Below are 57,671 nucleotides of genomic sequence, written 5' to 3'. Positions count from 1 at the left end.
GTAAGCAAAAATCTAATCTACAAGGAATTAAAGAAGGGTTCACTTATTTAAAAGAAAATGTATTTATTAAAAGGCTAATCGTTTTATTGATTATCGTCATGATTTTAATAAGTCCAGCTGCTTTTTTAACACCTTTAATGGTAACTCGTTCTTTCGGGGCCGAAATGTGGAGACTTACTGCTAGTGAGATGACCTTTAGTGCGGGAGCGGCAGCTGGTGGCATATTGATTGCAGCGTGGGGTGGTTTCCGTAATCGTATGCATACAACAGCGCTAGCTTGTGCGTTGTATGGACTGCTTATGATTGGACTCGGAATAGCACCGATATTTATTATGTATTTAGTCTTTAATTTTTTAATTGGTATAACAATGCCGTGCTTCAATACACCAGTTACTGTGTTATTGCAGGAGAAAGTAGAACCATCAATGCACGGACGGATGTTTAGCCTTGTACAAATTGCGAATTCATGCGCGCTTCCTTTAGGAATGATAATATTTGGTCCGTTGTCGGATATGTTTAGTGTAGAGATTTTGTTAATTTATGCTGGGATATTCGTGCTATTTTGCGCAATGTATATTGTATTAAGTAAGAGGTTTGAAGTGTAAATATTTATAATTTAGAAGGTTTGCGAAGTGATTTAAGATGCTTTGCAAACCTTTTTGTTGTTTGTTTAGTCAATAATTATTTATTGTTTAGCAATAAATAATTATTGACTGTTAATTCTTTTTTGGATAATATGATGGTAAGAATCTAAGGGGAATTACATAAGTAGAGGAGAATGTGAAATGAAAAATAAATACGTAGTAGCTATTTCTTTCATGATTTTAGCGATTATTTCTTTAACGATACATGCTTCAAACAGTAAAGTAGGAGCGGATGGATTTCTTGAAGAACCTTTCTTTTTCCTAGTACCGATAAGTTATATATTGTTCCTTAGTGGTATTGGTATATTGCTATTTGGATTTATTACTTCAAAGCTGAAAAAGGGCAATAGATAGGGACAAAACACTCACTATGAAATAGAAACATACCATATGGAAGAAAAAGAATAAGTGAGATGAATCATGATGAACCATCATTTTTATAATGGTAGACAAGTAGGGGCAGCTATTACGCTGGCTGGGGCACAAGGGACAATTCATGCTGTGAATCAAACTATTCAAATGCAGCAACAAGCATATTTTGCACAAATGATGCAAAGTCAGTATATGCCCTATTCACAACTTCCGATGCAAATTGTACATTACGATGTACATCCAGCTGGTTTATTTTCCATTCCATATGGCGGGACATATTTCTTATGAAAGAAAGCGACTCAATAGAGTCGCTTTTTTTATATTCCGCCTAGCTTCATTCCAAGGAAGGCGAAGAGGATACCAATTATGTAAGTAGCACTTAAATATAAAAGGAAGATGTATAGCTTTTTACGATTGAGAAGCTGAACAGATTCTAATTTAAGCGTAGAAAATGTAGTGAATGCGCCCATAAATCCAGTACCTAATAATAGTTGCCAGCCTGTAGTAACTCCGTTGCCGATTATATATCCAAGTAAAAATGCCCCTGTTATATTAATAAGGAATGTAGCAATTGGAAATTGTGTTTTATTTCTTTTCTTAAACCAATTGCTAATTGCAAATCGTGTAATCGCACCGAAAAATCCTCCTGTTGCGACTAATAAAGCTTCTATCATGAGTAATCACCTTCCGTAAGAGATTTCTTAATTAAGAAATCTCCAAGTGTATAGCCAAGGCCAGACATAATGAGGCCACCAAGTATGCTACATGATACATATAAGAAGGCTATGCTCCACTCAGAATGATTGATTAATTGCACAGTTTCTACACTAAATGTTGAAAAAGTCGTAAAGGAACCGATGAATCCAGTTCCGATGCCTGTGATAACCTCTGAAGGTAAGATGTTTAGCCGAGCGATATAAGTAGTTAGCCACGCTAAGAAAAAGCAACCGATTAAGTTAATGAGTAATGTTGCCAATGGAAATGAATGATGCCAAAATGTGTTGATATTAAGACCTAAATAATAACGAGAAAGAGCTCCTAATATACCAGCAATGCCGACGATAATATAAATCAATTTTCTCACCTCTTTAAATAGCTTGCTCAAAAAAATAGACTCCTACCAGTATCCATACTGGTAGGAGTCATTAGCTAAGCAGCGTTTATGGCGAACTCCATCGCCTATGATTATTACATATAGTGTACTAAATATACCGTTTAATTTCCAGTGAGGAGGAGGGTGTAACTTTTCTTTTTTTGATGTCTGAAGGCTTTTTAAGTAATTAAAATGGGATCGATTACTTATCAACTAAATATAGTGATATACGGTTTTAATTATGATAAAATGTTTCTTATGTGTGTCGTTTTGTTTTATTTGACTGAAAATAAAGAAAAATAAATTTGCGTGAAAAGGAGTCATTTATTTGAAGAAATTTTTAAAAATCGTATTTACATGTGTTTTAGTAGTAGCGGGCATTGTAGGAGGATTTCTAGCTTATATGACACTTACTAAAGAACAGCCTGCTGATGTTATAAGCTTGAAGGTGGAGAATAATAAGGAGCGCGTATTAGCGACTGGGAATGAATTTAAAGTTACAACATTTAATATTGGATATGCTGGGTTAGATAAGGATCAAGATTTCTTTATGGATGGTGGAAAGGGATCTGGTTCAAGTAGTAAAGAGCAAACGGAAACTAATTTAAAGAATATGCTTTCGTTTTTACAAAATGAGAATAGTGATTTTGCGCTATTACAAGAAGTTGATATAAAGTCACTTCGTTCATTTGATGTAAATGGACATGAATTTTTGAAAAAAGGATTACCTGATTATGTTTCGTCATTTGGCAAGAACTACGATACGAAATGGGTTCCAGTGCCAATAACAAATCCAATGGGATATGCGGAGGCTGGATTAAGTACGTTTTCTAAATACACTGTTCAAGAAGCGAAGAGGTTCCAGCTGCCTGGAATGGAGCCTTGGCCAAAGCGTTTGTTTGATTTAGATCGAGCAATTGTGGAATATAAAATTCCTGTTAATAATGGAAAACATGTTAGACTCGTAAATTTACATTTGTCTGCTTATGATGAAGGCGGGAAAATTAGAAAACAGCAAGTAGAGTATTTAAAAGAATATATGAACAAGCATTATGAAAATGGTGATTACGTAATAATGGGTGGAGATTGGAATCAATTGGTTTCGAACGCTCAATTAAGTGATCCGAAGTTCGTGAAAGAGCGTCCTGAGTGGTTAGTAGAGTTACCGAAGGACTTTACAGACGGTGGCTTTAAGTGGGCTGTAGATCCGTCTGTTATGACTGTAAGAGATGATGTAAAGAAATATGTAGAAGGTGAAAATTTCGTCACTATTATTGATGGCTTTATCGTTTCACCGAATGTAGAGATTGTAAATGTACAAGGGAAAGATTTAAAGTTTGAAAATAGCGATCATAACCCAGTAAGTGCGGTATTTAAACTGAAGTAATTGATATGTATAAGTAGAAGGTGGGGCTTCATATGGAGTGGTTAAAGAGGACTTGTTTTTCTAACCTTGAGAAAGAATCACAGAAAAATCATTTATTACTGTTTATAACGATTTGTAGTTTCTTCCTTGGGATAATCGCGATTGGGTATTATGGATATATTTTTACAGAGAGAGCAATAGCATTTTGGATTTGTGGTATTTCTGTCGTTGCATTTGGAACGCTTTTTACTTTTATAAAAAGTATGGAATCAGTGTATAAATATATCATGACATTTATGTTGCTTACAATGTCTTACATTATGGTACAAGCTTTTAATGAAAGCCCGGCTGTATTTCAAATGGTCTATTTTACATTAGCTGTTTCACTTATTTACTTAAGTGAGCGCCTCATTTTAATTCTTGGCGGGATAGCTGTTGTGATCACATTTATCCTTTGTAGCTATTGGCCGGAGCAATTTTTTGCTTATACAGCCTCGTCTGAAGCTGCTAATTTCGCAAGTTTGTTAGCGATTGTAACAATCGCTATGTGGGGCGTCACGAAAATCGGTTCTAATCTGCTCCTTCGTTTAAGTGATGAGAAGCAAGAAGTAATGAGAAAAGCTCAGGAGTTAGAAGAGACGCAAAGACTTATTGAAGAAACAGTTGTGAAACTAGATAGTAATTTCAATCATTTAAGACAAAATATGAACACGTCGATGGAATCGATGAGTGAAATTAATTTTGCCTTTGAAGAGGTGGCAGTTGGTACACAATCACAATCAGAGATGATGTATCGTTCGGTAGAAGTATTGAATGATATGGAGGGAAATATTGAAAAAATCATCTCTCAAGTAAGAACTGCATCGGCTCATGTGGATGAAAGCTTAGAAATTTCAAAAGGTAGTGTACATACTCTAAGAAATTTTGAAACTAACATGAGAAGTTTAAATGATGTTGTTTCACAGTCTGGAATTATATTTAGAGATTTAATGATGCAATCGAAACAAATTAATGAAATTGTAGATGTAATAACGAATATTTCAAGTCAGACGAGTTTGCTAGCTTTAAATGCAAATATTGAAGCTGCGAGGGCAGGCGAGCATGGAAAAGGTTTTGCTATTGTAGCGAGTGAAGTGTTAAAGCTTGCTGAAGAATCAAATCGTTCTGCGGGAAGAATTCAAGGGATTTTGAAGGAGTTTAGTAATCAAGCAAGTAAGGTAGAAGTGCAAGTAGAGAAGTCAGAAAGAGTACAAGAAGAATGTAACGAGATGTTAGCAAGCGTTTTAACAAATGTAACTGATTTAGGGAAGTTTATTGATGCGATTAATGAAGTAATGCGAGAGGTTGTTGTTCAACAAGAAAGTTTCCAAGTTAAAACGACGAATATCGTAAAGGATGTTACGCATGCTTCTAACGTAATTCAGCAAACTTCTACAGCTACAGAAGAAGTGCTAGCGAGTGTGGAAGAAGAAAAACATCGAAATGATACGTCAGTGAAGACGTTACAAACTGTTAGCGAGCAAGTGAAGTTGTTAGAAGATATTTTAGAAAAGTAATATTGCTTAGAAAGAGCACGAGTGATGTGCTCTTTTTTCATTGAAACGAATACTTGATAGGAATTTAATTGCTTTTCTGCGCGTTTTCTGCCAAGCTTAAGGAGATAAAGTGAGACTAGTACATACTGATTATTAGCCCTCACCAATCAAGCTATCCGCAAATAGCGGAATAAAATACTTCAAAGAAAGAATTATATAGGTGACGCATATGATCGAAGTTAAGACTTCTGAACTTAGTGATGGAGAATTTAATAGAGGTGTATTTGCAACTCGTGATATTAAAAAGGGTGAGTTGATACACGCAGCACCAGTTATCTCTTATCCGAATGAACAGCATGAACATATTGAGAAAACGTTACTTGCTGATTACGCATTTGAGTATGGAATCAATCATACGGCAATCCTTTTAGGATATGGTATGTTATTTAATCATTCATATACACCGAATGCAACGTATGACATCGTTTTTGAGAATCATACATTTAACTTCTATGCTTATAAAGATATAAAAGCAGGAGAAGAAATTTTAATCAATTATAATGGTGAAGTTGATAACGATGAGCTGTTATGGTTTGATAAAGAAAAAGAAGAGAACGAAAAGTAATATAAAGAGTATAGAAAGAGCACATTCTGTGGGATGTGCTCTTTTTTATTGATGTAAATAAAGTAAAAAGTACAAAAAAATACCACTTTCTTTTTATATGGTATAGTAAGATACTGAGGGATAGTGTTTTGAAAAAGTCACATATTTTACAAATTGTTGTCTTTCTGATGACATGTCAAGTTTAGTAGTCCATTTGGGTTGCTTTATTATGCAATATATATTTTAATATGATTGGCACCTCTTATAAATTAAGAGGTTTATAGGTGTCTCGAATTGATTTTGGGTACACTGTATCCACCACTTTAGGTTCTTTCATGTACGTGGGGATATTATGGGCCCGTATAACGGGATAAAATGAATATAGAAATAGAGGAATCGTAAAATGAATATGCAAGAGGTTTATAAATATTTAAGTACGGTATTGCCTGAAGGACATGTTAAACAAGATGAAATGTTAAAGAATCATACGCATATTAAAGTTGGCGGAAAAGCAGATGTTTTTGTTGCGCCTACAAATTATGATGAAATTCAAGAAGTTATTAAATATGCGAACGAATATAATATTCCAGTTACGTTTTTAGGAAATGGATCGAATGTCATTATTAAAGATGGTGGAATTCGCGGGATTACAGTAAGTTTAATTCATATTACAGGTGTTACTGTAACAGGAACGACGATTGTAGCACAGTGTGGTGCAGCAATTATTGACGTATCACGTATTGCCTTAGACCATAACTTAACGGGTCTTGAGTTTGCTTGTGGTATTCCAGGTTCAGTTGGCGGAGCATTATATATGAATGCTGGTGCATACGGCGGTGAAATTTCGTTTGTATTAACAGAAGCTGTCGTAATGACAGGTGATGGAGAGCTACGTACTTTGACGAAAGAAGCATTTGAATTTGGATATCGTAAGAGTGTATTTGCGAACAACCATTACATTATTCTTGAAGCGAGATTTGAACTTGAAGAAGGTGTACATGAAGAAATTAAAGCCAAAATGGATGATTTAACGTTTAAACGTGAGTCAAAACAGCCTCTAGAATATCCTTCATGTGGTAGCGTATTTAAGCGTCCACCAAATAACTTTGCTGGTAAGTTAATTCAAGACTCAGGACTACAAGGTAAGCGAATTGGTGGAGTAGAAGTTTCTTTAAAACACGCTGGATTTATGGTGAATGTTGATAACGGAACAGCACAAGATTACATCGATTTAATTCACTTTGTACAAAAGACAGTTGAAGAGAAATTTGGCGTGAAGTTGGAGCGAGAAGTAAGGATTATTGGAGAAGATAAAGAATAACGAAATACGTATGAAGATATGAATTATTTTAAAATAACATTTGGGTATTGTTGACAATTTGTTTTCAATTCAATATAATGGCTAATAATTTAACAAATAACATACGTTGAAAGAGCCCAGTAGCAGTTTGTCACTGTTAACGAGAGAGCTAGGGGTTGCTGGAACCTAGCACAAACAAACTTGCGAATTACACTCTGGAGTATCTTAGGTAATGCTAAGCGGACTAGCAATCGATATTATTGCTAAGAGTGGTATGAGTAGCTATGCTATTTATGCAAACTGGGTGGTAACACGGTGAATAATCGTCCCTATGTCTATCGTAGACATAGGGGCTTTTTTGTTTTTAAAAAATAAAGGGGATGACAAAAGATGAATATTATTGATGAATTAGAATGGCGCGGCGCCGTTAATCAGCAGACTGACGAAGAAGGCTTACGTAAGCTAGTAGAAGAGAAAAAGATTTCACTATACTGCGGAGTTGATCCAACTGGTGATAGTATGCATATCGGACATTTGATTCCGTTTATGATGATGAAGAGATTCCAATTAGCTGGCCATCATCCTGTTATTTTAATTGGCGGGGCAACAGGAACAATTGGTGATCCGAGTGGACGACAATCAGAGCGTCAGCTTCAAACGTTAGAAGTGGTTCAGCATAATGTAGATGCGTTAACAGCACAAATGAAAAAGCTATTTGATTTTGGTGGAAATAGCGAAGTGAAGATGGTAAATAACTATGATTGGACACATGAAATAAATATTATTGAGTTTTTACGTGATTACGGGAAAAACTTTAGCATCAATAGCATGTTAGCGAAGGATATTGTAGCAAGCCGTTTAGATACAGGTATTTCTTTCACAGAATTCACGTACCAAATTTTGCAAGCGATGGACTTCCATCATTTATACACGAAAGAGGATGTTCAACTTCAAATTGGTGGTAGTGACCAATGGGGAAATATTACGAGTGGTTTAGATTTAATTCGTAAGTTAGAAGGTCATGAGGCGAAAGTATTCGGATTAACGATTCCGTTATTATTAAAATCGGACGGTACGAAGTTTGGTAAATCAGCGGGTGGTGCGGTTTGGCTTGATCCTGAAAAAACGACACCGTTTGAATTTTACCAGTTCTGGGTAAATACAGATGACCGTGACGTAATTAAATACTTGAAATACTTTACGTTCTTAACGAAAGAGCGTATTGATGAATTAGCAACGAAGGTAGAAACAGAGCCTCATAAACGTGAAGCGCAAAAAGTGTTAGCGGAAGAAATGACGAAATTTGTTCATGGAGAAGAGGCGTTCCTGCAAGCTGAGAAAATTACAGCAGCGTTATTTAGCGGAAATATTAAATCGTTAACAGCTGATGAAATTGAACAAGGCTTTAAAGAAATGCCAACATTCCAGTCTTCAAAAGAGACGAAAAACATCGTAGAGTGGCTAGTCGATTTAGGGATTGAACCATCTAGACGACAAGCACGCGAGGACATTAATAATGGTGCGATTTCTATGAATGGTGAGAAAGTAACAGATGTGGGTACAGATGTTACTGTAGAAAATTCATTTGATGGAAGATTTATTATTATTCGTAAAGGGAAGAAGAACTACAGTCTTGTGAAATTAGGATAATAAGTAAGGCTGGAAAATATATCGGCGATTTTTCGAATATATCGACCGTAACTCAAATTATATCGGCGATTTTCGAAATATATCAGCGCAAATCCGAATATATCAGCGATTTTCCCAATATATCGATTTACCGACAATAAGAGCTGTTCCGAACGGGACAGCTTTCATTATAAAAAGTCAGTATATTTAGATAAATTTAAAGGGTATATAATTTTTTTGACGAATAAATAAGTTAGAGAAAATTACGGATAAAAAATAGCCCGAACCATGCAGGGCATGATTCGGGCTTATATTCAGATTAGTAAGCTAAGCTGAATAGACCTTTAATGTGTGATAAGTAACGAACGTTACTTGCTTCTTTCATTAATGATGCTGGTAAGCCTTTAAGTGGAGTATTGCTTGCTCCAATTGTAGCAACCGCATCTTTACGTCCTAGACTAGCAAGTGTTCCAGAGTTTACAGGTGCGAACTCTTCTAATGCTTTGCCTTCTAGTGCTGCGTATAAGTTGTATCCAATTAACTCACCCATTTGCCAAGCGATTTGTGCAGTTGGTGGGTATGGACGTCCGTCTGGAGCGAAGACAACAGCGCTGTCTCCAGCAACGAATACGTCTTTGTGAGAAGTAGATTGTAGGTATGCATCAACTGTTGCACGTCCACGGTTAACTTCAAGACCTGATTCACCGATTAATGGGTTACCTTGTACGCCGCCTGTCCAAACGAATGTGTTAGCAACAAGTTTTTGACCGTCTTTTAAGTCGATTTCATTGCCAGCAACGTTTGTTACAGGAAGACCAGTTAAGAATGTAACACCGCGTGCTTCTAGGCTAGTAGTTGCACGTTCGATTAAGTGGTCTGGTAATACTGGAAGGATTTTTGGACCTGCTTCAACAAGAAGAAGTTTCACTTCTTTTGGATTTACGCCGTGGCTTTTTGCAAGTTTAGGCATAATGTCAGCAAGCTCACCAACTAGCTCAACGCCAGTTAATCCGCCACCACCGATTACGATTGTAGCATCAGCTTCGTTTTTCGTTTTCGCGTATTCACGAATGCGGTCTTCAACGTGTTTGTAGATTTTGTTTGCATCAGCAGCAGATTTTAATACCATGCTGTTTTCTTCTAGTCCTGGAATACCGAAGTAAGCAGTTTTACTTCCTAAAGCAACTACAAGTGCATCGTAAGATAAAGTAGTGCCACCAGCTAGTTTAATTTCTTTGCTATCAACTGAGAATGACTCAACTGTTGCGATTTTAAGATCGATGTCTTTCCCTTTGAAAAGCTTTGTAAGTGGCATTGCAACTGCTTGCTCAGACACGTTACCAGCTGCAAGGCGGTGTAGTTCAGTGATGATTTGGTGTGTTGGGTATTGGTTAATCACTGTAACTTGTGCTTCTGATTTGCTGTAATATTTACGTACGTTTAAAGCGGCAAGAAGACCGCCATAACCAGCGCCTAAGATGACAATTTGTTTTGACATAGTATGATATCCCCCGTCTTTACTAATTGTTGTTATAAGTTAAATTATTTATTGTTACGTTCTGCACTAATTTGAAGATATGCGTTCACAAAGCGGAACATTTTTTGTGCTTGTGGATCTTTTAGTAATTTTAACAGACCGAATAGGCCGATAACTTCGTTGCTTTCTTCAGCACGATCTTTCGCTTCAATTGCAGTTGCAGCCATGCTTTTCACTGTATCTTTTACAGGTTCTACAAGCTCTGTAATTGCACCAACAGTGTCGCTTTTTAATACTTCATCAGTAGCAACAGTTTGAGCGAAGTCATAAGACTTAGTTAAAATGTTAACAAGCTCAGTTAATTTTGGAAGCTGTTCTACTAGTGTTGTTAATGATTCTTGTACCTCAGGTTTTAACAACTGATCAAGTACATCAAGTTGTCCTTGGCTAGCAGAAATTTGTACAGTTTCTTGTTCTGGCTTTGTTTGAGTCATAGTTTCTGGCATCTCCAATTCTCCTTTACGATAGCAATACTCTTATTTTTTATAAGTAAGATAGTAAACGTTTACGAAACTTTATACAAAGTTTCACAAAACACAATAAAATGCCTTTAAATTTATGACAGCAAGTAAGCTGCAAACATAAATCTAAAACCATAACGTCTTACCTATTATTTATGAACTGTCCGATACATGGCTTGTCCGCATAATGGAAAAGCTCCGTTACCGGAAAGTGTATATAATATATATCCTATATTATATACTATATACACCTATGTTAACATAAAAATGATTCCTAATTATTTGATATTGAGTGTATAACGTAGTGCTGACAAGGTATGAAAGCGTATAAAATATTTTGTTCCAGTTAGAAATGTATATACATATAAAGAAAAAAAGGAAAAAATGAACAAATTCATGTTCGTTTTTTCCTTTTTCCTATTATTCACCTTCTACAATTAGCATCGATGTGTTACCGCTTTTTTCAAGATGGCATTCGCCCCAAGTACAAAGAGAATCAAGAATGGACTCTAAAGACCAACCGTATTCTGTAAGTGAATATTCTACTTTTGGTGGTACTTGATTGTATACCTTTCTTTGAATAACCCCATCGTCTTCTAATTCACGTAATTGCTGAGTTAACATTTTTTGTGTAATCCCAGGCATTAAACGTTTTAGTTCACTCGTTCTTTTTGTGCCTTTCGTTAGATGACAAAGGATAACAACCTTCCATTTTCCACCGATAACCTCTAAAGTCGCTTCAACGGGAATATTGTATTTCTTCATATAAAAATCTCCTTTGATGAATGTAGATTTAAGTTCTCCAACAAAAGAAGCTAAACAATTAAATGTTACTAAAAAGTGCCTATAGCACTTTAAAGTACGTACTTTTTATCATGTTGAATATGTTCCATAATAGCATACGTAAGAGAGAAATGAGTAGTACGGCACTAAAAAGTACCTATGTTACTTTTAGGTACCTATCGTACTTTTAAGTGCGTTCTTCAAAAAAAGAGTAAAGCCATTCATAATAGCATATATCAACAGTAAAGTTATTTTTTTAGAAGATAAAAAGGCCTTTTTATCATACTATTATGATTGGATTTCTTGCATTAAGGAGGAGTTCAATTGAATTCATATACAGTATCTTCTTCGGTTATGCAGACGAATCGGAGAAGTATGTTTGCTTTATTAGCACTAGCAATTAGTGCGTTTGGAATTGGTACAACTGAATTTATTAGTGTCGGCTTATTACCATCTATCTCAGAGGATTTACATGTTTCTGTTACAACAGCGGGGTTAACTGTTTCTTTATATGCATTAGGAGTAGCGTTTGGTGCTCCAGTATTAACGTCATTAACAGCTAGTATGTCGCGAAAGACGTTATTAATGTGGATTATGATTATTTTCATTATTGGTAATGGAATTGCGGCGGTAGCAACAAGTTTTACTGTGTTACTTATTGCGAGGGTTGTATCTGCATTTGCGCATGGTGTTTTTATGTCAATTGGATCTACAATTGCGGCTGCGCTTGTACCTGAGAATAAACGTGCAAGTGCAATAGCATTTATGTTTACTGGTTTAACTGTTGCGACTATTACAGGTGTACCAATTGGAACATTTATCGGTCAACAATTTGGCTGGAGGGCCTCGTTTATTGTTATTGTGGCCATTGGAATCGTTGCTTTAATCGCCAATAGTATGCTAATTCCTTCTAATTTAAAAAAAGGTACGTCTGTATCATTTCGCGATCAATTTAAGCTGATTACGAATGGAAGACTGTTACTTGTATTTATTATTACTGCATTAGGATACGGGGGAACGTTCGTAACATTTACGTATTTATCTCCGTTATTACAAGAAGTAACAGGATTTAAAGCAAGTACCGTTACAATTATTTTGTTAGTATACGGAATTGCAATTGCGATTGGGAATATGGTCGGGGGAAAATTATCAAATCATAATCCGATTCGAGCGTTATTTTACATGTTCTTTATTCAAGCGATTGTATTATTTGTTTTAACATTTACAGCGCCATTTAAAGTCGCTGGATTCATCACAATTATTTTCATGGGACTATTCGCATTTATGAATGTTCCAGGGCTACAAGTGTATGTTGTTATATTAGCTGAGAGGTTTGTACCTAGCGCTGTTGATGTAGCATCGGCGATTAACATTGCAGCATTTAACGCAGGAATTGCTCTTGGTGCTTACTTGGGCGGTATTGTAACGAACTCGTTAGGATTAATTCATACGGCTTGGGTAGGTGGAATTATGGTAGTAGGTGCTGTTGTTTTAACTGCGTGGAGTATGACATTAGAAAAAAGAGATCAAGTAAAATAAAAGGAGAGAAAATAAAATGAAAAACTTACAAAGTAAAACAGTATTAAATAATGGTGTAGAAATGCCTTGGTTCGGTTTAGGTGTATTTAAAGTAGAGGATGGACCAGAACTTGTAGAAGCAGTGAAATCGGCAATTAAAGCAGGATACCGCAGCATTGATACAGCTGCAATTTACGGAAATGAAAAAGCTGTAGGTGAAGGGATTCGCGCAGGTATAAAAGAAGCAGGCATTTCTCGTGAAGATTTATTCATTACTTCAAAAGTGTGGAATTCGGATCAAGGATATGAAACGACACTTGCTGCATATGAAGAAAGCTTAAAAAAATTAGAGCTGGATTATTTAGATTTATACCTTGTTCATTGGCCTGTAGAAGGGAAATACAAAGATACGTGGAGAGCGTTAGAAACACTTTATAAAGAAAAACGCGTACGTGCAATTGGGGTAAGTAATTTCCAAATTCATCACTTACAAGATGTAATGAAAGATGCAGAAATTAAACCAATGATTAACCAAGTAGAATACCACCCTCGTTTAACACAAAAAGAATTACAAGCTTTCTGTAAAGAACAAGGTATTCAAATGGAAGCATGGTCACCACTTATGCAAGGTCAATTATTAGATAATGAAACATTACAAGAAATTGCTGAGAAACACGATAAAACAACGGCGCAAGTTATTTTACGTTGGGATCTTCAAAATGGAGTAATCACTATTCCAAAATCAACGAAAGAACACCGCATTATTGCAAATGCCGATATATTTAATTTCGAATTAACGAAAGAAGATATGGAAAAAATCGATGCGTTAAATCAAAATCACCGCGTTGGTCCAGATCCTGATAACTTCGATTTCTAAGATTAAAGTAAGAAAGAAGAGTGCGTAAAAGCACTCTTTTTTTGTGCATAAAAATAGTTTCTAAATAAATACTACTTAGTATTAAGTTTGTGATAAGGGGCTGTAAACATGAATATAAAGCAATCGTTCAAGATTTTAGCTATGTTTTTAAGTGTTTTATTTGTGTTATTCCCGCTTCAAAAAGCATTTGCAGAAGTTATGGACCATACAAAGTATGAAATGAATTGGAGTTATAGTAAGTCAAAGAAGAAACCAATTCGAACAGAGCTTATTAAAACCGCAGATGGCAAAATTGCTTTTTGCTTAAATGTAGATTTGAAATCTCCAAGCGGTCAAGATTTACCGGAAATGGGGAAAGTGGATATTAACGTATACCGTGTACTATTGAATGGATATCCACAAAAGAGTCCACAAGAATTAGGTGTTTCTGATTGGAGAGAAGCACATTACGCAACGCAGCTTGCAGTGTGGAATGCGTTAAAACAAATCGATATTAATGATTTAGATTTCCGAAATAAAAATGTAGAGAAAGTAACGAAAGACATCGTTGCAAAAGCAAGCGCTAGTGAAGAGTTACAAGAAATTACGATGAGTGTAACTCCTACAGAAGAACAAGAAGCAGTATTAAAAAATGATTTCTTTGAAACAGGTTTATATACAGTAGAAACAAATGCAAAAAGCGGAACGTATAAAGTGCAAGCAACAGGTGCACCAGCGGGCGTGAAATTTGCAAATGAAAAAGGCGAAACAAAAACAGAATTTAATGTAGGAGAAAAGTTCCGCATTTTAATTCCGAAACAAACACCAGCTGGTGGATTTAGCTTTAAAGTATCAGGAAATTTAACGAAATTACAAGGGATTGCGCATAAAGGTACACCGACTATTCAAAATGCAGTAGTATTACTTGAGCGTAGTGAAGAAAAAACAAGTCCAGAGTTAGCGGTAAGTTGGAAAAAGGCTGAGGCTCCAAATAAACCAAATAAGCCATATACTCCAAATGAACCGCATAAACCGAATCAAAAAAGATAATAAAAAAGCATTGGCGTATGCCAATGCTTTTTGTATGTGAGGATAAAAGTTATATTGAAAAAAATAAAATGGATAGAAATAGTGTTTTTAAAGGTTAAATTATATTTAAAAATAATATAAATATAATGAAATCCTGACGTTACGATTAATAGATTAAATTCACAAAATTGTAATATTATTCTTGGAGGGAGGCTATTAAATGAAGGTAAAAGCGTGTAAAATTCATTTGGAAAAACTACCTATAGATGGTCATATATAAAGAAAATGTAAGTTTTTATTGCTATTTTTATTTTTAGATGTATAGATGACAATACTGAAAAATATCTTTTACTATTCTCTTTTTTATGTAGCAAGAGAACTCATCACAAATAGAGAGAAGTGAGGAGGGCATATTACATAAAAATTTTACAATGTAAGAAAGCGAATGCATGGAGAGAAATGCGGTAGTAATATATACAGGTGCGCGAGGTGTTAGTCCATTCATCAAATGTTTTTATATAAATAATAGGATTACTTATTAGATGAATATATAGGGTAGTTTATCTAAATAAAGGAACAGGGGACACAGATTATGTCGAAGAAAAAGACGAGTAGGGTATTAGTAGCTGGAATATGTATATCTACATTATTATCGCCAGTAGCTTTCGAAGCATCGAACGGGTATGCGGCGCCTTTGGAAGAAAATAAAGGTGGGAAATTAGAAGAGGTAAAAGAGAATAAGTTTGAGCAGAGAGTATTTCAGTTGCCGGGGAAAGGTAGCGTAGAAGAAGAAAATAATCGTTTAAGAGTTACTTGGAAACTTTCCGCTAATGAACCGACTGGAATTTATGCGGAGCCAAATGAAGAGATTACAATTGACATAAAAGGAACGCAGTCTATCCAAGCTTTTATTGGAACGAGATCTTATGATGAAAAGGACCCAGAGGAGTTTGATTTAAAACCAGGGAAAAATGTTATTTCATCTTCAAGAGGCGGTATTTTATATTTTTATAATATGAATAACGAAGGAGAAGTAACAGCTTCCGTTACAAATGGTGGTAGTCACTTTCCTTTATTTATTTTAGGTAAGCATACAAAAAAAGATTGGGATGAAATGTTAAAAAAATATAAGGATCCTTATGCAGTTGAATTAAAAGGTGAGAGAAGCTTAATTACTACTACTTACGATTCTGTGCAGAAATATATGAAGAATACGGATCCAACAGATTTAATGAAATTGCATGATAAGATTATCCGTTTAGAAAACGCAGTGGCAGGATTATCTGAGGACAGTGTTGGGGTTGCAAAATCTCCAACTCATTATGTTCAGTTTGTTGAAAAACGGAAGCCTGCTAAAGGGGACTTTATGTTTGCAAAACATTATCATACAGGATATATTCCAACTGCAATGAATAGAGTTTTAGATATAGAGGTACTTGAGAAGGATGGATGGGGACCGTGGCATGAAGTTGGTCATTTACATCAGCAAGAACCGTGGAAGTGGTCTAAAGTAAGGGAAGTAACAGTAAATATTTACTCATTAGCTGTTCAAAAGGCGTTAGGGAATCAATTAGAAATGGATGAGCACTATAAAAACTCATTTGAGTATTTAGAGAAGCCTAAAGCAGAAAGATTCATTGATGACATTAATCCTCTTACAATGTTTTGGCAATTAAATGTAGTGTATGGAGAACATTTTTATCCTAGGTTACATCAAGTTTATCGTTTGTTACCTCAGAGTGAAATGCCTCATTCTGATGAAGAGAAAAAGCAGCTATTTATTTATATGACATCGCAAGTGGCAGGGCAAAATTTAATTCCTTTCTTTGAGGAATGGGGATTAACACCAAATGATGATATTAGAGAGAAAATAGAAAAATCAAAGTTACCTAAATTAGAAAAGGAAATCTGGAAAGCTACAGATAGTAATGATATTCGTGAGAAGCAAGTTGAACCGTATAAGGTTCCATATGGTGAACCTGCTAATGAAGTACAAAATCTTTTAGTTGGTACAGATTCTGACGAGAATGAAGCAAGTAAACTTGTTCGAAATTTAGGTGAGAATGTAAAAGTAACAGGAAAGATTGTATGGCCTAAACTAGAGAATGGTAAACAGGAAGTGTTAGTAGAAATTGGGGATGAGAAAGGAAATAAAAATTCAATTCCTGTCCAAGTTAACGGATTTTATGATGACAGTATAGTTTTTCAAGGACTTTCAGATGATGTAATGTCGACAGTGACACTTCACCACAATAAGAAGAAATTAAATGTAAACTTTACTAATAATGAAATACATTACCGTTTTGAAAAAGAAGAATATATGGGCTTAACGCTATATGACCGAAATGGGATTGAAAAGAAACGTGTATCTGCAGAAGGACAAGAAACGGGAAAAAGATTTGCGATGGAACTAAATGAATTGGATTTTGAATATGGTGATGTAGTAAAAGTATTCCATGCAGAACCGGATCGTCTGAAGTGGTACCAAAATAATACACTTGTAGATCAAGGGAAGGCTAAAAATAAAAAAGAGAAATTATTCCAAATCACTGAGCAAGGGTTCGAATTAAAAGATAGTTTACAAGAAGTGACGGCGAAACCGCAAAAAGTAGTAGTCGGAATGGATGTAGACAAACTAGATCCGAAAGAATTTGTACAAGTAAAAGATGGAGAAGTGGTTGGTTTTGCAGAAAAACCAAATACATCAAAAATCGGAGAACAAAAAATAAAAGTAGAAACGAAAGATCGATTTGGAAATAAGAAAGTGACAGAAGTTCCTCTAACAGTAACATATGGAGATAGCCTACTTGTATATGGGCTAAGCTATAGAGATGGTGACTTAAAATCAATTGTAACTTTGCATCATGATACGAAAAAACTGAGTGCGACAGATACAAAGAACCTAATTCATGATTACTTTAAAGATGAAAAGTATTTTGAATTCATATTGTACGATAAAGAAGGAAGAGTGAAGAAAAATATAGCAGTAAAAGGTTTAGAGAATACGCAAGAATTTGCTAAGGAAGTAAATGGAATTGCATTTGAGTATGGAGATGTAGTGAAAGTATATCATGCGGAATCTTCTCGTTTACATTGGTATCAAAAAGATGTATATGTGGGCGAAGGAAAAAGTAAAGAGATAAAGGAATTAGTCTTCAAAATAACTGAAAATGGATTTGAAAGATTAGACGGTGAGCAAACAGTAAAAGCAAATCCGCAGCAAGTAGTAATCGGAACAAATAGCGAAACGCTAGACGTGAAGAACTTTGTTGAAGTACAGGGTGGAGAAGTAGTAGGTTTTGTAGGGAAAATAGATATGACAAAAATTGGTCAGCAAACAGTGAAAGTAGAAACGAAAGATCGTTTTGGAAATAAGAAAGTGACGGAAGTTCCTGTAGAAGTGACATATGGGGATAGTCTAGTCTATCAAGGTGTGTCCGATGTTACACGTTCAATTATTACGTTAAACCACGCTGAAAAGAAATTACATGCAACATTTACAAATGATGAGATTCATTATCGCTTTGTAAATGAACAGTATATAGGCCTTACGATTTATGATCAAAATGGAAATGAGAAAAAGCATGTAACCGCAGAAGGACAAGAAACTTCGCAGAATTTTGCAGAACAAGTAAATGGTATGGCGTTCGAGTATGGTGACGTATTGAAAGTGTATCATGCCGAGTTAGATCGTTTAAGTTGGTATAAAAAGAGTGAGTTCGTTGGAAAAGGAGATAAGAAAAAGTTTAAAGAAATTTCCTTTAAGGTTACTCCAAATGGTTTAGAACAAGTGTAACAATAAAAAAATCTCGTAAAACATTATGTTTTACGAGATTTTTTTATTATTCAGCTTCAGAAACTACTGTGAAGCGTTCGTTTACATGTTTTGGGTTTTCAATTTCATCAATTGCTGCAACTGCGAAGTCTTCGTAACTTACGTAGCTATCACCTTTTGCGTTCACAAGAAGGTTGTCTTTACCAGCTTTATAAGAACCAGTACGTTTTCCTAATGCGAATAGTGCAGAAGGGCTGATGAATGTCCAAGTGATGTCATTTGTTTGTTGTAAGATTTCTAAGTTTTTACCTTGGTTTTGAGCTGTTGCAAGATATTCTTTCGGGAAACCTGGTGTCTCAAATACACGTGTTGTTTTCTCTTCGTCTACAAACAAGCTTCCAGCACCACCAACTACAAGTAATTTTGTGTTAGGTGCACCTTTCATCGCTTCAATTAGTACGTTTCCTGCATCTACGTGAAGGTGTTCTTGTCCTGCTGGAGCACCGAATGCATTTACAACTACATCGAATGCTTGCAAGTCGTTAGATGTAAGAGAGAATACATCTTTCTCTAAAACTTTTACATTGTCTTCCTTAATTTTTGCAGCGTTTCTTACGATTGCAGTTACTTCATGTCCGCGATCTAATGCTTCTTTTAAAATACGACTTCCTGCTTTACCATTTGCTCCGATGATTCCGATTTTCATAATAAATCCCTCCAAAGTGTTTTGTTAAAGTGTATATCTGAAAGTAAATGAATGTGTTGTAATAAGGTTTGTTACAACCTGATGTAATCATTATAGTTACAGGTAGACGCTTTTGTCAATGGGGTAGTTTGTAGATTTATTTTTTGTTTTAGTATGCACAGTTAGAGGGAGGGTAGTCAGTCATAAAGATATTGTTACTGTGAACCTGGCTAATATTTGGAAATTGCAAATTGTCGAAAAATGTTGATTTTTGAATGTTTTTTAAATATAATTCGTTTTATGGAGAAAAGGAGGGGTTAATTGTATGAATATTTTGGAACAATTCGTTTCGTCAACGAATACAATTCTTTGGTCATATATTCTTATTGCAATGTTAATTGGTTTAGGTCTTTATTTTTCTATTAAATTGAAATTCGTACAAATTACTCATTTAGGGGAAATGATTCGTTTAATGAGTGATGGGTTAACTGGAAAGACGCGTAAAAAAGGCAGTGTATCTTCTTTCCAAGCATTTTGTATGAGTTCTGCAGCTCGTATTGGTATAGGTAACTTAGCTGGTGTAGCGTTAGCTATTTCTATGGGAGGACCTGGAGCAGTATTTTGGATGTGGGTTATTGCGATTATCGGGGCTTCTTCAAGTTTCGTCGAAAGTACGCTTGCACAAATTTATAAAATAAAAGATGGCAGTGGATTCCGTGGTGGTCCTGCTTATTATATGGAAAAAGGTTTAAATAAACGTTGGATGGGGATTTGGTTCTCTATTCTGATTACAATTAGTTACGGTTTAATTTTCAACTCAGTACAAGCAAATACAGTTACATTAGCGTTTAAAAATGCATTTGGTATTGAGCGTTACGTTGTTGGGATTGTATTAGCAGTATTAGTTGCGGTTATTATTTTTGGTGGTGTAAAAAGTATTGCGCGTATGTCGGAAATGATTGTTCCGCCAATGGCAATTCTTTATATTGCAGTAGCGATTTTCGTTGTTATTAAAAACTTCTATTTACTACCAGATGTGTTTACAGAAATCTTTAAAGGTGCATTCGGTTTAGATTCAGCTGTAGGCGGTGGTATCGGTGCTGCGATGAAATATGGTATTCAGCGCGGGTTATTTGCGAACGAAGCAGGTATGGGTAGTGCGCCGAACGCGGCAGCAACAGCTGATGTAACGCATCCAGCCAAACAAGGTTTTATTCAAACAATCGGCGTTTTAGTAGATACATTCTTAGTATGTACATCAACAGCATTTATCGTACTATGTTCTGGTGCATATAAAGCAACGAACTTAGAAGGTATTGAATTAACACAAAATGCATTAAGCTCACAAATTGGCCCATGGGCGAGCAGTTTCTTAGCGATTATTATTTTCTTATTCGCTTTCAGTTCACTTCTAGGAAACTACTACTATGGTGAAACAAATATTGAATTTATTAAGCAAAGTAAAACGTGGTTAACAATTTACCGTGTTGCGGTAGTTGGAATGGTATTATTCGGTTCTGTTGCGACGCTTCAAGTTGTATGGAATATGGCAGACTTATTTATGGGTCTAATGGTAATAACGAACTTAATTGCGATTACACTTCTTGGCCGATTTGCGTACGCGGCATTAACAGACTATGTAAGGCAAAAGAAACAAGGGAAAGATCCAGTCTTCAGTGCAGATTCTATTCCTGGTTTAACGAATACAGAGTGCTGGGATAAGCCAGTGGTAACAGATAAAGAAAAAGCAGTGTAATTGAAAAGGCGAGCATCGAGGTAAATTTGATGCTCGCCTTTTTTGTTGTAGTAAATGATGAAAAGGGTGAGGGGTAATTATTAATATAACTTTTTTGTTTGTTCCTCTCGTTATTTGTGGGGAACGTACTGTTTTAAAAGTATGGCTGGTCGAAGAGGATAAGAGATTGAGTATTGGATAAATGCATGTAATAGCTATATTTTTATGAAAAAAACACGTATGTTAAGATAGTTAACGTATTCATGTCATAAAACCTAACATAAAGTTCTTGATTACTAAAAGTTTTTAGAATATAATTTTCTTATTGTTAGGAAGAGGGGGCAATGCAAATATGGATTTTTTAGCTAGGGTAATTGGGGATGTAAATAATATCCTTTGGTCATATGTCATTATTGCGATGTTAATTGGGTTAGGGCTCTATTTTTCATTTCGTGTGAAATTTGTCCAAGTTCGTTACTTCGGTGAAATGATTCGATTACTTGGGGATGGAGCAAGCTCGAAAACGAGGAAAGCACAAAAAGAGAAGAGCGGCGTATCATCATTCCAAGCATTTTGTATGAGTACAGCTTCTCGTGTAGGTACTGGTAACTTAGCTGGTGTAGCTATCGCAATTTCAGCGGGTGGTCCAGGAGCAGTATTTTGGATGTGGTTAATCGCGGTAATTGGGGGTGCTTCTGCATTTGTAGAGAGCACATTAGCGCAAATTTATAAAGTGAAAGATGGGAATGCATTCCGTGGGGGCCCAGCGTATTATATGGAAAAGGGTTTAAATAAACGCTGGTTAGGTGTTGTGTTCTCTGTTCTAATAACAGTAAGTTTCGGATTGATTTTTAATGCTGTACAGTCTAATACTGTAGCGGCTGCCTTTGATGGGGCATTCAAAACAGATAGTAGGTTAGTAGGTCTTGTTATGGCTGGTTTACTTGCCGTTATCATTTTCGGCGGAGTAAAACGAATTGCTCGCGCGGTTGAAATGATTGTTCCAGTAATGGCAATTATTTATGTAGCAGTGGCATTATTCGTTGTTGTGACAAACATTACGGCAATTCCGTATGTATTTAAAGAGATTTTCTTACATGCTTTCGGAATTAAAGAAGTAGTAGGTGGGGGACTAGGAGCCGCGATTTTACTAGGGGTAAAACGCGGATTATTCTCAAATGAAGCAGGTATGGGTAGTGCGCCGAACGCAGCAGCGACTGCAAACGTAACGCACCCAGTTAAACAAGGTTTCATTCAAACTTTAGGGGTATTTACAGATACATTATTAATTTGTAGTTGTACAGCATTTATTATTCTTTTATCAGATGTGCATAATGCAGCTGATTTAAATGGAATTCAATTAACGCAGCAGGCGTTAAGTCAACATATCGGTCCATGGGCTTCTATATTTGTAGCAGTTGCAATCTTCTTGTTTGCATTTAGTTCATTAGTAGGTAACTACTACTATGGTGAAACAAATATTGAATTCTTAAATGGAAGTAAAGTGCTATTAACAGCGTACCGCATTGCTGTACTTGGTATGGTTATGTTAGGATCTGTAGCGACAATTCAAATCGTTTGGGATGTAGCAGATTTATTCATGGGTATTATGGCTGTTATTAACTTAGTGGCGATTGTATTCCTCTCTAAGTATGCTTTTGCGGCATTATCAGATTACGTAAAGCAAAAGAAACAAGGGAAAGATCCGGTATTCTATGCGGATTCTATTCCAGGTTTGAAAAATACAGAGTGCTGGGATAAGTCAGCAGTAGCTGATAAAGAAAAAGCAGTATAATGAGGTGAGCATCAAGTGAAACTTGATGCTCATTTTTTGTTTTATCCAGTTGTTTATAGATGGTAAAAGACGAACATTTATGAGTATTTCATAATTAAATGTAATTTTTTAAAGAAAAGTGCGGATATGAGTTGTGATTTATGTTAGAATGGAAAATGCCTTTGAAACAAGAGTTTTCATGACATTTCCTATCCAATCGAAGGTTACGGAGGAGAAATGGAAAGTTCGGATTATTTCTTGTTTTGAATGGTCAGACGTTCAACGTTAATGAAGAGTTAAATGGAGGATTTTATTAATGAAGTTTGTTATGTTTCTTGTAGGATTACTCGTTGTATTTGTACTCGGTTTTCTTATAAGTGCCGATCGAAAGAAGATTAAGTATAAACCAATCGCAATTATGCTTATTATTCAGCTAGCATTATCTTATTTCTTATTAAATACGCAAGTTGGTTATATTTTAGTAAAAGGAATTTCAGATGGATTTGGCGCACTTCTTGGATATGCGGAAGCTGGAATCGTTTTCGTATTTGGTGGTCTTGTTAATAAAGGAGAGGTTTCATTCTTCTTAACAGCGCTATTACCAATCGTATTCTTTGCGGTTTTAATCGGAATTCTGCAACACTTTAAAATTTTACCGATATTTATTCGTGCTATTGGTACGTTGTTAAGTAAAGTAAATGGTCTAGGAAAACTAGAATCATATAATGCAGTAGCAGCTGCCATTGTTGGACAAGCAGAAGTATTTATTACAGTAAAAGATCAATTAAGTAAAATCCCAAAACATCGTTTATATACATTATGTGCATCTTCTATGTCGACAGTGTCGATGTCAATCGTTGGTTCTTATATGAAAATGATCGAACCGAAATATGTAGTAACAGCACTTGTATTAAATTTATTTAGTGGTTTCATTATCATTCATATTATTAACCCGTACGATATTACAGAAGAAGAAGATACACTGAAATTAGAAAATAAGAAAAAACAATCATTCTTTGAAATGCTAAGCGAGTACATTATGCTTGGTTTCACGATTGCGATTACAGTAGCAGCTATGTTACTTGGTTTCGTAGCATTAATTACAGCAATTAATAGCTTGTTTGATTCAATGTTCGGTATTACATTCCAAGCTATTTTAGGATATATTTTCTCACCATTAGCATTCGTAATGGGTATCCCGCAAGCTGAGATGGTAACAGCGGGACAAATTATGGCAACAAAATTAGTATCAAACGAGTTTGTTGCGATGCTTGATCTTGGAAAAGTAGCTGGTGATTTATCGGCTCGTACAGTTGGTATCCTTTCTGTATTCCTTGTATCATTTGCGAACTTCTCATCTATCGGAATTATCGCAGGTGCAACGAAAGGTATCGATGAAAATCAATCAAATGTTGTATCATCATTTGGTCTACGCCTTGTGTACGGTGCGACATTAGTAAGTATTCTATCAGCGATTATCGTTGGTGTTATGTTATAAAAAAAGATGGTCCTAGCTCATAGCTAGGGCTATTTTTATGGTAAATTTGCATGAAAAAACCAATTAATTAGGAATATATTAACATATAAAAATCTTTTAAAATTTATATTGCATTTCGTCTAGATAACGCTTACAATTTGATTTGTAGGTGGTATCAATTTCAGACTTTCAATTATGGTAGGAGAGAAGAAGCTACCTTTTATAAATTGCAATTTATGTAAACGCTTACTGATTTTAGATGACAGTTGAATAGTTTTAGGGGTTTTAAATTTTTTTAACAACAATGGTCAGACGTCATTCGTTATACGTTATACGACCAATAACTCGTGGGAGAAGTGGAGGATTCACATATGAAGTTCGTAATGTTTCTAGTCGGTTTACTTGTAGTGTTTGTACTAGGTTTCCTTATCAGTTCAGATCGTAAGAAAATTAAATATAAACCAATTGCACTTATGCTTGTCATTCAATTGGTACTTGCGTATTTCTTACTAAATACAAAGGTCGGATTCGTATTAGTAAAAGGAATCGCAGATGGATTTGGCGCTATTTTAAAATTTGCGGAAGCTGGGGTTAATTTCGTATTTGGTGGTCTAGCAAACGATGGACAAGCACCATTCTTCTTAACAGTATTATTACCGATTATTTTCTTAGCAGTATTAATCGGGATTCTGCAACATATTAAAGTTTTACCGATTATCATTCGTGCAGTCGGTTTCCTATTAAGTAAAGTTAACGGTTTAGGAAAACTAGAATCATATAATGCGGTAGCAGCTGCAATCGTTGGTCAAGGGGAAGTATTCATTACAGTAAAAGATCAACTAAGCAAATTACCGAAAAATCGTTTATACACACTTTGTGCATCTTCAATGTCTACAGTATCGATGTCAATCGTCGGTTCTTATATGAAAATGATTGATCCAAAATATGTAGTAACAGCACTAGTATTAAACTTATTCAGTGGATTCATTATCGTTCATATCATTAATCCATATGAAGTAAAAGAAGAAGACGATATTTTAGAATTACAAGAAGACAAGAAACAAACATTCTTTGAAATGTTAGGCGAATATATTATGCTTGGTTTCTCAATCGCTGTAACAGTAGCTGCGATGTTAATCGGTTTCGTAGCATTAATTACAGCAATTAACGGTGTATTCGATTCAATTTTCGGAATCACGTTCCAAAGCATTTTAGGATATATCTTCTCACCATTAGCATTCGTAATGGGTATTCCAACATCAGAGATGCTACAAGCAGGACAAATTATGGCAACAAAATTAGTAACGAACGAATTCGTTGCAATGCTTGACCTTGGTAAAGTAGCTGGTGATTTATCAGCTCGTACAGTAGGTATTTTATCTATCTTCCTTGTATCATTTGCGAACTTCTCATCTATCGGAATTATCGCAGGTGCAACGAAGAGTATCGATGGCAAACAAGCAAACGTTGTATCATCATTCGGTTTAAAACTTGTATACGGTGCAACGTTAGTAAGTATATTATCAGCGATTATCGTTGGGGTTATGCTTTAATAAATTAAGAAAAGCAATGAGCGTAGGCTCATTGCTTTTTTGTTTAACTTGCTTTATCCAAGTCTCTTTTAAAACGTGGTTTCTCTAAATAAGTTCCCAGTCTCCACGCATATTCCACTGGCCCCATTCGGTATTTTTGGAGCCAATAGGTGCTAACGAATAATTGAATCGTATAAATTCCGATGGTTAAAAGAATACCAAAGAAATAGCCAATTTTCTCGTATAAGCCAAATCCATATGCGTAAAAAATGGTTGTTGCGATAATAGATTGCGCTAAGTAATTACTAACGGACATTTTCCCCATGTTCGCCATGTATGTTAGTAGACGGGTTGCTTTTTTGTAATGGAATAATAAAATGATTGTGCTTCCGTAAAAGAAGGTCATAGTTACTGGTGTAAGGCCATCTTGTAACATAATTAAAAGCGGGTGCTTTACGAACATAGCTAAGATTTTAATTGTAAAAGAAAAGAGACCGGTGGCAAACCATATTTTTTTGACAGCAGGTATATGTTTATTGACCTCAAATAGCCAGCCTTTTTTCCCTACATACATTCCGAGTAGAAACAGTGGAGACATAAAAATTATTGCGAAAACTGATATGAAAAATAATCCGAATGCACCGTCAATTCCCATGTAATCAAAAGGATTTTCAGTCAATCTAAAGTTGACGTGATCCATATAGCTTCCAGTTTGATGGACTTTATGTTCTTTTTCAGTATAAGGTGCAAAATCATTTATATTTGTAGATGGATCAGTTTGATAAGACATAAGTGTAATAAGTGCGAGTAGAATAATCGCCCAAATGAGCAAAGTTTTCGGTTTTCGATTGATGAACATCATTAAGAAAATCCCAATTATTCCGTATGCAAATAAAATATCTCCCTCCCAAACAAAAGTGCCGTGAATGTAGCCGAGTAGTAAAAGAATGATAATACGTCTTATGTATGTGGGGAAGAATTTTTTTCCTTTTGCGATAATACTTTTTTGTAACAAAATAATGCTAAGCCCAAATAGAAAAGAAAATAGGGATATAAAGTTATGTGTGCCGAAGAATTGAATAAACCAATTAGCGCCTTTATCAAGATCGCCGAATAGATAAGTTGGTTTTTCACTGGTGAAGAACCCGAATTGAATTAATGTCATATTGACTAGTAAAATGCCAAACAAAGCGAAACCACGAATTGCATCAACAGCTTCTACACGTTGATTCATTTTTCCTCTCCTCGTATATTCGTTTTTATATTGAAAATAATACCATTTTATAGCTGGCACTATGTCAAATATGAGGAAATTTAAGGTGATTTTAAGATAGAGAGCAAACAAAAAAATCACCTCAATACATGTATTAAGGTGATTGAAATATTATTCAGCTGGAGGCGTAAATGTACGTTTCTCTAATTCAGCATCTAGCATAAACAGTGCGTTTGAATCGCTTGTAATACGTTTTAATTTTTGAATGATGCTATCGAATGAAGCTTCTTCTTCAACTTGTTCGTCAACGAACCATTTTAAGAATGTAATTGTTGCATGTTCACGCTCGTCCCAAGCGATATCAGATAAGTTATAAATACGTTTCGTTACTTCACGCTCGTGCTCAAGTGCGACTTCAAAAGCGTTTAATACAGATTCGTATTCGTTATTTGGATTATCAAATCCAGTAATAATAGCGCGTTCTCCGCGGTCATTAATATAGTTGTAAAGCTTCATTGCGTGGAAACGTTCTTCTTCAGCTTGTACAAGGAAAAAGTTAGCGAATCCATCATAGCTCTCAGCTGTACAGTAAGCAGCCATTGCCATATAAGCATGGGCAGAGTAAAATTCAAAGTTCATTTGTTCATTTAATGCGTCGTGCAATTTTTTTGATAACATAAAATCCCCCTTAGTATTGTGACAAGAATATTATACCATAATTGATAATATTCTCATTTAGATACTTCGAACCTTTTCGAAAGCTTTGTGACGTGTGCATCCATAATGTCTTGTAAGTCTAAATCATATTTTTGCGAAAGAATAATAAGGTTAGATAGTACATCGCCAAGTTCTTCTTTTAGTTCTTGTTTTAGCTCTTCTTCTGTTTTCGCATCTTCATCAGGGCGATCGCGGCCAATTTCAATAGCACGAACGACTCGTGAAACTTCCCCAACTTCCTCGGTTAAGAAATTTAAGCGAATAAAGGCATTATACTGTGACCAGCTTCGTTTTTCGTAAAATTCCTCAACCCATCTTTGAAATGCAACGATATCCATTTCTTCCTCATCTCCTCAATATGTTGTACAATGTTCATTGTATCATAACAATATATAGTTTCGGGGTGTAGGGATGAGAAAGATTTGTGTGTTTGCAGGTTCTAATTTAGGGGAGAGACCAGAATTTAAAGAGCAGGCAATTCAGTTAGGTAAAATGTTTGTTGAGAACGACTATGAGCTCGTATACGGTGGTTCATGTGTCGGATTAATGGGAGAAGTAGCAAACGAAGTTCTTCGTTTAGGTGGACGTGTAACAGGTGTTATGCCGCGCGGTCTATTCCGAGGAGAAATTGTGCATACAGGATTAACAGAATTAATTGAAGTAGAGACGATGCACGAACGTAAAGCTAAAATGGCAGAGCTTGCAGATGCTTTTATTGCGCTTCCAGGCGGATACGGAACGTTTGAAGAACTATTTGAAGTTGTATGTTGGTCACAAATTGGTATACATAATAAGCCGGTTGGTTTATTAAACATAAAAGGTTTTTATGGACCAATTTTGCAAATGGTTGAACGTGCAGCAGAAGAAGGATTTATGAATCCATCAAATAAAGAATTGATCGTTTCAGCAGAGACAGCAGATAAACTAATTCATGCAATCCAAAATTATGAGCGTCCTGTTTTGGGAACGAAGTGGAAGCAACTATCATAGCAAATACGGAAACACATGTCGTTTTAATTTAAGATGGCATGTGTTTTTAATTTGGTTAAATATGTTAATTTTTAGATGTAATGTTTTTGGAAAAGGAGAAAGAGATGGAGGAGTTTGTGTATTTAAGACCGGTTTTTAAAAGTATTTTAGCAGCATCTATTCTTGTTATGCTAATTGTTTTGAGACAGAAGAAAGAGTTGATTAATGAATTTTCACTTTGAGTTATCTCGGTATTGTGTATCGGTGTTTCCGCGATAACGTTGTTTATGTCTGGATTCATCGTTGATGAGTATAATCTAGCCGGAGATGTGCAGAGTTTTAACATGTTTATTGCGATTGGTTGTATTAGTGGTCTGAATTTCATTATTTATTACAGAAGGCAATAAAAAGAGGCATTCCATATTACTTTGGAATGCCTTTATCATTTTGATTGCTTTGTTTTTTATACAGGTACCAGCCACCCCAGCCGCCACCAATTGCTACGACAACGAGGAAAGCATAGTCCTTAACCTCGACACGTATATTGAAAATATTAGCTATAAGTAAGAGAATCCCAACTGTTATTAACGCAAAAAATGCTCTAATTAAGTAGTCTTTCAACTGAACCACTCCCGTCATTTAAGTAGTAAATGATGAATTTGGAAAAGCTTTTTGGGTCTATGATACTAAAGGATGTTTCCTATATTTTAACATAGATGAGATTGTAATATATTGATAAAAGTAGGGGAGAGGTGTTTGTTAATATTGTCGTGATTTGTCGATAAGTCGATATAATTAAAAAATCGCTGATATATTGGAGGGAATCGCCGATATAATTGGAAAATCGCTGATATGTTGGGGGGAATCGCCGATATATTGGAAAAATCGCTGATATAAATTTCATGTACCAGCATGCGCGACCAATCTATAGAAAAAAGCGACTTTGAACGAGCCGCCTCCGCTTTAAATGATATCCAGCTCCGGTAGCTAGAATGTTCGGTGGCTTCGCTTTTTCCTGCGAGGCAAAGAGCGCCTCTACGTCAAAAGCTCCATCCCCCTCACATTCTGAGCAAGCTACCTCCGCTTTTAAGTAATATCCAGCTCCAGCGGCTAGAACAGTCGGTTGTTTCACTCCTTCATTCGAGGCAAAAAGCGCCTCGTAATCAGGAGTTCCAACACCCTCCTGTTCTGAACGAGCCGCTTCCGCTTTAAAGTAATATCCAGCTCTAGCGGCTAGAATCTCCGGTCATTTCGCTCTCTCGCTCGAAGCAAAAAGCGCTTCAAGGTCGAGAGCTTGAAGTGCCCTGCGATTCTGAGCAAGCCGCTTCCGCTTTTAATTATTATTGATTCAAGAACGCACGTAGCATCCAAGCGTGTTTTTCTAGTTCTGTGTAGATGCCTAGTAGTAGGTCAGATGTCATTTCATCGTCAGAGTCTTGAGCGATTTCCATGCCTTTTTTCAGTTCGACTAGCATCATTTCGTAGTCTTTCATGATTGCTTCGACCATCCCTTCTGCAGTTTCTCCGTATGCTGCTTCTTGAATAGAAGATAGTTCTAAGTATTCTTTCATTGTTGCTACTGGTTTGCCGCCAATTGCTAAAATACGTTCTGCAATTTCATCGATGTGAGTAGCTGATTCTGTGTAAAGTTCTTCGAATTTCTCGTGTAATGTGAAGAATTGAGGTCCTTTTACGTACCAATGGAAGTTGTGAAGTTTTGTGAATAAAACGCTCCAGTCTGCTACTTGTTTGTTTAATACTTCGATTACTTGTTTGTTCATTATGATCAATCTCCTTTTGAGTTGTTATGTGATATCAATTACTAATTTATAATTATTGTAATCTAGTAATCTCTATAAATCAACCCTTTTGCTGGAATTAATTTGAACAAATTATGAACTGTTGTAAATAAAAGGCCCTATTACGGTGAAGTAATAGGGCCTTTGTTTGTTAAACAGCCTTTTGTTTTTCTTCTACATCTTGCCCATCCCAACACTCTGTATTCTTTAAGCCAGGGATAGAGTTTGCAACGAAGACAGGATCTTTTCCTTGTTTCTTTTGCTTCAAATAGTCTACTAATGCAGCGTAAGCAAATTTGCTAAGGAATGAGATGGCAATTAAGTTTGTGAATACCATTAGTCCCATGAATAAATCAGCTAAACTCCAAACTGTTTTAAGAGCAGCGATTGATCCGAAGAATACCATTCCGACAACTGCAACACGATAAATCATTAACCATGTTTTACTTTCTTTAATGAATGCGATATTTGTTTCACCATAATAGTAGTTTCCTAGAAGTGAACTGAAAGCGAATAGGAAAATAATAATCGCTAAGAAAGTGCTTGCCCACGGTCCAATTTGTGAACTTAATGCGTTTTGTGTTAATTCGATACCTTCTAAATTTGATCCTTTGTAAAGTCCAGAACATAATACGATAAATGCTGTTGATGTACATACTAAGAATGTATCTACGAAAACGCCTAACGCTTGAACAAGCCCTTGTTTTACAGGGTGAGATACATCAGATGTTGCGGCTGCATTAGGAGAACTACCCATTCCCGCTTCTGTAGCGAATAAACCGCGCTGAATTCCGAACTTGATTGCTGCTCCAATACCACCAGCGATGGCTTGGTCTAAACCGAATGCACCGTTAAAGATTTCCATGAAAATGCTTGGTAACATACTGAAGTTGTTAATAACGACAAAAATAGCCACGCCGATATAAACGATTGCCATTGGCGGAACAATCATTTCTGTAATACGTGAAATGCTCTTAATGCCACCAAAAATAATAACTGCAACTAATAAGGCTAATAGAGCTCCTACGATTGTTCGCTCTAGTCCAAAAGCATTTTCAAACGCTATTGTTACTGTATTTGCTTGCACTGAATTGAAAATTAATCCATACGCAACTGTAATAAGAAGTGAAAACCAGACGCCCATCCAGCGTTTGTTTAACCCTTTTTCCATGTAATATGCTGGCCCACCACGGAACCTACTTCCATCTTTTACTTTATAAATTTGCGCAAGTGTACATTCTACAAAACTAGTAGCTGCTCCGATAATTGCGATAAACCACATCCAAAATATTGCGCCAGGTCCACCCATTGAAATTGCTAATGCTACACCAGCTAAGTTTCCGATACCGATACGTGCTGCTGCACTTAAGCAAAATGCTTGGAATGGTGAGATGCTATCTTTCTTTTTTTCTTTTCGATTAAACCCTTTACTAATTAAGCTGACCATCTCACTGAAATGAGTAATTTGGACAAATTTTAATTTAAAAGAGAAGTAAAGACCGAAGCCGATTAGCATTGCAATAAGAATATATGACCATAAAATATTATTCGTTACCTCAAGGAATCTGCTAAAGATATCAACCATATAATACACTTCCTTTTTTTCGTAATAAGAAAATTATATGCAAAAAATATACGAGAATCAATTTTTCTAAAAAATTATGTTACTTAAAACATTTTTGTGTTATGATTATGTTACATCGTAATATTTTTAGAATTATTTACATTTTAAAAAACTAAATTTAAAGCGAGAAGGTGGGGATAATTTGAAAGAAGATTCTTTATGGAAAGTAAGCCTTGAGAGTTTGAAAATGAGAAGTAATATATTTTTTATCATTACATCTTTAAGTATCTTTTTAGGGTCCACTTATTATTACAATAAAAGATTTCCAAATCACAAATATCCTGAGTGGTTAGAATTTCTAAAGTTGATTGGATGAATAAAAGACAGAAAAACAGAAAATTAAAATAAACAAGTTATGGAGGAGCTAAAAATGAATATTAGAGAAAGTGAACTTCCGGGTATTGGTTATAAGTTTCAAATCGTTACGAAAGGTAATGAAAAGATGGTAATTGTCATTCATGATGATGGTCGTAGAGAAATGTATCATTTTGATTCAGACCATGAAGAAAGCATCTCAAGTATTTCACTACGTGACTCAGAGGCAAGACAAATCGCTGCAATATTAGGTGGAATGGTATATAAGCCTAGGGCGTTAGAAAATGTTGAGATGGTTTTTGAAGGTTTAGCGATTGAGTGGTTCAAAGTGGAGAATACAGCTCCAGCAATCGGAAAAACAATTGGCGATCTTGAAATAAGAAAAACATATAGCGTAACAATAATCGCGGTTATGAAGAAGAACATGAAGAAGCTATTTAATCCAGGACCAGAAACAGTAATTGAAGAAGGAGATATGCTTGTAGTTTCAGGTGAGAGAGAAGAAATTAAAAAAATCATTAATGAATTACTTTCAAATAGGGGGGACTGATTAGATGGATACGTTAATTTTTGAAGTTGGTACAGCTTTAGTTTTAGTGGCAATTGCAGCAGTAATTGCTGGAAAATTTAAATTCTCAGTAATTCCTTTTCTAATCGTTCTTGGAATGTTAGTAGGACCGCATGCACCGACAATAGGTGTTATCGATCTCAAATTTATTGAAAGTGCAAGTGTAATTTCTTTCCTTGGACGGATTGGGGTTCTATTCCTTCTATTCTATCTAGGATTAGAATTTTCAATGAAAAAACTAATTAAATCTGGACGCTCTATTGCGATTGGCGGAACGATTTATATTTTAATTAACTTTTCACTTGGTTTGTTATACGGATTTATAATGGGATTCCCATTACTAGAAATCTTAATTATTGCGGGTATTATTACGATTTCTTCTAGCGCTATCGTTGCTAAAGTGTTAGTGGACTTAAGAAGAACTGGTAATAATGAAACCGAATTAATTTTAGGAATTATTATGTTTGAAGATATATTCCTTGCTGTATATTTATCAGTTGTTTCTGGTTTAGTACTTGGGGATCACGCTTCCTTCTTAGGTGCCCTTACTTCAATTGGAATTGCTTTAGGATATATGCTTCTATTCTTTATAGTAGCTAGAAAGGCTACGCCGTTATTAAATAAATTGCTCAATATTAGCTCAGATGAAATCTTTATTATTGTAGTATTTGCTTCTTTATTCTTCATTGCTGGTTTTTCAGAAACAATTCACGTTGCAGAAGCAATTGGAGCACTTCTTCTAGGATTAGTTTTCTCTGAGACAGAGCATAGTGACCGAATTGAACATCTTGTTGTTCCATTTAGAGACTTTTTCGGAGCTATTTTCTTCTTCAGCTTCGGGTTAAGTATTGATCCGTTCTCATTAGGCGGAGCGATATGGTTAACGTTAGGTGCTGTCCTTCTTACAATAATCGGAAACTTTGTAGCAGGAATGATTGCAGGAAGACAAGCAGGATTATCTCATAAAGCATCAACAAATATAGGATTAACCATCGTTTCAAGAGGAGAGTTCTCCATCATTATGGCTAATATCGGTATCGCCGGTGGTTTAATGTCAGTACTGAAACCATTTTCAGCACTATACGTGCTTATACTATCCATTTTAGGCCCACTTCTGACAAAGGAGTCGAAGAATGTATATAAATTCTTAAATAAAATCTTTAAGTGGGATACGAAGACTAACTAAATTAAAAAAATAAAAGTACAAGATATTTCCTGCTTGTACTTTTATTTTGGTGATGAAAACAGTAAAGAGAGGTAAATGATGTTAGGAGAGTTGATTCATTCGGTTTTAGTTTTTTTAGAAGGACTTGGTTATTGGGGAATTATGCTTGGATTAATGCTAGAGGTTATTCCAAGTGAAATCGTATTGTCTTATGCAGGCTATTTAGTATCAACAGGAAGCATTACATTTTGGGGCGCTGTCGCGTTCGGTACAATTGGTGGTGTAATTGCACAACTATTCATTTATTGGATTGGTCGATATGGAGGAAGACCTGTTTTTGAGCGATATGGAAAATATATTTTAATTCAGAAGAAACATATTGATTATGCTGAAGATTGGTTTAATCGTTATGGAACTGGCGTTATCTTTACCGCACGTTTTATTCCGGTTGTGCGTCATGCTATTTCGATACCAGCGGGTATTGCGAAAATGTCACATGCTAAGTTTATTACGCTAACTACATTAGCTGTTATTCCGTGGTCAATTGTGTTTGTATATTTAGGTTTTAAATTAGGAACAGAGTGGGAAAGTATTAATAAAGTTGCGGGGCCATATGTGAAATACTTTGCACTTGCTGCTATTGTTAGTGCAATTGGTTATTTTGTATTAAAAAAAATGATGAAAAAAAAGTGATTACAGAAAAGGAATCTATGTCGACATAGATTCTTTTTTTATTGGCATTTTTTCAAGGATGAAAGAATACGTTTAATATTTACTATATTGTGGCATACATATAGGAAAAGGGAGTTTGGAAAGGGGAATAAAGAAAAATGGAACTCCAGTTTCAAAATGTATATCAACAGGTAGAGAATTGGTATGTGTTGGATTCGGAGCTTCCTTGGGATGTCAAAAAGTTGAGAGAGGATTTGTTTTCTCTTATTGAAGTATGTAAAACGCCCGTTATTTTTTGTGATACGTGTGATGCAAATGATGTGCTTCTATCATTAGGGGAAGAGGAAGAAGAGTTCCTATTCCCAGTAGGTGGTTTTTATCATAAAGAAAAGCAATTAATTTTCGTTTGTATGTGGGAAGAGTATGATCAAGTTCTCAAAACGCTACTGCATGAATTCCGCCATGCGATGCAGCATAAGAGAGATATATTGTATGTGGGAAGTGAACGGTACGAAGAGCGGTGGATTGAAAAAGATGCGAGGAAGTTCGCGGAGAGGAAATTGGATGAATATAAGAGTAGAAAGTTAATGTAAAGCATAGTGGAGAAATAGCGCTGTGCTTTTTATGCTTATTAAAAATAAGTATTTGACTTTTATTAAGTTTAGTTCTAAACTAATGATATGAAACGAGCGAGGTGATGAAATGAAAACAGAAGATAGACTAGGGCTACTATTATGGTTTCGTTTATCACGCTTTTATAATAAGAGTATTCGTGAGACGAATCAGCATTTGAAAAAATGGAATGTATCTGCCGCCCAGTTTGATGTGTTAGCTCAAGTTGGAGGACATGAACGTTTAACACAGCAAGAACTTGGAAATAAGCTATTTGTTACGAAAGGAAATGTAACGCAGCTTTTAAATAAAATGGAGCAGCTTGAGTGGATTTTTCGTGAACAAGAGGGTACTACGAAACATATTTCTTTAACAGAAAAGGGAAGAGCTTTATATGAGGAAATCGTCCCACCTCAAGAAACGTTCCAAGCAGAGAAGTTTCATAATTTAAATATAGAGGAACAAAAGCAATTATTAACACTACTAAAAAAGTTACAGTAAGAAAAAATTTTAAAATAAATCTCGAATTCGAGATAGTATGAGGTGAAGGATATGTTTAGAAAAATTGATCATAAAAATATGGGCAGAGCAAATCATGGTTGGTTAAATACACATTTTCATTTTTCTTTTGCCAATTACTATAATCCAAATAACATGAACTTCGGAGCGTTACGTGTTATTAATGATGATCTAGTAGCGGCGCAAACTGGTTTTGATATGCATCCACATCGTGATATGGAGATTATTTCTTACGTTGTAGATGGTGCTTTAACACATGAAGACAGCATGGGAAATCGCGGAACGATTGAGCGTGGACATGTTCAATATATGAGTGCTGGCACGGGTGTATTTCATAGCGAGCATAATTTAGGCGATAAAACGCTGCGTTTATTACAAATTTGGATTTTACCAGACCGTGCAGATCATAAACCAAACTATGGTGAGTTTAAATTTGATTGGAGCAAGCGTGAAAATGAATGGTTCCATATGGTATCTTCAGTAGAAGGAAATGCACCAATTCAAATTCACCAAGATGCGAATTTATATTCCTTATCATTAGAGGCTGGAAAAGAAATTCATTTTCCAGTGAAAGAAGGCCGTCAATTGTACCTTGTACAAATTGAAGGAAGCAGTGTAATCAATGGTGAAAATCTTGTTATGCGTGATGCAGCAGAAGCGGTAGAAGAAGATATTCATATTGAAGCAAAAGAGCAATCTCATTATTTAGCAATTGAATTGAAAAAACAATAAAAGGTTTATAGAAAAGAGGACATCCGATAGATGTTCTCTTTTTTTGATTGGAATTGTCTGAAAAATGTTTCTCAAAATTTTGGTAGAGGTATCGGCTGGGAAAATAAGAATTGTATAAAAGTGTCAAAAATCTTTATGGGAATGGGGAATGTTATAGTGAAAAAGCAAGTCATTTCATCAGCATTAGCGTTAACTGTTATCGCAGGGGGATTTGGAGCGTTTGGGGCAACGACAACGAAAGCGGAAGAACAAAAAATTCAATATCATCAAGAATTTAAAACACCTGCATACATAGGTGAAGAATGGAAAGCACCGGAAGGACTAGATAAAAAAGAGACAGTCTTTCAATACTTAGAGAGTAAGAAAGATATGTTTAAATTAGCAGGAAATATTGAAAAGCATTTTAATATCGTTGGGGAAGAAAAAGACGCTGAATCTGATACGACACATGTGAAGCTAGTTGAAAAACATAATAACATTCCTGTGTACGGTTCTGATCAAACTGTTACACTTGATAAAGAGAATAATGTAAAAGCATTCTTCGGACAAGTTATTCCGAATTTAGATGATAAAAATATTCCTGCAGCTGCAAGCATTACTGCGGAACAAGCAGAAACGATTGCAAAGGCAGATATTGAGAAAGAAATTGGTAAAGTAAAGAGTTATGACGGTGTGAAAAAAGATTTATTTGTATATGAAAAGGACGGTAATTACTACCTTGCATACTTAGTTAAGGCATCGATTTCAAAACCAGCTCCAGGATATTGGCATTATTTTGTTGATGCAACGAATGGAAATGTTATTGAGAAATATAACGCTGTAGATAACATTACTGGATTTGGTTACGGAGTATTAGGTGCTAGACAATCATTTGAAATTGCTCAAGATACGAAAACAGGACAATTCAACTTGTTTGATGGTAAACGAGGACAAGGTGTTCATACATTTGATGCAGAAAATATGGACGAGAACTGGTTTAATTTATTCTCACAATGGCTTGGATATACAGGAGAAGAAGTTGAAAGTAAATCTAAGTTCTTCGAAGATAAAGCTGCAGTTGATGCGCATGTAAATGCAGGGAAAGTATATGATTACTACAAAAAGACATTTAATCGTAACTCTTTCGATGATAAAGGTGCGAAGCTTATTTCAACTGTTCACGTAGGTACAGCTTGGAATAACGCAGCTTGGAATGGTGTGCAAATGATGTATGGTGATGGAGATGGAAAAACTTTCATTCCATTATCTGCTGGACTTGATGTTATCGGTCACGAATTAACGCATGCTGTAACTGAACATACAGCAAACCTTGTTTACAAAAATGAGTCAGGGGCGTTAAATGAATCGTTATCTGACATTATGGGTGTTATGGTTGAGAAGAAGAGCTGGGATTTAGGTGCTGACATTTATACACCTGATAAACCAGGCGATGCACTTCGTTCATTAAAAGATCCAGCGTCTATTCCAAACCCATTAAAACCAAGTGAAGGTTACCCAGATCACTATAGTAAACGTTATACTGGAACAGCTGATAATGGCGGCGTTCATATTAACAGTAGTATTAATAATAAAGCTGCTTATTTAGTATCTGAAGGCGGAGATCATTACGGCGTGAAAGTAACTGGAGTGGGCCGTGAAGCGACAGAAAAAATTTACTACCGTGCGCTTACGAAATATTTAACTGCAAACTCTGACTTCAAAATGATGCGTCAAGCTGCACTTCAGTCAGCTGAAGATTTATACGGTAAAAACTCTAAAGCTGTACAAGCTGTAACGAAAGCTTATGATGCAGTAGGTGTAAAATAATAAGAGAAAAGACCTGACATCCTAGTCAGGTCTTTTCTTTATCCCGCTATCCCTAAATGATGAAATTTCCACTTTATTTAGTCGCGAATACTTAATGCGATTTTCGCCATACGTGACATACGTTCTTTCGACCAGGGCGGATTCCAAACGACATTTACTTCTATTTCATTAACTTCAGGTACGTTTGTTGATAATACTTTTTTAACGTCTGATACGATTTGCCCAGCCATTGGACAACCGATAGAAGTCATAGTCATCGTAATGACAGCATTATTATTTTCATCTGCTGTAACGTCATACACTAATCCAAGATTAACGATATCAACACCTAGTTCAGGGTCAATAACAGCTTCTAAATTGGCAAGTAATTTATTTTCAAATGCTTCTTGTGACATAAGCAGCCCCTCCTACACTTTAATGATATCGATTCTCATTATAACGGAAATGAGCATAATGTGCAGGAAATGAGCTCAAAAAAATATCCCTCTTTCAAAGAAGGGATATTTTTGAACATCTATTCTGTTTTAAAATGAGATACGAGTTGATCTAACTCTTCAACTGTTTGTTTCATTTTTCTAGCAGTTACTGTCATTTCATTCATAACAATAACTTTCTGTTCAGCAGATTGCGCCGTTGCGGCAGTTTCGCTGGATACTTCAGTAGAGATAGAAGCGATGTTATTAAGTGAAGCATTCATTTCTTCAGCACTTGCAGCCATTTCTTCAGCAGTTGCTGATATATCTTGCATTTGAGTAGATACTTTATTTACTTGTTCCACAATTGTTGTGAAAGAAGTACCAGCTTCACGAATAACATTGATACCTTCAAATGCTTCAGAACGGCCTTGAGACATCATAGAGCTAGCAGTTTCTGTATCATTTTGAATTTGATGTAGTAATTGATTAATGTCTGTTGCAGCTGTTTTAGATTGTTCAGCAAGTTTTCGAACTTCGTCAGCTACGACAGCAAATCCTTTTCCGTGCTCGCCAGCACGAGCTGCCTCAATAGAAGCATTTAAAGCAAGTAAGTTTGTTTGCTCAGCAATATTAGAAATAGATTGTACAGCAGTATCAATATATTTCGTATGAGTGATTAGACGTTCAACCACTTCTGACGTAGCATTTACAGCTTCGTGTATTGTTGTCATTTGTGAAACAGATTTTTGGATAACGGTACTTCCATCGCTAGCATGTTCAGATGTGGCAACAGCAAGTTCCGCTACAGATGAAGCAGATTCAGCGATACGCTGAACACTTACTGCCATATCGTCCATTGCAGTTGAACTTTCTTCCATACTAGAAGTTTGTGATTGAATACTTGCATTTAAGTTGGACATCGAGCTTTGGACTCTTAATGTCGCCTCACGTGATGTATTCGTTTTTTCCAGCATATTTTCAGAAGCGGTTTGTACTTCCACTGATGTTTTTTGAACACGATTAATGATATGTTGTAGGTTTTCTAACATTTTATTAAATGATGTTGCGATAGCACCTATTTCATCGTTGCTATTTACTTGTAGACGTGCCGTTAAGTCACCTTCTTCAGAGGCTAATTCTTTTAGTTTTGTATCAATTTGTTGAATTGGTTTCACAAGTTTACCAGAGAACCACCATGCAAGAATAATTGCAACGACAATACAAATAACAAGTGATAGAAAGACTGCATATTCAATTCCTAGTGAAGATTGATCAATTTGTTCAATAGATTGTTCACGTAATTTAGCTTGTTCATTACTGTAATTTGTGAAGTCACCAATTACTTTATAGACCGTTCCGTTTTCTGAAGAAGCTACTTGTAAAGCTTCTTCCCATTTTTGTTCTTTTGCAAGAGTGAATACTTTTTCTTCAACGAACTTTCTCCAAGTAGACCCTAATTCCATTGTACTTTTTACGGATGAAGAAAGATTTGGATTAGAAAGAAGTTTATCTTTTGAATCCTCAAGACGTTTACTCATCTCATTAAACTTGTCTAATTCGACTTGATCATGTTGTAGTAAATAACCTCTTAAAGCAGATAGCTGTACTTGATAAGCGTCTCCACGTTCTTTCAATTCTGTTGCCAGTGGAGAAATTTCTTTTTGTAATGTTTCAGCTTTACGAGATTGGTCAATAGCAAAAAATAAAATAAAAGCTAAGGCGATGCCAAATAAAGCGCAAATCGTTCCCATCATGAATATAAGTTTTTTTCTGATACTTACAAAATTCATATAATTAAAAGCCTCCTTTGTGAAATCTTAGTATTAGAATTAATAAATGTAAAAAATTGAAAGAAAGCTTTACTCCAGTTGGAATAAAGCTTTCTTATTTCCTTTAGGAATTATAGCAGACGGAATGAGAGATAGAAAGAGATATTTTAAAGTGAAAAAGGAGAACCTGTAAAACTTTCTTTCCTATACCTTTGAGCTCGTGTCATTTTCACTTTAAGCGTTTGTTTTGAAATGAGAGACGAGAACTTCAAGTTCTTGTACGATTGTTTTCATTTCAGATGATTTGTTAGCCACGATACTCATTTTGTTTACTTGATCACCAGCTGAATGTGCTGTTTGTGATGTTTCTGCAGCAACTTCATTTGAAATAGAGGCGATATTATTTAAAGCTGCGTTCATTTCTTCAGAGCTTGCAGCCATCTCTTCAGCAGTTGCAGACATTTCTTGCATTTGCGTAGAGACTTTGTTAATGTGGTTAACAATTTCTGAGAATGAAGATCCGGCAGTACGAATAACAGTAATTCCTTCAGAAGCTTCTGCTTGACCTTGTGTCATCATGTCATTTGCTATTTTAGTATCAGCTTGAATTTGATGCAGTAAATGGTTAATGTCAGTTGCGGCTAGTTGAGATTGTTCAGCAAGTTTTCGAACTTCATCAGCAACAACAGCGAATCCTTTTCCATGTTCACCAGCACGAGCTGCTTCAATAGAAGCATTTAAAGCGAGTAAATTTGTTTGCTCGGCGATATTCGAAATAGATTGAAGTGCAGTATCGATATGATTTGTATGTGTAATGAGTCGCTCAACTACTTGTGATGTAGCGTTAACAGCTTCGTTAATTGTGTGCATTTGTGTAATAGATTTCTCAATGACTTTATTCCCATCATCTGCTTTTTCTGAAGTTGTGACAGCTAAACTAGTAACAGAAGAGGCGGACTCAGCGATACGCTGAACACTTGTTGCCATGTCATCCATTGCAGTTGAACTTTCTTCAATGCTAGAAACTTGTGAACGAATATTGTGTTCAAGAGCATTCATAGTTTCTTGGGTCCTTGCGGTATTTTCCATAGAAGCAGTCGTTTCGATAAATACATTTTCGGAAGCTTCTTTTACACTTGTTGATGTTTGTTGAACTTGTTTTATTATATGCTGTAAGTTAGTGAGCATTTGATTAAAGGAATTTGCAATGTCACCTATTTCATCTTTACTTGTTACGTGTAATCTAGCCGTTAAATCTCCATCTTGAGAAGCTAATTCTTTTAACTTCTCATCAATTTGTCGAATTGGTTTAACGAGTTTACCAGAGAACCACCATGCTAATAAAATAGACGTTAATGTACATGTAATGAGTGAGAAGAAAATAATATATTGAATAAGTGATGAAGAAGACTCGACGTCAGCAATTAATGCGTCACGTTTCTCATTCTCTTCATTTGTATATTTATTAAAACGATCTAAAAGATCATTTACATAATCTGTTTGTGCTAAAGCAATTTTGGATGCTTCGTCCCATTTTCCTTCACGAGCAAGAGGTAGTACCTCATTATCTATGACGCTACGCCATTTTCCCCCCATTAAAATAGCTTCTTTCATTCCTTCTGGGAGCTTCTTGTCACTTGTTACTTTCTCTCTAGTATCAGCTAATTTTTTCCCTTCTCGGTTGAACTTATCTAATCCTTTTTGATCATGTGATAGTAAATATTCTTGTAAACCAGCAACTTGTGCTTGGAACCAATCGCCACGTTCTTTTAAAATCGTCGCTCTTTTTGATACATCATTTTTTAACGTTTCGATTTCACTTGCTTGATTCATGGCGAATGAAAGAATAACAATAAGAGCAATGCTAAATAAAGAAGAAATGCTTAAGAGTGTGAACAGTAGTTTTTTTCGAATACTAACATATTTCATCGTTACCCCTACCCTCATTTAAACTGTTTATTATGATTTATGGATATTTAAAACGAAATTAATAAAAACATTATTATGAAGTTATTAATCTGTTCAATGAAAATTATAGCAGATAATGGAAGGAGTCAGATTGGTATTAGAAAAAGTTCTTAAAATGTATACATTTGTATATCATAAAATTCATAAATAAATATTAGAAATGCTATTGAAATTTGAAATGACATCATGTATACTTCTAATTAGTTGATAACGATTATCAGTATCAACTAAAACATTACTCTTCGTTATGTTGGTCATACCCCTTTTTGACGGCGTAAGTCAGAGACGAAATGTTGAAATATCTTGTGTCCTATTCTACAGAATTATGGTAATCTCCAACCTCAACTTATATGCGTGAGCATGCAAAAAGGATCCTATCCGTGAAGGGATCCTTTTTTGCATGCTGTCGCAATTATTGTATATAGACCAGGGATACGTTCTTCGATTCCTTCCGGTGCAGTAGAAGGGAAGAGCCATCTTTGATGAGGTCCGTGTTCTTCAACTAGTTTTTCAATTTTAAAATGTTCTTCCGCGAGTGTTGTAATGATTTCTCCTAACGTCCAGCGACGGATGGTTGTTTTAGGTAGCGATTCTTTCTGTGCTTCTGTAAGAAGGATGCTATAAGCAACATCATCTTCAATTAATTCTTCATCGAAATAATTTCCACTTGCTCGAAATGATGGATGGTCTACTCCTAATAGCTTTGTGTATATTGGATGGTAATCGCGAAGGATAAGTATTCCACCGGGCTTTAGTAGTTGAGAGATTGTTGTAAAAAGTGGTTTTAAATCTAGAAAGTAATGAAGTACACCAAGTTCCAGTAATACGATATCAAATGATTTGGAGAGATTTACATCTAGTACATCAGAAACGATGTAATGAATAGAGACGCCTGCGGCTTCCGCAAGTTCATTTGCATATTTTGCATTACTTGCTGAAATATCAACAACTGTTACGTCAGCTCCTAAAAGAGCGAGTGCGACAGCTTTATTTCCTTTTGAGCCGAGTAAATTAATAATACATTTTCCTTTTGGAGATTGTATGTAAGGTAAATAATGTGCTACTTCGCGCGTGGGATCTTTCATGATTTTTTTCGCATAATCAGCTGGTGCCCCGTGGCGATTCGTCCAAGCTTCATAAGCAGCTGTATTCCAGCTTTTTTCATTTATAGTGCTTAGTTGTTTTTGGTTCAATGTTATCACTCCTTTTGTGAACGTATAGTTATTCGGCAGAGGGATGGGATTTCCTTTTCTTTCTGAATAAAAGTTTGATTTTTCTGTTATTAAGTCGTACAATACTTTTTATACGTAAAAGCGTTGAAAAGGAAAAGTAGGATGAACACATTCTTTCCAGAGAGCTTCGGTAGCTGAGAAGAAGCAAGAATATTCATTTGAACAATGGCCTTTGAGCTTCGTCCTGAACTTATCAAATGATAATAGTAGGCGGCGACGAGAGTTGGTACTCGTTATCAAAACCACAGTATAAGAGCATATAGCTCCGTACTTGTTAAGGCTAATTATGTGAGTAATTGGCGAAATAAGGTGGTACCGCGACTGTTTATACAGCCCCGCCCTTATCTTTTTTAAGATAAGGGCGGGGCTTTTTATATTTAAAAGGAGGAATGTAAGATGAGTATTTTTATTGGAGGCGCTTGGCCGTATGCAAATGGTTCGTTACACCTTGGCCATATTGCGAGTTTGTTACCTGGAGATATTTTAGCGCGTTATTACAGGGCAAAAGGTGAGAATGTGCTGTATGTTTCAGGGAGTGATTGTAATGGAACACCGATTGCAATTAGGGCAAAACAAGAAGGTGTGACAGCGAAAGAAATTGCTGATAAGTATCATGAAGAGTTCCAGCGATGTTTTCGTAGCCTTGGTTTTACTTATGATTGCTATACACGTACAGATAGTGAGCACCATCATGAAACGGTTCAAAATGTTTTTTTACGTTTATTAGAAGAAGGACATATTTATAAAAAAACAGTGGAACAAGCGTATTGTGAAACGTGTACGCAGTTTTTACCGGATCGTTATGTAGAAGGAATATGTCCACATTGCCATGAAGCAGCAAGAGGAGATCAATGCGATGCGTGTTCAGCTATTTTAGATCCACTCGATTTGTTAGAAAAGAAATGTAAGTTATGTGGTAGTACACCATCCGTACAGGAAACAGAGCATTTCTATTTTGCGTTGCATACATTTCAGCAGAAAATTAAAAAAGTTGTAGAAATCGCAAAAGAAAAAGGAACATGGCGTGATAATGCAATTCAATTAACAGAAAGATATGTAAAAGAAGGGTTACAAGATAGGGCAGTATCAAGAGATTTACCAATTGGGGTACCAATTCCAGTAGAAGGGTATGAAGATAAGAAAATTTACGTATGGATTGAAGCAGTGACAGGCTATTATTCAGCGAGTAAACATTGGGTTGAAGAAACAGGGAAAGATGATCAAGAGTTTTGGGCTAGCGAAGCGAAAACATATTATGTGCACGGAAAGGATAATATTCCGTTTCATTCCGTCATTTGGCCAGCGGTATTACTTGGAATAGGGGAGGAAGCAATCCCGCGTCATATCGTTTCGAATGAATATTTAACAGTTGAAAAAAGAAAATTATCTACAAGTAAAAACTGGGCAGTATGGGTGCCTGACATATTAGAACGCTATGATCCAGATTCTATTCGTTACTTTTTAACCGTCAACGCACCAGAAAATCGCGATACTGATTTTTCATGGCGGGAATTTATTTACAGTCATAATAGTGAATTATTAGGTGCATACGGGAACTTTGTGAACCGGACATTAAAGTTTATTGAAAAATATTATGGTGGTATCGTGCCGAAAGGAAGTATTGAAGTAGAGCTGAAAGATAAAGTAGAAGGATTATATAAACAGGTAGGAGAGGCGATTGAGCAAACTAAATTTAAGGTGGCGCTAGAGACAGTATTTGATACAGTACGTTTTGCAAATAAATATTTTGATGAAAAGCAGCCTTGGAAACAAAGAGAAGATGATCCAGTTTCATGTGAAGAAACGATTTATAACTGTGTGTATCTTATCGCTAATTTTGCCCATCTCCTTGAGCCATTTTTACCATTTTCAAGTGAAAGAGTTCGAAACACATTGTCGATTGTGAAACGAAATTGGGAACCGCAAAATACGTTGCCAAGTAGAATTGATAGCGTACAGCCATTATTTGAGCGAATCGATGTAAAACAAATTGAGCATGAGATAGAGAAGCTGTATGGAGCGGTAAAATGAGATAGAGAAAAAGACCTTTCAAGTAAATGAAAGGTCTTTTGTTATGCAGTATGGTTCTCTTTCTTATCTTTCAAAAAGAAAAGTACAGCAAGGATTACAAGAATAATAGCTGCAATATCATACGTTATTTTAAATGTAGTATTAAAGTTTAAGTACTCTACGAAAGGAGTTTTCACTGCTCCTGCATATATACAAACGGGAACGAGAAGTAAATCGTAAAATTTCTTTTCTTTCATATATCTTATTAGGAAGAAGATACACATAATAGCAAAAAATATGATGCTTAAAATAGTCATTTATACCTCCAGATAAATTTACTTATTTTAATTGCAGTTATATCTTTTATATAAATTCTGTATTTTTTCAAGCGCTATGCACGCGATTGTGTTTCCTTTCTTTCCTAGCCGTAAGCAGCTGAGGAGTGAAGATCCCAACCAATATAAAAATAATACCAATCCACTGCATGAACGTTACGACTTCATGTACAAGTGTAATAGAAGCGATAATAGCAGTTGGTAATTCAGCTGCACCTAATATCGTACTAAGCCCTGTTCCAACCTTTGGTACACCGATTGAAAAACAAATGACAGGTACAACAACGCCGAATAATCCGAGGAAGAAAGCATATTTCCATAGACCGGCTTGCAAAGCACCGTCTGTTAAAAAGGTTGGCGGAAAGAATAGGCATACGATAAGAGTAGCACTTGTTGTCATAAGAAAGCTTTTTGTATAAGGCGGAACATCTGTAGCGACGCGTCCGCTTGCAAAAACATAGAATGAAAAAGAGACAGCAGCTAATAGCCCAAAGATAATCCCTTTCGTAGAAAAACTTTGTCCGAGGCCTTCAAATACACCACCTGCAAACAATGTACCAGCAAATAAAATAAGGATAGATATGATCTTATCGCGACTTGGAAATGTTCGATTTGCAATGGCTTCGATAATGACACCAATCCAAGTGAACTGAAAGAGTAGGACGACAGCGATAGATGCGGGTAGTTCTTCTACAGAAATAGCATAAAAAATCCCAGTCATACTCATTGTTGTTCCGACGGTTAGTAATGAAAAGAATTGTTTTTTTGTTACTTTATGACGTGAAAAGAAAAGAACGAGTAGAAATAGTCCAATCCATCCGAAGACATATTGTCCCCCTAGTAGTTGATGTGCTGAAAATCCATTTATGAATCCGAGTTTGAAAATAGTTGAAAGTATGCCGTAGCTGCAAGCACCGAATAAAACGAGCAATGAATATTTAAACTTTTCCATAAAAAATCCTCCTTTTAAGTAATAAAAAACGCCCGCTATCCAAATAAGGATAACGGGCGAACGAAACAGAGTAAGACACTCTACAAAATTCCGCCACTCACACGTGAAGTATGAGTTTGGGATATGTAATTATAGTGAATGTTACATTGCTTTTGGGAATACAATGGAGCATTTTACACCTTGAGCTGTGTTTTGTATCCCGTAAGGAAACTGATGTTTATCTAATATTTGTTTCACGATATATAATCCAAGACCACTACCTTGTACTAAACCGTGTTTATCAGGGTTTGCGCGATAAAAAGGCTCAAATAAATGAGCAAGTTTATCTTCATCAATTTGTGAACCTGTATTTAATACTTCTAATGCGTAACCATTTGGTTTTTCATAAAGCTTTATATATACGTGCTGATGGTCAATTGTATAATGAATTGCATTTGAAATAATGTTAAAAATAGCAGTTTGAATAAATTTAGGATCAGCTAAAATTTGTACGTCGTGTTTAATATTAGATTGTACATTTAATTGTTTTACAGATACAAAGTAATCTACTTTCTTCATAACATCCTCAATAATATTAGATAAAGAAATGACTTCTAAATTCGGTTTAAATTGAGGGTTTTGTATTTTGGATAATTCCGACATTTTTTCCGTTAATATGTTAATGTCTTGCATCATCTCGTAGGAACGTTTCAAATACTTATCTCTATCTTTATAAGCTCCAATTCCGTGAATCATGCCATCTAGTTGTCCCATGACGGCTGCGATTGGTGTTTTTAATTCATGGGACACCATAGACATAAATTCTTTACGAGATTGTTCTAATTGTTGTTCCTTCTTGAGCTCGTTTCTTAAATCTTGATTGCTTGCATGTAAATTCTTCACAATATTTGGTACTTGTGAAGCAGCTACTTGCAAATTAAAATCTGTTTGATCTGCATTTTTGTTAAGTAGCTTTTTATCGGAGAAATCAAGATTCATAATATCTTTTAAAGCATCACTCATATATTGAAAAGGTTTGGCAATTAGTTTTGTATAAATTAAAGATCCGAGTAGTGATAATGCAAGCATTGTCGCGCCAATATGTGGAGCTAATTGCTGCAACGCATCTGCTAACTTTGGATTATCATTTGTATCATTTGTTTTACTTGCTGCATTTTGTGTATGTAAGGCATCATTATTAGCGGCTTTCTTTTCTGCTTCTGTAGGCGGATTAGAAGTGCTATTTTTCCCCGAAAGATTTTGTGTATGTTCTTTTGCCTTTGCAGTTTGGCTAGGCTGCAAAAGGTGATTGATAGCTGTAGAAAGAGATTTATAATCTATAATAGAAGATTGGAAATTAGAAATACTCCCCTTTGACACAGCTTTATTTTGCTTCGTTTTACTTCCGTCGTTTTGCTTATCTGAATCGGCCTGTTCTGTAGTCGGCGTTCCATTTTCTTTCGCAAAACGTTCTTTATCGTAGTTTGAAGCTAGAAAGTAAATAATTTGATAAAGACAAAGTGATAAAAGAATACAAAATAATAAGGTTTTGATGAAAATATTTTTGGTGATGTTGTCTTTGCTACGATTCGATTTTGTAGCCAATGCCTTTCACCGTTTTAATATAAGGAATTCCTAATTTTTTTCTTAAGTTTTTAATATGTGTATCTATAACTCTTACATCACCATAATGTTCATAGCCCCATACCTTATTCAACAAATCACTTCTTGATAATACTTTTCCTCGATTTTGCAGTAAAGTATAAATAATTTCAAATTCTTTTGTTGTCAATTCAATTTGATTACCATGAACATAAGCTGCATATGCTGTAGAGTTTAACATCAATTCATGGAATTGTAGTATAGTTGCAGCTTCTGCTTCCTTCGTTGCTGCCCTTCTTAATACAGCCTCTACACGCTTAATAAATACAGTGTAATGGAACGGTTTCGTAATATAGTCATCAATACCTAACTCAAATCCTTTAATTTCACTTTCTTCATTATGTAAGCCTGTTAACATAATGATTGGTACATCAGATTGTCCTCGCATAATTTTACAAATACTATAGCCATCTATATCTGGTAACATTACATCGAGGAGGACAAGATCGTATGAATTTTTTTGGAAAAGAAGAATACCTTCTGTTCCGGCACCAACTACATCAACGGTAAAGTTTTGTGCCATTAGAAATTCACGAATCAGTTCTTGTATATCTGGGTTGTCTTCAATCACCAGTATATGCGTCATAGTAACACCTCCTAAATAACGCTTTTTACTGCAATATTCGAATTCATCATTTTTCGAGTGACTCAGATTGTTTATACATATAATAAGCCCCCGCTATAAAATAATCATGAAGGTAGCAAGGGGAATAGTTTAGTGTTACTGAATAATTCAGAATTACAGTAGTTCTATTATAGTATGTATTATAAAATTTATAAAATATTATAACTGTATAATTTTAATATCTACGTTTATCAATGTTTAGATATTAGCTAATCAAATCTATTCCTATTATATATGTAAATACAGTTGTTTTGCTACTGTAAATGAATAAATAAAATAAGCCAAGACATAAAATTCTTGGCTACACATAAATCTTGTTTTTAGGCTATTTTACAGTGACAGTAGCTTGCTGCTGAACGCGCTCAAATAACCAGTGTATATCATTGTTATACATACGAATACAACCAAGTGTTGTCCATTTGCCGATTGCTTGATTATTGTTAGTTCCGTGAATCGCATAAGTTGTTCCGTAAGTTCCTGCCATATTTAATCCGAGCCAACGGTCACCAAGTGGATTACGTGGATCGCCGCCTTTAATTTTGCCTGTATAATAAGGGCGGTTTTTAATTTTATTTACGATTTGAAAAGTGCCTTTAGGTGTAGGTGTTGCAGCTTTTCCAGTAGCGACAGTAAAACTTTTTATAAATTTTCCATCCTGATAATAATCCATTTTATTTAACTGAGTGTCTACGATTAATTGATCTTTCGTTGTAGCTGCCTCTGCACTAGCGAATGGAAGAGTTAAAAATCCTAATGATAATAGTGCGCTTAATAATAATTTTTTCATTGTTATTCTCCTTTTACTATCGTAATAGTCTTACATACAATGAAGTTGTAATCCTCGTAATGCTTTATTTACATTTTCATCTAATGTTTCAAAGAATGTAGTGATTTTGCTGTTGTGTTTGTTGTTATCAATAAGTAATCTTTCATTTAATAAAAGCTCACCACGTAGGCCAAAACTTTGAACTTGAATATTTAGCTCATCTTCATTTTCAGAAATGATTGGTAAGAAATAGTGAAAAGCTTTTGTTGGAATGATGTAGCTTTTGCCAATCATGCTTTCTTGATTTGAATTAATCCATTTTTTCGTGACAATTTTAATATTCTTTTTTGAAACGATAAAAGATAGTGTTGTAGATTTTGTTAAACTTACGTCAAATTCACTTGTTTCACATATTTGTAAATTAAAAACGGTTTCATTTTGATGAGATTCAACATTTGTATTAATAAAATCGTGCATTTTATATGCTTCCATTTCGTATTCACCCTTTTTTCAATTTCGAAAAACGACTTATATTTATTCAAATTAATGCTTAGTCATATATTGGTTAAATTTTTCAACAAATTCCGATATAATCTTACAATACGTATATGAAGCTAATATGAAGTTAGCATGAGTTTGTGATGGTTTTTTATTGAGAACAAAATAAGAGAGCTTTTTTAGTGCTAAAAAATGGATGAAATCTGCATGTTATTAATGCGTCTTTTCGCTATTTCGACTTGGAAAATAATTTTTACTATTTAATAAAGAACGAAAATCATTAGTGTGACCCTTACAAAAATGTAATAAAAATGTAAGCTATTGTGATAGTTATTTCGACAATTTTTTTATACAATAATAGTAAGAAGTTGTACGGGATTGAAAGGAGAGATGACATGGAATGGATTCATGAATTATTTCAGCAATACGGGTATTATGTTGTACTTGTCGGCTTGCTGTTAGAATATATTGCACTTCCGTTTCCGGGAGAGCCAACATTAGCATATGCGGGATTTTTAGCACATAAGGGTGATTTAAGTTTACCGATTTTAATTATTCTATCCTTTATTGGGACAAGTGTAGGAATGACGATTCAATACTTTTTAGGAAATAAATTAGGTATGCCTTTCATTCAAAAGTATGGGAAATACGTATTTTTAACACAAAGAAAAATTGACTTAACGAGAATGTGGTTTGATAAGTATGGGTACTTCCTAATTTTTATTGGTTTCTTTATTCCTGGTGTACGTCATTTCACAGGATACTTTGCAGGAATTATTAATTTACCATTCCGTCGTTTTGCCATTACAATTTATTCAGGCGCTCTATTTTGGGTATCATTCTTCTTAATCGGTGGTTACTGGTTAGGTGGAAACTTACATGATATCTTTGGAGTGCTAGAAGGTCATATCGGTAAAATTATTTTTGGAGTTATTGTGATTGTAGCGGTTACGTTAGGTATTCGTTTCCGTAAGCAGTTAAAACGAGTATTACTACAAAACGCAAGCTAATATGAAATCCATTCTATGTCAGAATTTAGGAAGGCAGTGCAAAAGCACTGCCTTTTTTATTTTATTTTTAAGACTATGTTTAATGCACATTTTACATTCTTTATAGGAATTTGATACAGGATAAGAAATAAGTGTCTTGTCAATTATTATAGTCGTAATGACAATTATAATTGACAAATATAAGGATATTATTTACAATTTTAATTAAATAAATGAAAAAGAGGGAAGACATGAAGCTTCAAAATCGAGTGAGGGAATTGCGAGCAAAGCATCGTTTATCACAAGGGGATTTAGGGAAAGCGATTGGATCATCACGGCAAACGATTAGTTTAATTGAGCGTGGGGATTATGCACCATCTATCGTATTGTCGTTAAAAATCGCACAAATTTTCAATGTACCGGTGGAGGAAATATTTACGTTAGTAGAGGGGGAAGAGGACGATGAAGAGTAAGCGAAAAAAACAATTTGATTCTGTGGGGAAAATAGCATTAAGTATGATGGGTGGCTTTTTAACGTCTTATATAGCTTTAAATTTACTCTCGGATGAACCGAGAAAATTATCATCCAATACATTTATAGGTATATGTACTATTTTTGGAATCTTAATGATGTACTATACTTGGAAGAATACACGTATGTTAGCAGAGGCACGCGATGAAGAAGAGAGCGTACAAGGCAGAAAATTAGGCATTATAAGTATATATTTACGTGTAGGTGATATAGTTACGCAGGCATGGTTTGTATATGCAGTTATTACATGTAGACGTGCACTGTTGCAGGATACAAATGTTTCATTTGCGGTGTGGAATTTAGTAGCTTCTATTGCTTGTTTAACTACTGTAGTAATTATCGGACTCATAACAAAAAATCGTTATAATAAGCTATATCCTGAACAAGGTGTAACGTATATGGAATCTATGAAAATGTGGACGAAAAACGCAGATGAAGGATTAAAGCACATTGTGCATGAGGCTGGATATAAAGCATATGAATTTACGAATACAATATTGGCATATGTATGGTGGGCTGCCGTTATATATACAGCTGCTAGTAATATCGATTTTGTATTAATTGGCTTAATCTCATTTATTTGGATATTGCATCTTGGGAAGTTCATGTACGAAATGCAGAGGAAAATGATTTATTAAGGGGAGAAAAAGGTGGATATTTTAAGAAGGCCAGCTGGCTCAATGACAGTGGCGCTAATTCTGTCCATTTTATACGGAGTAATCCGAACTGGGAAATTAGAAGTAATTTTGAACCTATGGGCAATAGTTGGAATTTTTTTATTAGTGTTAGCCATTCATGAGCTAGGACATGTAGTATTTGGTGTAATAGGTGGTTTAACATTTAAATTTATGACAGTAGGACCCATTACTATTCAAAAAGAAAAGGGAAAATTACGCATTCGAGAAAATAAATTATGGGCTTACTTTGGAGGCGTTGCAACACTAGTACCACCTTCTATAGAGACACCGAATCTTTCGAAAAAGTGGGCATGGCTCACTTTAGGTGGACCGATTACGAGTTTACTGTTTGGTATTACTTCCGGTTACATATACATGGTGAGTTATTATCAATATCTTTTATATTTTTCCTTTTTCCATTTTGCAATCTTTGCGGTTACAATTGTGCCGATAAAAGGAACGCTTATGAGTGATGGGATGCAATTTCTTATTTTAATTAAAGATGATGAAAGAGCTAGAAATCATTTATATGAGATTCAAATATCGAGTGAGTTATTTAGTTATAAAAGACCGAAAGATTGGGATGAAAGATTAGTAGAATTGAGTGAGGAGAAAATAAAAGAGAATAAAGGGATAAGAGAGATAATGAGTAGACTTATGCTTGTCTTTTTGGCTCGTGCAGATCAAGAGGGAATGGAAAGAGCGATACCGTATATAGAAAGAATTGTTCAACTACCTGTAACGAAAGAAAATAAGTTTTTCGTTAGTAGTTTTCATAGTTGGTATCTTTTATATAAAGCCCTTTATCAGATGGATAGTCTTTCTTTGCAAGAAGCAAAGGAACATGCAAAGGCTATTACAAAAATGGACTTAAACGGATATTATCGTACACAAGGAATTATCAAATATTTAGAGAATGATCTAGAAGCTTCCCATACTTATATGAAGAAAGCTGATAAAGAATTAAAGAGCGCCGAGAAGAGTGAGATTGGATATTTACAATTAGAAAGAGAATGGTTTGAGCAGTTGAAGGTGAGGGTATCTTACGATGGATGAGGTATCCTCTTTTTTATATGTCATCTTATGCCGTTCCATAAATAGCCTGGGGCGAGTAAAATGAGATAAGAAGAGCAAAGCTTGGAGGAAGTAAATATGGAAATTTTATCAATTATTTTGATAGTCTTGCTCATTTATGTTGTTTTTAAAGTGGCATATGTAGCATTAAAGATACTCGCGATCCTATTAATTATCTTTTTAATCGTAGAGTTCGGCAGTAAGTTGCTTGGGGGATAGGGTATATTGTGCGTTTCGAGTGTCGAAGGTTGTCGTTAAATCGATATCTTGTGTTGAACCGTTGATATAATGAAAAAATCGTTGATATAAGTGGAGAAATGATCGATATATTTGAGAAATCGTTGATATATTTTAGTGAATACGAAGTGGGGTATGTGGAAAAGAAGTTGCCGTTGGGTAGCTTCTTTTTATTGTAGTGGCAGGGTATAGAGCATAAATAGGTTGCCGAAAATTGCCGGTAAGTCGATATCCTGTGTCGAATGGTCGATATAATGAAAAAATCGCTGATATAAGTGGAGAAATCGCCGATATATATGGAGAATCGCTGATATAATCCGGTTGGTACTGGATGGGGTATGTGAGAAAGAAGTTGCCGTGAGGGTAACTTCTTTTTATCGTGATGCGGGGATATGCAAAACAATATAAAAAGCTGGAAGAGTATCTTCCAGCTTAAGAGTTACTTTCAATTTGACGACCGCTATCTTCTTCAGTGTCTTGTAATAGGTTGAATACGTCTGCTAGGCAGAATGCAATGAACCAAGTCCATAGACCGTGGAAGAAAGCTGAGCTTAATTGAAGTGGTAATGTATAGTTTGTCATTGAGTAGGAAATACATCCACCAACGATTCCGATCATTGTTAATAACATTGTTTTTTGAGCATTTTCTTCTGGATTGAAGAGGAAGTAAATGTATCCGCCTAAAATTGAAGCGCTTACAAGCGTTTCGATTCCATTAAAGATGATATTCTCTCCAAGCTGAGTGTTTGTCCAGAAGCAGATTGTTCCGCCGATAATAGCAAACAGGACAGCTATTGTATATCGTATATATTGATTCATATGTTCATCTCCCTATGTAATAAGATGATTTGGAAGTCAAAAAGGTAGGTATAGTATATTGAAGTGAGTTTTAATTGTACGTATCTTTTTATAAAAAGATCATTGAAGAGTAACTAAGATGATCGGTTGTTTAAACCGTTACGTGTATGGTGTCTGAAATATACCCGACTGCTCGTTTCTTTTTGCTTGTAAAATAAGAGAAACTTCCAAGTCTATATACTCTTTTTTTGTGAGTCTGCTTTCATTATAACACATTTAGGGACATAATAATAGAATTATCTGATTTTGTAATAAGTGTAAAAAATAAAAAGCGTAAGGAAATACCATTAACGGTGCAGTTTAGTGGAAGAAGGATTTTAATTTATTATGATGAAATATGTAATCAAGGTGAGATCTAAGAATGAGGCTTAAATACTATAAAAAATGTTTTATAGCATGAATGTAAGGGAGGAGAGCTAACTTGGAGTTCACAACAGAAAGATTAATAATTAGACCTTTTAAGAGTACTGATTTACAGGATGTATTTGCTATTTATAATAGTGATGATACATGTAAGTTCCTATTACATAATAAGTGGACTCATGAAGATATGCAGGAAAGATTTAATAAGAAGCTAGCAAATAATGTACTTACTAAAGAAAGAATATTAAGTTTGGCAGTTATATACAAAACTAAAGTAGTTGGTGATTTATCAATATGGTACACAAATATGAAAGACACTGTTGAGATTGGTTATAGTTTTTCAAATGAAGTAGCTGGGAGAGGTTTGGCAACAGAAGCAGTAAGTAGTTTGGTATTGAAATTATTTAATGAATGTAATGTACATCGTATACAGGCTAATCTTGATGCACGTAATACAGCTTCACAAAAATTGTGTGAACGAATAGGCATGAGAAAGGAAGCCCATTTCATACAAGATTTTTGGAATAAAGAGGAATGGACAGATAGTATTGTATATGGAATGCTATCCTCCGATTTGTAGTAATAAACTTAGTGATTTTATTATGCTAAAAGGTACGTTAGTTGAATAACAAAGGGCATAACATATTATATATGACTAATATGTTATGCCCTTTAATTTATTAACCTGTTTTATATGCGTTTGAAACGGCCGACAATTTCAACTGTTTCAGTAATGTTCATAAATGCTTTGTTATCCACTTGACGGATAATACGTTTCATTTCGCCTAACTCATAGCGAGTCACGACAGTGTAAATCATTTTTTTCTTATGGTTTGTATAGCCGCCGACAGCGTCTACCATTGTCACCCCGCGTATGCCGTGATGTAGTAGTGCGCTTTTTATTTCCTCGCCTTTTTCTGTAATAGTCATTATCGTTAATTTAATATGTTTCGTATGCACAGCGTCGATAACTTTGCTGACTACAAATCGACTAATTAACGTATAAAGTGTAATATCCCATCCGAAAATAAAACCTGCTGCTACAAGTAAGATTAAGTTGAATACAAATATGATTGCTCCAATTGAAACATCTCGATATTTCGCTACAATCAATCCAACAACATCAAAACCACCTGTTGAAGAAGCAAATCGGAATATAATTCCTGAAGCTGCTCCGCAGATAACACCACCGAATACAGAAGAAAGTAAAATATCGTCTGAAACTTGGTGTACCGGGATAATGTTCATCGCTAACGATGACACAGCTACAAAGTAAGCTGTTAAAAAGGTTGTCTTCTTGCCTAAGTAAAAGTGACTTAAAATAAGAAGAGGAATGTTTAGTAAAAAGATAAGTGCACCGATATTGTAGTGCATTAAATAACCGATAATCATCCCTACACCAGCGAATCCACCGCTAATCATATTATGCGGGATAAAAAACATATTCATAGAAATTGCATACAAAATAGAAGCTATAAAAATAACAACCAACTGTATCATAAATTCTAAGTGAAATGTTTTAGCTGCTGGGAAGGATAAAAAGGCGGTGTCGGGAACGTAATCGGCGTCTCCTAGTTGACCCATAGTATGTTTCATCTCCATATTCATTTTTGATTACAAGAAGAGAATAAAGGTTTTTTCAAAAACTGGCAATAGTTTTATTATAATGCAAAAATTTTATAAATTTCTAATAAATCAAGCCTATTCATTGATGTGTGTGAATATGCTAAAGAAAGCGAATACAACGTTTCTTAATTATTGTTTTCTTGAGAAAATATGCAAAATACTTTTTTTGAAAATAAAAGGAAATAGAGAATATTTGCCCGATGTGCTAAAATGACCTTATTAAGGATGTGAAGCGATGGAATTTTTATTGCAGGATGCAATTCTATATATATCGTTTGTAACGACAGCACTTTGTTTATTAGAAGTTTTCTTCCTTGCTAATGTTTCTCGCTTTGTGCGTCAACAAGCATCAAGCGGTAGACAAAGAGCTTTTGCGTTGGTTGATACATGTGAAGATAGTGCGGGAAATGTACCGCTATTTTCAATTTTTTATAAATATGGAATGATTCGTTCTGTACGCAGACAAGAATCAAGTGAAGAGAATGATGAGGTTGGTCCGTATACACCAATGTTTCGCTAAATAATTACGAAACATTGGAGGAATGAACATGTTAAAATCATACCGAGCTGCGCTCATTAGTTTATCAGTAGTACTTGTTTTTGTTTTATCTGGCTGCAGTAATGCAGGCACAATTGATTCACATAGTACGGGAATATGGAACCATTATTTCGTATATCCAATCTCGT

General features: G+C 35.3%; 58 protein-coding genes, 1 pseudogene, 1 riboswitch and 2 other annotated features (2 of these 62 cut by a window edge). Of the genes and pseudogenes, 34 read left to right on the top strand and 25 right to left on the bottom strand.

Annotated elements, in window-relative coordinates; all coding sequences use genetic code 11:
- The 3 genes from ACTFR8_RS20870 to ACTFR8_RS20860 form a co-directional block, all read left to right on the top strand.
- Window positions 1–605, top strand: partial view of an MFS transporter gene (locus ACTFR8_RS20870; protein WP_114556360.1) — the 3' portion only. Its footprint begins 589 nt before the window's first position; the window shows 605 of its 1,194 coding nt (coding positions 590–1,194); the start codon falls outside the window, past its left edge; its stop codon occupies window positions 603–605.
- Window positions 606–785: 180 nt separating this feature from the next.
- Window positions 786–998 (top strand): DUF3955 domain-containing protein, encoded by a 213-nt coding sequence (locus tag ACTFR8_RS20865; RefSeq protein WP_000792610.1) that lies wholly within the window; start codon window positions 786–788, stop codon window positions 996–998.
- Window positions 999–1,064: 66 nt separating this feature from the next.
- Window positions 1,065–1,304 (top strand): DUF3947 family protein, encoded by a 240-nt coding sequence (locus ACTFR8_RS20860; protein ID WP_098378935.1) that lies wholly within the window; start codon window positions 1,065–1,067, stop codon window positions 1,302–1,304.
- Between the two features lie 29 nt (window positions 1,305–1,333).
- On the opposite strand, the gene crcB (ACTFR8_RS20855) is transcribed toward ACTFR8_RS20860, so the two are convergent.
- Together crcB (ACTFR8_RS20855) and crcB (ACTFR8_RS20850) are read right to left on the bottom strand one after the other, a co-directional pair.
- Window positions 1,334–1,690, bottom strand: coding sequence for a fluoride efflux transporter CrcB (gene crcB / locus ACTFR8_RS20855; protein ID WP_000568585.1), 357 nt, complete (start codon window positions 1,688–1,690; stop codon window positions 1,334–1,336).
- Entirely contained in the window at window positions 1,687–2,091 is a 405-nt protein-coding gene (gene crcB, locus ACTFR8_RS20850) for a fluoride efflux transporter CrcB (protein ID WP_000639312.1), read from the bottom strand. The genes crcB (ACTFR8_RS20855) and crcB (ACTFR8_RS20850) overlap by 4 nt, the downstream gene beginning before the upstream one ends.
- Before the next feature lie 54 nt (window positions 2,092–2,145).
- A riboswitch (Fluoride riboswitch) is annotated at window positions 2,146–2,205 on the bottom strand.
- Between the two features lie 232 nt (window positions 2,206–2,437).
- On the opposite strand from crcB (ACTFR8_RS20850), the gene ACTFR8_RS20845 reads away from it, so the two are divergent.
- The 5 genes from ACTFR8_RS20845 to tyrS all read left to right on the top strand — a co-directional run bounded on the left by ACTFR8_RS20845 (window position 2,438) and on the right by tyrS (window position 8,564).
- Entirely contained in the window at window positions 2,438–3,496 is a 1,059-nt protein-coding gene (locus ACTFR8_RS20845) for an endonuclease/exonuclease/phosphatase family protein (protein ID WP_000714052.1), read from the top strand.
- A gap of 32 nt (window positions 3,497–3,528) precedes the next feature.
- On the top strand, window positions 3,529–5,031 hold the full coding sequence (locus ACTFR8_RS20840; protein WP_000455086.1) for a DUF4077 domain-containing protein: 1,503 nt from the start codon (window positions 3,529–3,531) through the stop codon (window positions 5,029–5,031).
- A 208-nt stretch (window positions 5,032–5,239) separates the two neighbouring features.
- Window positions 5,240–5,635: an SET domain-containing protein gene (locus tag ACTFR8_RS20835; protein ID WP_000573649.1), complete on the top strand. Its 396-nt coding sequence runs from the start codon at window positions 5,240–5,242 to the stop codon at window positions 5,633–5,635.
- A gap of 382 nt (window positions 5,636–6,017) precedes the next feature.
- Window positions 6,018–6,935 carry a UDP-N-acetylmuramate dehydrogenase gene (gene murB / locus ACTFR8_RS20830; RefSeq protein ID WP_001057102.1) on the top strand — a complete coding sequence of 306 codons (918 nt, stop codon included), beginning with the start codon at window positions 6,018–6,020 and terminating at the stop codon, window positions 6,933–6,935.
- A 97-nt stretch (window positions 6,936–7,032) separates the two neighbouring features.
- Window positions 7,033–7,248: a binding site (T-box leader), on the top strand.
- A 56-nt stretch (window positions 7,249–7,304) separates the two neighbouring features.
- The gene (tyrS, locus tag ACTFR8_RS20825) at window positions 7,305–8,564 is read left to right on the top strand and encodes a tyrosine--tRNA ligase (RefSeq protein ID WP_001021099.1); all 1,260 of its coding nucleotides are present in this window, start codon (window positions 7,305–7,307) and stop codon (window positions 8,562–8,564) included.
- Window positions 8,565–8,862: 298 nt separating this feature from the next.
- Here tyrS and ACTFR8_RS20820 read toward each other — a convergent pair whose 3' ends face one another.
- The 3 genes from ACTFR8_RS20820 to ACTFR8_RS20810 all read right to left on the bottom strand — a co-directional run bounded on the left by ACTFR8_RS20820 (window position 8,863) and on the right by ACTFR8_RS20810 (window position 11,306).
- Window positions 8,863–10,041, bottom strand: coding sequence for an NAD(P)/FAD-dependent oxidoreductase (locus ACTFR8_RS20820; RefSeq protein ID WP_000043203.1), 1,179 nt, complete (start codon window positions 10,039–10,041; stop codon window positions 8,863–8,865).
- Between the two features lie 44 nt (window positions 10,042–10,085).
- Entirely contained in the window at window positions 10,086–10,526 is a 441-nt protein-coding gene (locus ACTFR8_RS20815; protein ID WP_001115311.1) for a DUF1641 domain-containing protein, read from the bottom strand.
- Between the two features lie 435 nt (window positions 10,527–10,961).
- Window positions 10,962–11,306, bottom strand: a complete 345-nt coding sequence (locus ACTFR8_RS20810; protein ID WP_000760475.1) for a winged helix-turn-helix transcriptional regulator — start codon at window positions 11,304–11,306, stop codon at window positions 10,962–10,964.
- 372 nt (window positions 11,307–11,678) lie between these two features.
- On the opposite strand from ACTFR8_RS20810, the gene ACTFR8_RS20805 reads away from it, so the two are divergent.
- The 4 genes from ACTFR8_RS20805 to ACTFR8_RS20790 all read left to right on the top strand — a co-directional run bounded on the left by ACTFR8_RS20805 (window position 11,679) and on the right by ACTFR8_RS20790 (window position 18,523).
- Entirely contained in the window at window positions 11,679–12,863 is a 1,185-nt protein-coding gene (locus tag ACTFR8_RS20805; protein ID WP_162840098.1) for an MFS transporter, read from the top strand.
- Window positions 12,864–12,879: 16 nt separating this feature from the next.
- A complete protein-coding gene (locus ACTFR8_RS20800) occupies window positions 12,880–13,719 on the top strand; it encodes an aldo/keto reductase (protein ID WP_000793549.1) in 840 nt (279 codons plus the stop codon).
- Window positions 13,720–13,827: 108 nt separating this feature from the next.
- On the top strand, window positions 13,828–14,748 hold the full coding sequence (locus ACTFR8_RS20795; protein WP_001022514.1) for a thioester domain-containing protein: 921 nt from the start codon (window positions 13,828–13,830) through the stop codon (window positions 14,746–14,748).
- A gap of 571 nt (window positions 14,749–15,319) precedes the next feature.
- Complete coding sequence (locus ACTFR8_RS20790) at window positions 15,320–18,523, top strand: putative mucin/carbohydrate-binding domain-containing protein (protein WP_252209728.1); 3,204 nt, start codon at window positions 15,320–15,322, stop codon at window positions 18,521–18,523.
- Between the two features lie 46 nt (window positions 18,524–18,569).
- On the opposite strand, the gene ACTFR8_RS20785 is transcribed toward ACTFR8_RS20790, so the two are convergent.
- Window positions 18,570–19,208: an NAD(P)-dependent oxidoreductase gene (locus tag ACTFR8_RS20785; RefSeq protein WP_098378932.1), complete on the bottom strand. Its 639-nt coding sequence runs from the start codon at window positions 19,206–19,208 to the stop codon at window positions 18,570–18,572.
- A 304-nt stretch (window positions 19,209–19,512) separates the two neighbouring features.
- Here ACTFR8_RS20785 and ACTFR8_RS20780 point away from each other — a divergent pair, with 304 nt between their 5' ends.
- The 4 genes from ACTFR8_RS20780 (at window position 19,513) to ACTFR8_RS20765 (ending at window position 25,726) form a co-directional block, all read left to right on the top strand.
- Window positions 19,513–20,943, top strand: a complete 1,431-nt coding sequence (locus tag ACTFR8_RS20780) for an alanine/glycine:cation symporter family protein (protein WP_001022940.1) — start codon at window positions 19,513–19,515, stop codon at window positions 20,941–20,943.
- A 331-nt stretch (window positions 20,944–21,274) separates the two neighbouring features.
- Complete coding sequence (locus tag ACTFR8_RS20775; protein WP_000346415.1) at window positions 21,275–22,717, top strand: alanine/glycine:cation symporter family protein; 1,443 nt, start codon at window positions 21,275–21,277, stop codon at window positions 22,715–22,717.
- Window positions 22,718–23,012: 295 nt separating this feature from the next.
- Window positions 23,013–24,194, top strand: coding sequence for a NupC/NupG family nucleoside CNT transporter (locus tag ACTFR8_RS20770; protein WP_000673839.1), 1,182 nt, complete (start codon window positions 23,013–23,015; stop codon window positions 24,192–24,194).
- Between the two features lie 350 nt (window positions 24,195–24,544).
- The gene (locus ACTFR8_RS20765; RefSeq protein ID WP_000673874.1) at window positions 24,545–25,726 is read left to right on the top strand and encodes a NupC/NupG family nucleoside CNT transporter; all 1,182 of its coding nucleotides are present in this window, start codon (window positions 24,545–24,547) and stop codon (window positions 25,724–25,726) included.
- 43 nt (window positions 25,727–25,769) lie between these two features.
- Here ACTFR8_RS20765 and ACTFR8_RS20760 read toward each other — a convergent pair whose 3' ends face one another.
- From ACTFR8_RS20760 to ACTFR8_RS20750, 3 genes are all read right to left on the bottom strand, one after another.
- A complete protein-coding gene (locus ACTFR8_RS20760; RefSeq protein WP_001076354.1) occupies window positions 25,770–26,939 on the bottom strand; it encodes a DUF418 domain-containing protein in 1,170 nt (389 codons plus the stop codon).
- Between the two features lie 150 nt (window positions 26,940–27,089).
- Complete coding sequence (locus ACTFR8_RS20755) at window positions 27,090–27,596, bottom strand: ferritin (RefSeq protein ID WP_000949403.1); 507 nt, start codon at window positions 27,594–27,596, stop codon at window positions 27,090–27,092.
- Between the two features lie 53 nt (window positions 27,597–27,649).
- Window positions 27,650–27,973 (bottom strand): MazG nucleotide pyrophosphohydrolase domain-containing protein, encoded by a 324-nt coding sequence (locus ACTFR8_RS20750; protein WP_000355749.1) that lies wholly within the window; start codon window positions 27,971–27,973, stop codon window positions 27,650–27,652.
- A gap of 88 nt (window positions 27,974–28,061) precedes the next feature.
- On the opposite strand from ACTFR8_RS20750, the gene ACTFR8_RS20745 reads away from it, so the two are divergent.
- Both ACTFR8_RS20745 and ACTFR8_RS20740 read left to right on the top strand, forming a co-directional pair.
- Window positions 28,062–28,625 carry a TIGR00730 family Rossman fold protein gene (locus ACTFR8_RS20745; RefSeq protein WP_002062664.1) on the top strand — a complete coding sequence of 188 codons (564 nt, stop codon included), beginning with the start codon at window positions 28,062–28,064 and terminating at the stop codon, window positions 28,623–28,625.
- Between the two features lie 104 nt (window positions 28,626–28,729).
- Window positions 28,730–29,011 (top strand): annotated as a pseudogene (locus ACTFR8_RS20740) (hypothetical protein).
- A gap of 16 nt (window positions 29,012–29,027) precedes the next feature.
- Here ACTFR8_RS20740 and ACTFR8_RS20735 read toward each other — a convergent pair.
- The 4 genes from ACTFR8_RS20735 to ACTFR8_RS20720 all read right to left on the bottom strand — a co-directional run bounded on the left by ACTFR8_RS20735 (window position 29,028) and on the right by ACTFR8_RS20720 (window position 31,988).
- Entirely contained in the window at window positions 29,028–29,225 is a 198-nt protein-coding gene (locus ACTFR8_RS20735; protein ID WP_000656312.1) for a hypothetical protein, read from the bottom strand.
- A 304-nt stretch (window positions 29,226–29,529) separates the two neighbouring features.
- Window positions 29,530–29,736 (bottom strand): hypothetical protein, encoded by a 207-nt coding sequence (locus ACTFR8_RS20730; protein ID WP_252209727.1) that lies wholly within the window; start codon window positions 29,734–29,736, stop codon window positions 29,530–29,532.
- A gap of 208 nt (window positions 29,737–29,944) precedes the next feature.
- Window positions 29,945–30,385: a Dps family protein gene (locus ACTFR8_RS20725; RefSeq protein ID WP_001041895.1), complete on the bottom strand. Its 441-nt coding sequence runs from the start codon at window positions 30,383–30,385 to the stop codon at window positions 29,945–29,947.
- A gap of 169 nt (window positions 30,386–30,554) precedes the next feature.
- Complete coding sequence (locus tag ACTFR8_RS20720; protein ID WP_000227591.1) at window positions 30,555–31,988, bottom strand: alanine/glycine:cation symporter family protein; 1,434 nt, start codon at window positions 31,986–31,988, stop codon at window positions 30,555–30,557.
- Window positions 31,989–32,397: 409 nt separating this feature from the next.
- On the opposite strand from ACTFR8_RS20720, the gene ACTFR8_RS20715 reads away from it, so the two are divergent.
- The 7 genes from ACTFR8_RS20715 (at window position 32,398) to ACTFR8_RS20685 (ending at window position 38,416) form a co-directional block, all read left to right on the top strand.
- Window positions 32,398–32,892 (top strand): cation:proton antiporter regulatory subunit, encoded by a 495-nt coding sequence (locus ACTFR8_RS20715; protein ID WP_001026075.1) that lies wholly within the window; start codon window positions 32,398–32,400, stop codon window positions 32,890–32,892.
- Window positions 32,893–32,896: 4 nt separating this feature from the next.
- Entirely contained in the window at window positions 32,897–34,096 is a 1,200-nt protein-coding gene (locus tag ACTFR8_RS20710) for a cation:proton antiporter (RefSeq protein ID WP_000380223.1), read from the top strand.
- A gap of 78 nt (window positions 34,097–34,174) precedes the next feature.
- Window positions 34,175–34,768 carry a DedA family protein gene (locus tag ACTFR8_RS20705; protein WP_252209726.1) on the top strand — a complete coding sequence of 198 codons (594 nt, stop codon included), beginning with the start codon at window positions 34,175–34,177 and terminating at the stop codon, window positions 34,766–34,768.
- 137 nt (window positions 34,769–34,905) lie between these two features.
- Complete coding sequence (locus tag ACTFR8_RS20700) at window positions 34,906–35,340, top strand: DUF3920 family protein (RefSeq protein WP_000422800.1); 435 nt, start codon at window positions 34,906–34,908, stop codon at window positions 35,338–35,340.
- Window positions 35,341–35,449: 109 nt separating this feature from the next.
- Entirely contained in the window at window positions 35,450–35,860 is a 411-nt protein-coding gene (locus ACTFR8_RS20695; RefSeq protein ID WP_000845481.1) for a MarR family winged helix-turn-helix transcriptional regulator, read from the top strand.
- A 51-nt stretch (window positions 35,861–35,911) separates the two neighbouring features.
- On the top strand, window positions 35,912–36,610 hold the full coding sequence (locus ACTFR8_RS20690; protein ID WP_098378930.1) for a pirin family protein: 699 nt from the start codon (window positions 35,912–35,914) through the stop codon (window positions 36,608–36,610).
- A 156-nt stretch (window positions 36,611–36,766) separates the two neighbouring features.
- Window positions 36,767–38,416 (top strand): M4 family metallopeptidase, encoded by a 1,650-nt coding sequence (locus ACTFR8_RS20685; RefSeq protein WP_033685825.1) that lies wholly within the window; start codon window positions 36,767–36,769, stop codon window positions 38,414–38,416.
- Window positions 38,417–38,493: 77 nt separating this feature from the next.
- Here ACTFR8_RS20685 and ACTFR8_RS20680 read toward each other — a convergent pair whose 3' ends face one another.
- The 4 genes from ACTFR8_RS20680 to ACTFR8_RS20665 all read right to left on the bottom strand — a co-directional run bounded on the left by ACTFR8_RS20680 (window position 38,494) and on the right by ACTFR8_RS20665 (window position 43,762).
- Window positions 38,494–38,811, bottom strand: coding sequence for a metal-sulfur cluster assembly factor (locus tag ACTFR8_RS20680; RefSeq protein ID WP_000076423.1), 318 nt, complete (start codon window positions 38,809–38,811; stop codon window positions 38,494–38,496).
- Between the two features lie 119 nt (window positions 38,812–38,930).
- Window positions 38,931–40,622: a methyl-accepting chemotaxis protein gene (locus ACTFR8_RS20675; protein ID WP_001012188.1), complete on the bottom strand. Its 1,692-nt coding sequence runs from the start codon at window positions 40,620–40,622 to the stop codon at window positions 38,931–38,933.
- A gap of 213 nt (window positions 40,623–40,835) precedes the next feature.
- Window positions 40,836–42,530 carry a methyl-accepting chemotaxis protein gene (locus ACTFR8_RS20670; RefSeq protein ID WP_000878438.1) on the bottom strand — a complete coding sequence of 565 codons (1,695 nt, stop codon included), beginning with the start codon at window positions 42,528–42,530 and terminating at the stop codon, window positions 40,836–40,838.
- Window positions 42,531–42,943: 413 nt separating this feature from the next.
- A complete protein-coding gene (locus tag ACTFR8_RS20665; RefSeq protein ID WP_044584967.1) occupies window positions 42,944–43,762 on the bottom strand; it encodes a class I SAM-dependent methyltransferase in 819 nt (272 codons plus the stop codon).
- 114 nt (window positions 43,763–43,876) lie between these two features.
- Window positions 43,877–44,147: a binding site (T-box leader), on the top strand.
- 50 nt (window positions 44,148–44,197) lie between these two features.
- Between ACTFR8_RS20665 and metG the strand changes: the two genes are divergently transcribed.
- Window positions 44,198–45,832, top strand: a complete 1,635-nt coding sequence (gene metG / locus ACTFR8_RS20660) for a methionine--tRNA ligase (RefSeq protein WP_000021562.1) — start codon at window positions 44,198–44,200, stop codon at window positions 45,830–45,832.
- Window positions 45,833–45,873: 41 nt separating this feature from the next.
- Here metG and ACTFR8_RS20655 read toward each other — a convergent pair whose 3' ends face one another.
- The 6 genes from ACTFR8_RS20655 to ACTFR8_RS20630 all read right to left on the bottom strand — a co-directional run bounded on the left by ACTFR8_RS20655 (window position 45,874) and on the right by ACTFR8_RS20630 (window position 50,622).
- Entirely contained in the window at window positions 45,874–46,128 is a 255-nt protein-coding gene (locus ACTFR8_RS20655; RefSeq protein ID WP_000154124.1) for a hypothetical protein, read from the bottom strand.
- A 67-nt stretch (window positions 46,129–46,195) separates the two neighbouring features.
- Window positions 46,196–47,098, bottom strand: a complete 903-nt coding sequence (locus ACTFR8_RS20650; protein WP_000410486.1) for an EamA family transporter — start codon at window positions 47,096–47,098, stop codon at window positions 46,196–46,198.
- Window positions 47,099–47,239: 141 nt separating this feature from the next.
- Window positions 47,240–48,682, bottom strand: a complete 1,443-nt coding sequence (locus tag ACTFR8_RS20645; protein ID WP_000201959.1) for a sensor histidine kinase — start codon at window positions 48,680–48,682, stop codon at window positions 47,240–47,242.
- Complete coding sequence (locus ACTFR8_RS20640; RefSeq protein ID WP_000148833.1) at window positions 48,660–49,325, bottom strand: response regulator transcription factor; 666 nt, start codon at window positions 49,323–49,325, stop codon at window positions 48,660–48,662. Before ACTFR8_RS20640 ends, ACTFR8_RS20645 begins: the two co-directional genes overlap by 23 nt.
- Window positions 49,326–49,689: 364 nt before the next feature.
- Complete coding sequence (locus ACTFR8_RS20635) at window positions 49,690–50,151, bottom strand: L,D-transpeptidase (RefSeq protein ID WP_000735058.1); 462 nt, start codon at window positions 50,149–50,151, stop codon at window positions 49,690–49,692.
- 30 nt (window positions 50,152–50,181) lie between these two features.
- A complete protein-coding gene (locus ACTFR8_RS20630; protein WP_000388768.1) occupies window positions 50,182–50,622 on the bottom strand; it encodes a DUF3978 family protein in 441 nt (146 codons plus the stop codon).
- A 401-nt stretch (window positions 50,623–51,023) separates the two neighbouring features.
- Between ACTFR8_RS20630 and ACTFR8_RS20625 the strand changes: the two genes are divergently transcribed.
- The 5 genes from ACTFR8_RS20625 to ACTFR8_RS20605 all read left to right on the top strand — a co-directional run bounded on the left by ACTFR8_RS20625 (window position 51,024) and on the right by ACTFR8_RS20605 (window position 54,119).
- Window positions 51,024–51,638, top strand: a complete 615-nt coding sequence (locus tag ACTFR8_RS20625; RefSeq protein WP_000454754.1) for a DedA family protein — start codon at window positions 51,024–51,026, stop codon at window positions 51,636–51,638.
- 230 nt (window positions 51,639–51,868) lie between these two features.
- Window positions 51,869–52,090 (top strand): helix-turn-helix transcriptional regulator, encoded by a 222-nt coding sequence (locus tag ACTFR8_RS20620; RefSeq protein WP_000776168.1) that lies wholly within the window; start codon window positions 51,869–51,871, stop codon window positions 52,088–52,090.
- A complete protein-coding gene (locus ACTFR8_RS20615) occupies window positions 52,080–52,787 on the top strand; it encodes a DUF3169 family protein (RefSeq protein WP_000837716.1) in 708 nt (235 codons plus the stop codon). The genes ACTFR8_RS20620 and ACTFR8_RS20615 overlap by 11 nt, the downstream gene beginning before the upstream one ends.
- Before the next feature lie 42 nt (window positions 52,788–52,829).
- A complete protein-coding gene (locus tag ACTFR8_RS20610) occupies window positions 52,830–53,882 on the top strand; it encodes a site-2 protease family protein (protein ID WP_033685826.1) in 1,053 nt (350 codons plus the stop codon).
- Window positions 53,883–53,978: 96 nt separating this feature from the next.
- A complete protein-coding gene (locus ACTFR8_RS20605) occupies window positions 53,979–54,119 on the top strand; it encodes a DUF3985 family protein (RefSeq protein ID WP_000404758.1) in 141 nt (46 codons plus the stop codon).
- Window positions 54,120–54,569: 450 nt separating this feature from the next.
- On the opposite strand, the gene ACTFR8_RS20600 is transcribed toward ACTFR8_RS20605, so the two are convergent.
- Entirely contained in the window at window positions 54,570–54,956 is a 387-nt protein-coding gene (locus ACTFR8_RS20600; protein ID WP_001077776.1) for a DUF3938 domain-containing protein, read from the bottom strand.
- Between the two features lie 460 nt (window positions 54,957–55,416).
- On the opposite strand from ACTFR8_RS20600, the gene ACTFR8_RS20595 reads away from it, so the two are divergent.
- Window positions 55,417–55,938 (top strand): GNAT family N-acetyltransferase, encoded by a 522-nt coding sequence (locus ACTFR8_RS20595; protein WP_000397297.1) that lies wholly within the window; start codon window positions 55,417–55,419, stop codon window positions 55,936–55,938.
- Between the two features lie 110 nt (window positions 55,939–56,048).
- Here ACTFR8_RS20595 and ACTFR8_RS20590 read toward each other — a convergent pair whose 3' ends face one another.
- On the bottom strand, window positions 56,049–56,942 hold the full coding sequence (locus tag ACTFR8_RS20590) for a YitT family protein (RefSeq protein WP_000530044.1): 894 nt from the start codon (window positions 56,940–56,942) through the stop codon (window positions 56,049–56,051).
- Between the two features lie 277 nt (window positions 56,943–57,219).
- On the opposite strand from ACTFR8_RS20590, the gene ACTFR8_RS20585 reads away from it, so the two are divergent.
- Complete coding sequence (locus ACTFR8_RS20585) at window positions 57,220–57,504, top strand: hypothetical protein (RefSeq protein WP_000394930.1); 285 nt, start codon at window positions 57,220–57,222, stop codon at window positions 57,502–57,504.
- 28 nt (window positions 57,505–57,532) lie between these two features.
- On the top strand, window positions 57,533–57,671 hold the 5' portion of the coding sequence (locus ACTFR8_RS20580) for a membrane protein insertase YidC (protein WP_000920519.1). 644 nt of this gene lie beyond the right edge of the window; 139 of the gene's 783 nt are visible here — the first part of the coding sequence; the start codon lies at window positions 57,533–57,535; the stop codon falls past the right edge of the window.

This window comes from Bacillus cereus group sp. MYBK15-3 (assembly GCF_051916765.1).
GTDB classification, from domain to species: Bacteria; Bacillota; Bacilli; order Bacillales; family Bacillaceae_G; genus Bacillus_A; species Bacillus_A cereus.
This window is presented reverse-complemented; position numbering and strand designations above follow the sequence as displayed.

What these genes read in the sequence shown, in the direction of transcription:
- ACTFR8_RS20865 (WP_000792610.1), top strand. Translation starts at nt 786, where the DNA reads ATGAAAAATAAATACGTAGTAGCTATTTCTTTCATGATTTTAGCGATT.
- ACTFR8_RS20860 (WP_098378935.1), top strand. Translation starts at nt 1,065, where the DNA reads ATGATGAACCATCATTTTTATAATGGTAGACAAGTAGGGGCAGCTATT.
- crcB (WP_000568585.1), bottom strand. Translation starts at nt 1,690, where the DNA reads ATGATAGAAGCTTTATTAGTCGCAACAGGAGGATTTTTCGGTGCGATT.
- ACTFR8_RS20840 (WP_000455086.1), top strand. Translation starts at nt 3,529, where the DNA reads ATGGAGTGGTTAAAGAGGACTTGTTTTTCTAACCTTGAGAAAGAATCA.
- ACTFR8_RS20835 (WP_000573649.1), top strand. Translation starts at nt 5,240, where the DNA reads ATGATCGAAGTTAAGACTTCTGAACTTAGTGATGGAGAATTTAATAGA.
- murB (WP_001057102.1), top strand. Translation starts at nt 6,018, where the DNA reads ATGAATATGCAAGAGGTTTATAAATATTTAAGTACGGTATTGCCTGAA.
- tyrS (WP_001021099.1), top strand. Translation starts at nt 7,305, where the DNA reads ATGAATATTATTGATGAATTAGAATGGCGCGGCGCCGTTAATCAGCAG.
- ACTFR8_RS20820 (WP_000043203.1), bottom strand. Translation starts at nt 10,041, where the DNA reads ATGTCAAAACAAATTGTCATCTTAGGCGCTGGTTATGGCGGTCTTCTT.
- ACTFR8_RS20815 (WP_001115311.1), bottom strand. Translation starts at nt 10,526, where the DNA reads ATGCCAGAAACTATGACTCAAACAAAGCCAGAACAAGAAACTGTACAA.
- ACTFR8_RS20810 (WP_000760475.1), bottom strand. Translation starts at nt 11,306, where the DNA reads ATGAAGAAATACAATATTCCCGTTGAAGCGACTTTAGAGGTTATCGGT.
- ACTFR8_RS20805 (WP_162840098.1), top strand. Translation starts at nt 11,679, where the DNA reads ATGCAGACGAATCGGAGAAGTATGTTTGCTTTATTAGCACTAGCAATT.
- ACTFR8_RS20800 (WP_000793549.1), top strand. Translation starts at nt 12,880, where the DNA reads ATGAAAAACTTACAAAGTAAAACAGTATTAAATAATGGTGTAGAAATG.
- ACTFR8_RS20795 (WP_001022514.1), top strand. Translation starts at nt 13,828, where the DNA reads ATGAATATAAAGCAATCGTTCAAGATTTTAGCTATGTTTTTAAGTGTT.
- ACTFR8_RS20790 (WP_252209728.1), top strand. Translation starts at nt 15,320, where the DNA reads ATGTCGAAGAAAAAGACGAGTAGGGTATTAGTAGCTGGAATATGTATA.
- ACTFR8_RS20785 (WP_098378932.1), bottom strand. Translation starts at nt 19,208, where the DNA reads ATGAAAATCGGAATCATCGGAGCAAATGGTAAAGCAGGAAGTCGTATT.
- ACTFR8_RS20780 (WP_001022940.1), top strand. Translation starts at nt 19,513, where the DNA reads ATGAATATTTTGGAACAATTCGTTTCGTCAACGAATACAATTCTTTGG.
- ACTFR8_RS20775 (WP_000346415.1), top strand. Translation starts at nt 21,275, where the DNA reads ATGGATTTTTTAGCTAGGGTAATTGGGGATGTAAATAATATCCTTTGG.
- ACTFR8_RS20770 (WP_000673839.1), top strand. Translation starts at nt 23,013, where the DNA reads ATGAAGTTTGTTATGTTTCTTGTAGGATTACTCGTTGTATTTGTACTC.
- ACTFR8_RS20765 (WP_000673874.1), top strand. Translation starts at nt 24,545, where the DNA reads ATGAAGTTCGTAATGTTTCTAGTCGGTTTACTTGTAGTGTTTGTACTA.
- ACTFR8_RS20760 (WP_001076354.1), bottom strand. Translation starts at nt 26,939, where the DNA reads ATGAATCAACGTGTAGAAGCTGTTGATGCAATTCGTGGTTTCGCTTTG.
- ACTFR8_RS20755 (WP_000949403.1), bottom strand. Translation starts at nt 27,596, where the DNA reads ATGTTATCAAAAAAATTGCACGACGCATTAAATGAACAAATGAACTTT.
- ACTFR8_RS20750 (WP_000355749.1), bottom strand. Translation starts at nt 27,973, where the DNA reads ATGGATATCGTTGCATTTCAAAGATGGGTTGAGGAATTTTACGAAAAA.
- ACTFR8_RS20725 (WP_001041895.1), bottom strand. Translation starts at nt 30,385, where the DNA reads ATGAACAAACAAGTAATCGAAGTATTAAACAAACAAGTAGCAGACTGG.
- ACTFR8_RS20720 (WP_000227591.1), bottom strand. Translation starts at nt 31,988, where the DNA reads ATGGTTGATATCTTTAGCAGATTCCTTGAGGTAACGAATAATATTTTA.
- ACTFR8_RS20715 (WP_001026075.1), top strand. Translation starts at nt 32,398, where the DNA reads ATGAATATTAGAGAAAGTGAACTTCCGGGTATTGGTTATAAGTTTCAA.
- ACTFR8_RS20710 (WP_000380223.1), top strand. Translation starts at nt 32,897, where the DNA reads ATGGATACGTTAATTTTTGAAGTTGGTACAGCTTTAGTTTTAGTGGCA.
- ACTFR8_RS20705 (WP_252209726.1), top strand. Translation starts at nt 34,175, where the DNA reads ATGTTAGGAGAGTTGATTCATTCGGTTTTAGTTTTTTTAGAAGGACTT.
- ACTFR8_RS20700 (WP_000422800.1), top strand. Translation starts at nt 34,906, where the DNA reads ATGGAACTCCAGTTTCAAAATGTATATCAACAGGTAGAGAATTGGTAT.
- ACTFR8_RS20695 (WP_000845481.1), top strand. Translation starts at nt 35,450, where the DNA reads ATGAAAACAGAAGATAGACTAGGGCTACTATTATGGTTTCGTTTATCA.
- ACTFR8_RS20690 (WP_098378930.1), top strand. Translation starts at nt 35,912, where the DNA reads ATGTTTAGAAAAATTGATCATAAAAATATGGGCAGAGCAAATCATGGT.
- ACTFR8_RS20680 (WP_000076423.1), bottom strand. Translation starts at nt 38,811, where the DNA reads ATGTCACAAGAAGCATTTGAAAATAAATTACTTGCCAATTTAGAAGCT.
- ACTFR8_RS20675 (WP_001012188.1), bottom strand. Translation starts at nt 40,622, where the DNA reads ATGAATTTTGTAAGTATCAGAAAAAAACTTATATTCATGATGGGAACG.
- ACTFR8_RS20670 (WP_000878438.1), bottom strand. Translation starts at nt 42,530, where the DNA reads ATGAAATATGTTAGTATTCGAAAAAAACTACTGTTCACACTCTTAAGC.
- metG (WP_000021562.1), top strand. Translation starts at nt 44,198, where the DNA reads ATGAGTATTTTTATTGGAGGCGCTTGGCCGTATGCAAATGGTTCGTTA.
- ACTFR8_RS20655 (WP_000154124.1), bottom strand. Translation starts at nt 46,128, where the DNA reads ATGACTATTTTAAGCATCATATTTTTTGCTATTATGTGTATCTTCTTC.
- ACTFR8_RS20650 (WP_000410486.1), bottom strand. Translation starts at nt 47,098, where the DNA reads ATGGAAAAGTTTAAATATTCATTGCTCGTTTTATTCGGTGCTTGCAGC.
- ACTFR8_RS20640 (WP_000148833.1), bottom strand. Translation starts at nt 49,325, where the DNA reads ATGACGCATATACTGGTGATTGAAGACAACCCAGATATACAAGAACTG.
- ACTFR8_RS20635 (WP_000735058.1), bottom strand. Translation starts at nt 50,151, where the DNA reads ATGAAAAAATTATTATTAAGCGCACTATTATCATTAGGATTTTTAACT.
- ACTFR8_RS20630 (WP_000388768.1), bottom strand. Translation starts at nt 50,622, where the DNA reads ATGGAAGCATATAAAATGCACGATTTTATTAATACAAATGTTGAATCT.
- ACTFR8_RS20625 (WP_000454754.1), top strand. Translation starts at nt 51,024, where the DNA reads ATGGAATGGATTCATGAATTATTTCAGCAATACGGGTATTATGTTGTA.
- ACTFR8_RS20620 (WP_000776168.1), top strand. Translation starts at nt 51,869, where the DNA reads ATGAAGCTTCAAAATCGAGTGAGGGAATTGCGAGCAAAGCATCGTTTA.
- ACTFR8_RS20615 (WP_000837716.1), top strand. Translation starts at nt 52,080, where the DNA reads ATGAAGAGTAAGCGAAAAAAACAATTTGATTCTGTGGGGAAAATAGCA.
- ACTFR8_RS20610 (WP_033685826.1), top strand. Translation starts at nt 52,830, where the DNA reads ATGACAGTGGCGCTAATTCTGTCCATTTTATACGGAGTAATCCGAACT.
- ACTFR8_RS20605 (WP_000404758.1), top strand. Translation starts at nt 53,979, where the DNA reads ATGGAAATTTTATCAATTATTTTGATAGTCTTGCTCATTTATGTTGTT.
- ACTFR8_RS20600 (WP_001077776.1), bottom strand. Translation starts at nt 54,956, where the DNA reads ATGAATCAATATATACGATATACAATAGCTGTCCTGTTTGCTATTATC.
- ACTFR8_RS20590 (WP_000530044.1), bottom strand. Translation starts at nt 56,942, where the DNA reads ATGGGTCAACTAGGAGACGCCGATTACGTTCCCGACACCGCCTTTTTA.
- ACTFR8_RS20585 (WP_000394930.1), top strand. Translation starts at nt 57,220, where the DNA reads ATGGAATTTTTATTGCAGGATGCAATTCTATATATATCGTTTGTAACG.